General features: G+C 73.1%; 54 protein-coding genes (1 of these 54 running past the window's edge). 30 read left to right on the top strand and 24 right to left on the bottom strand.

Annotation, left to right across the window (positions count from 1 at the left end):
• The 3 genes in view from ACZ7GX_RS23395 to ACZ7GX_RS23385 are tightly spaced (each overlapping or abutting the next) and all read right to left on the bottom strand, a layout consistent with a single transcriptional unit that may run on beyond the window.
• Window positions 1-194, bottom strand: partial view of an ABC transporter ATP-binding protein gene (locus ACZ7GX_RS23395; RefSeq protein ID WP_498779482.1) — the beginning only. Its footprint begins 451 nt before the window's first position; the window shows 194 of its 645 coding nt (coding positions 1-194); the start codon lies at window positions 192-194; the stop codon falls past the left edge of the window.
• Window positions 191-856, bottom strand: coding sequence for an ABC transporter ATP-binding protein (locus ACZ7GX_RS23390; protein ID WP_498779480.1), 666 nt, complete (start codon window positions 854-856; stop codon window positions 191-193). The genes ACZ7GX_RS23395 and ACZ7GX_RS23390 overlap by 4 nt, the downstream gene beginning before the upstream one ends.
• Window positions 849-3,311 carry an ABC transporter permease gene (locus ACZ7GX_RS23385; RefSeq protein WP_498779479.1) on the bottom strand — a complete coding sequence of 821 codons (2,463 nt, stop codon included), beginning with the start codon at window positions 3,309-3,311 and terminating at the stop codon, window positions 849-851. Before ACZ7GX_RS23385 ends, ACZ7GX_RS23390 begins: the two co-directional genes overlap by 8 nt.
• Window positions 3,312-3,478: 167 nt before the next feature.
• Between ACZ7GX_RS23385 and ACZ7GX_RS23380 the strand changes: the two genes are divergently transcribed.
• Window positions 3,479-3,661, top strand: coding sequence for a hypothetical protein (locus ACZ7GX_RS23380; protein WP_498779477.1), 183 nt, complete (start codon window positions 3,479-3,481; stop codon window positions 3,659-3,661).
• Between the two features lie 70 nt (window positions 3,662-3,731).
• Here ACZ7GX_RS23380 and ACZ7GX_RS23375 read toward each other — a convergent pair whose 3' ends face one another.
• Window positions 3,732-3,920: a DUF3072 domain-containing protein gene (locus tag ACZ7GX_RS23375; protein ID WP_498779476.1), complete on the bottom strand. Its 189-nt coding sequence runs from the start codon at window positions 3,918-3,920 to the stop codon at window positions 3,732-3,734.
• 140 nt (window positions 3,921-4,060) lie between these two features.
• On the opposite strand from ACZ7GX_RS23375, the gene ACZ7GX_RS23370 reads away from it, so the two are divergent.
• Window positions 4,061-5,563 carry a chitinase gene (locus ACZ7GX_RS23370; protein WP_498779475.1) on the top strand — a complete coding sequence of 501 codons (1,503 nt, stop codon included), beginning with the start codon at window positions 4,061-4,063 and terminating at the stop codon, window positions 5,561-5,563.
• 45 nt (window positions 5,564-5,608) lie between these two features.
• On the opposite strand, the gene ACZ7GX_RS23365 is transcribed toward ACZ7GX_RS23370, so the two are convergent.
• Window positions 5,609-7,102, bottom strand: a complete 1,494-nt coding sequence (locus ACZ7GX_RS23365) for a methionine--tRNA ligase (protein ID WP_498779474.1) — start codon at window positions 7,100-7,102, stop codon at window positions 5,609-5,611.
• A 309-nt stretch (window positions 7,103-7,411) separates the two neighbouring features.
• On the opposite strand from ACZ7GX_RS23365, the gene ACZ7GX_RS23360 reads away from it, so the two are divergent.
• A complete protein-coding gene (locus tag ACZ7GX_RS23360) occupies window positions 7,412-7,954 on the top strand; it encodes an RICIN domain-containing protein (RefSeq protein WP_498779472.1) in 543 nt (180 codons plus the stop codon).
• A gap of 78 nt (window positions 7,955-8,032) precedes the next feature.
• Here ACZ7GX_RS23360 and ACZ7GX_RS23355 read toward each other — a convergent pair whose 3' ends face one another.
• The 3 genes from ACZ7GX_RS23355 to ACZ7GX_RS23345 all read right to left on the bottom strand — a co-directional run bounded on the left by ACZ7GX_RS23355 (window position 8,033) and on the right by ACZ7GX_RS23345 (window position 10,188).
• Window positions 8,033-8,812: a hypothetical protein gene (locus ACZ7GX_RS23355; protein WP_498779470.1), complete on the bottom strand. Its 780-nt coding sequence runs from the start codon at window positions 8,810-8,812 to the stop codon at window positions 8,033-8,035.
• A 101-nt stretch (window positions 8,813-8,913) separates the two neighbouring features.
• Window positions 8,914-9,534 carry an L-threonylcarbamoyladenylate synthase gene (locus ACZ7GX_RS23350; RefSeq protein WP_498779469.1) on the bottom strand — a complete coding sequence of 207 codons (621 nt, stop codon included), beginning with the start codon at window positions 9,532-9,534 and terminating at the stop codon, window positions 8,914-8,916.
• Window positions 9,535-9,582: 48 nt separating this feature from the next.
• A complete protein-coding gene (locus tag ACZ7GX_RS23345) occupies window positions 9,583-10,188 on the bottom strand; it encodes a LysE family translocator (protein ID WP_498779467.1) in 606 nt (201 codons plus the stop codon).
• Between the two features lie 58 nt (window positions 10,189-10,246).
• Between ACZ7GX_RS23345 and ACZ7GX_RS23340 the strand changes: the two genes are divergently transcribed.
• The 3 genes from ACZ7GX_RS23340 (at window position 10,247) to ACZ7GX_RS23330 (ending at window position 14,551) form a co-directional block, all read left to right on the top strand.
• The gene (locus ACZ7GX_RS23340) at window positions 10,247-12,007 is read left to right on the top strand and encodes an aminotransferase-like domain-containing protein (protein ID WP_498779466.1); all 1,761 of its coding nucleotides are present in this window, start codon (window positions 10,247-10,249) and stop codon (window positions 12,005-12,007) included.
• Between the two features lie 218 nt (window positions 12,008-12,225).
• Window positions 12,226-13,317: a hypothetical protein gene (locus ACZ7GX_RS23335; protein WP_498779464.1), complete on the top strand. Its 1,092-nt coding sequence runs from the start codon at window positions 12,226-12,228 to the stop codon at window positions 13,315-13,317.
• Between the two features lie 415 nt (window positions 13,318-13,732).
• A complete protein-coding gene (locus ACZ7GX_RS23330) occupies window positions 13,733-14,551 on the top strand; it encodes a siderophore-interacting protein (protein ID WP_498779462.1) in 819 nt (272 codons plus the stop codon).
• Between the two features lie 94 nt (window positions 14,552-14,645).
• On the opposite strand, the gene ACZ7GX_RS23325 is transcribed toward ACZ7GX_RS23330, so the two are convergent.
• A complete protein-coding gene (locus ACZ7GX_RS23325) occupies window positions 14,646-15,263 on the bottom strand; it encodes a TetR/AcrR family transcriptional regulator (RefSeq protein ID WP_498779460.1) in 618 nt (205 codons plus the stop codon).
• Window positions 15,264-15,355: 92 nt separating this feature from the next.
• On the opposite strand from ACZ7GX_RS23325, the gene ACZ7GX_RS23320 reads away from it, so the two are divergent.
• Window positions 15,356-16,282, top strand: a complete 927-nt coding sequence (locus ACZ7GX_RS23320; RefSeq protein WP_498779459.1) for an NAD(P)-dependent alcohol dehydrogenase — start codon at window positions 15,356-15,358, stop codon at window positions 16,280-16,282.
• On the opposite strand, the gene ACZ7GX_RS23315 is transcribed toward ACZ7GX_RS23320, so the two are convergent.
• Window positions 16,283-17,428, bottom strand: coding sequence for an acyl-CoA dehydrogenase family protein (locus ACZ7GX_RS23315; RefSeq protein ID WP_498779457.1), 1,146 nt, complete (start codon window positions 17,426-17,428; stop codon window positions 16,283-16,285).
• A 159-nt stretch (window positions 17,429-17,587) separates the two neighbouring features.
• On the opposite strand from ACZ7GX_RS23315, the gene ACZ7GX_RS23310 reads away from it, so the two are divergent.
• Together ACZ7GX_RS23310 and ACZ7GX_RS23305 are read left to right on the top strand one after the other, a co-directional pair.
• Window positions 17,588-18,088, top strand: a complete 501-nt coding sequence (locus tag ACZ7GX_RS23310) for a SigE family RNA polymerase sigma factor (RefSeq protein ID WP_498779455.1) — start codon at window positions 17,588-17,590, stop codon at window positions 18,086-18,088.
• On the top strand, window positions 18,088-18,891 hold the full coding sequence (locus ACZ7GX_RS23305; RefSeq protein ID WP_498779454.1) for a hypothetical protein: 804 nt from the start codon (window positions 18,088-18,090) through the stop codon (window positions 18,889-18,891). Before ACZ7GX_RS23310 ends, ACZ7GX_RS23305 begins: the two co-directional genes overlap by 1 nt.
• A 54-nt stretch (window positions 18,892-18,945) precedes the next feature.
• Here the strand turns inward: ACZ7GX_RS23305 and ACZ7GX_RS23300 are convergent, their stop codons facing one another.
• Window positions 18,946-19,521 (bottom strand): RDD family protein, encoded by a 576-nt coding sequence (locus ACZ7GX_RS23300; RefSeq protein ID WP_498779453.1) that lies wholly within the window; start codon window positions 19,519-19,521, stop codon window positions 18,946-18,948.
• Window positions 19,522-19,624: 103 nt separating this feature from the next.
• Here ACZ7GX_RS23300 and ACZ7GX_RS23295 point away from each other — a divergent pair, with 103 nt between their 5' ends.
• Both ACZ7GX_RS23295 and ACZ7GX_RS23290 read left to right on the top strand, forming a co-directional pair.
• Window positions 19,625-19,972 carry a hypothetical protein gene (locus ACZ7GX_RS23295; RefSeq protein WP_498779452.1) on the top strand — a complete coding sequence of 116 codons (348 nt, stop codon included), beginning with the start codon at window positions 19,625-19,627 and terminating at the stop codon, window positions 19,970-19,972.
• A gap of 53 nt (window positions 19,973-20,025) precedes the next feature.
• Entirely contained in the window at window positions 20,026-20,964 is a 939-nt protein-coding gene (locus tag ACZ7GX_RS23290; RefSeq protein ID WP_498779450.1) for a helix-turn-helix transcriptional regulator, read from the top strand.
• Here ACZ7GX_RS23290 and ACZ7GX_RS23285 read toward each other — a convergent pair.
• A complete protein-coding gene (locus ACZ7GX_RS23285; protein WP_498779449.1) occupies window positions 20,882-22,090 on the bottom strand; it encodes a YbfB/YjiJ family MFS transporter in 1,209 nt (402 codons plus the stop codon). The genes ACZ7GX_RS23290 and ACZ7GX_RS23285 overlap by 83 nt on opposite strands.
• Before the next feature lie 45 nt (window positions 22,091-22,135).
• On the opposite strand from ACZ7GX_RS23285, the gene ACZ7GX_RS23280 reads away from it, so the two are divergent.
• The 5 genes from ACZ7GX_RS23280 to ACZ7GX_RS23260 all read left to right on the top strand — a co-directional run bounded on the left by ACZ7GX_RS23280 (window position 22,136) and on the right by ACZ7GX_RS23260 (window position 27,545).
• On the top strand, window positions 22,136-22,717 hold the full coding sequence (locus ACZ7GX_RS23280) for a TetR/AcrR family transcriptional regulator (RefSeq protein WP_498779447.1): 582 nt from the start codon (window positions 22,136-22,138) through the stop codon (window positions 22,715-22,717).
• A 66-nt stretch (window positions 22,718-22,783) separates the two neighbouring features.
• Window positions 22,784-24,166, top strand: a complete 1,383-nt coding sequence (locus ACZ7GX_RS23275) for an FAD-binding oxidoreductase (protein WP_498779445.1) — start codon at window positions 22,784-22,786, stop codon at window positions 24,164-24,166.
• Window positions 24,167-24,210: 44 nt separating this feature from the next.
• Window positions 24,211-26,046 carry a WD40 repeat domain-containing protein gene (locus ACZ7GX_RS23270; RefSeq protein WP_498779444.1) on the top strand — a complete coding sequence of 612 codons (1,836 nt, stop codon included), beginning with the start codon at window positions 24,211-24,213 and terminating at the stop codon, window positions 26,044-26,046.
• 41 nt (window positions 26,047-26,087) lie between these two features.
• Window positions 26,088-26,693: a hypothetical protein gene (locus tag ACZ7GX_RS23265; RefSeq protein ID WP_498779442.1), complete on the top strand. Its 606-nt coding sequence runs from the start codon at window positions 26,088-26,090 to the stop codon at window positions 26,691-26,693.
• Between the two features lie 102 nt (window positions 26,694-26,795).
• Window positions 26,796-27,545: a GH12 family glycosyl hydrolase domain-containing protein gene (locus ACZ7GX_RS23260; RefSeq protein ID WP_498779440.1), complete on the top strand. Its 750-nt coding sequence runs from the start codon at window positions 26,796-26,798 to the stop codon at window positions 27,543-27,545.
• A 53-nt stretch (window positions 27,546-27,598) separates the two neighbouring features.
• On the opposite strand, the gene ACZ7GX_RS23255 is transcribed toward ACZ7GX_RS23260, so the two are convergent.
• On the bottom strand, window positions 27,599-28,144 hold the full coding sequence (locus tag ACZ7GX_RS23255) for a cysteine hydrolase family protein (RefSeq protein ID WP_498779439.1): 546 nt from the start codon (window positions 28,142-28,144) through the stop codon (window positions 27,599-27,601).
• Window positions 28,145-28,270: 126 nt separating this feature from the next.
• On the opposite strand from ACZ7GX_RS23255, the gene ACZ7GX_RS23250 reads away from it, so the two are divergent.
• From ACZ7GX_RS23250 to ACZ7GX_RS23235, 4 genes are all read left to right on the top strand, one after another.
• Window positions 28,271-28,723: a VOC family protein gene (locus tag ACZ7GX_RS23250; protein WP_498779438.1), complete on the top strand. Its 453-nt coding sequence runs from the start codon at window positions 28,271-28,273 to the stop codon at window positions 28,721-28,723.
• A gap of 74 nt (window positions 28,724-28,797) precedes the next feature.
• On the top strand, window positions 28,798-29,070 hold the full coding sequence (locus ACZ7GX_RS23245; protein WP_498779437.1) for a GlsB/YeaQ/YmgE family stress response membrane protein: 273 nt from the start codon (window positions 28,798-28,800) through the stop codon (window positions 29,068-29,070).
• Between the two features lie 65 nt (window positions 29,071-29,135).
• Window positions 29,136-30,242 carry a sensor histidine kinase gene (locus ACZ7GX_RS23240; RefSeq protein ID WP_498779435.1) on the top strand — a complete coding sequence of 369 codons (1,107 nt, stop codon included), beginning with the start codon at window positions 29,136-29,138 and terminating at the stop codon, window positions 30,240-30,242.
• Entirely contained in the window at window positions 30,239-30,976 is a 738-nt protein-coding gene (locus ACZ7GX_RS23235; protein WP_498779434.1) for a response regulator, read from the top strand. The genes ACZ7GX_RS23240 and ACZ7GX_RS23235 overlap by 4 nt, the downstream gene beginning before the upstream one ends.
• On the opposite strand, the gene ACZ7GX_RS23230 is transcribed toward ACZ7GX_RS23235, so the two are convergent.
• Entirely contained in the window at window positions 30,895-31,203 is a 309-nt protein-coding gene (locus ACZ7GX_RS23230; protein WP_498779433.1) for a DUF6223 family protein, read from the bottom strand. The genes ACZ7GX_RS23235 and ACZ7GX_RS23230 overlap by 82 nt on opposite strands.
• A 260-nt stretch (window positions 31,204-31,463) precedes the next feature.
• On the opposite strand from ACZ7GX_RS23230, the gene ACZ7GX_RS23225 reads away from it, so the two are divergent.
• The gene (locus tag ACZ7GX_RS23225; RefSeq protein ID WP_498779431.1) at window positions 31,464-32,579 is read left to right on the top strand and encodes a serine hydrolase domain-containing protein; all 1,116 of its coding nucleotides are present in this window, start codon (window positions 31,464-31,466) and stop codon (window positions 32,577-32,579) included.
• Here the strand turns inward: ACZ7GX_RS23225 and ACZ7GX_RS23220 are convergent.
• Window positions 32,554-32,700, bottom strand: coding sequence for a hypothetical protein (locus tag ACZ7GX_RS23220; RefSeq protein ID WP_498779429.1), 147 nt, complete (start codon window positions 32,698-32,700; stop codon window positions 32,554-32,556). The two genes, ACZ7GX_RS23225 and ACZ7GX_RS23220, sit on opposite strands and share 26 nt — an antisense overlap.
• Window positions 32,701-32,867: 167 nt before the next feature.
• Between ACZ7GX_RS23220 and ACZ7GX_RS23215 the strand changes: the two genes are divergently transcribed.
• Window positions 32,868-34,274 (top strand): MFS transporter, encoded by a 1,407-nt coding sequence (locus ACZ7GX_RS23215; RefSeq protein WP_498779427.1) that lies wholly within the window; start codon window positions 32,868-32,870, stop codon window positions 34,272-34,274.
• A gap of 98 nt (window positions 34,275-34,372) precedes the next feature.
• Window positions 34,373-34,726 carry a hypothetical protein gene (locus ACZ7GX_RS23210; RefSeq protein ID WP_498779426.1) on the top strand — a complete coding sequence of 118 codons (354 nt, stop codon included), beginning with the start codon at window positions 34,373-34,375 and terminating at the stop codon, window positions 34,724-34,726.
• Between the two features lie 32 nt (window positions 34,727-34,758).
• On the opposite strand, the gene ACZ7GX_RS23205 is transcribed toward ACZ7GX_RS23210, so the two are convergent.
• Both ACZ7GX_RS23205 and ACZ7GX_RS23200 read right to left on the bottom strand, forming a co-directional pair.
• Window positions 34,759-35,367: a DUF305 domain-containing protein gene (locus ACZ7GX_RS23205; protein WP_498779425.1), complete on the bottom strand. Its 609-nt coding sequence runs from the start codon at window positions 35,365-35,367 to the stop codon at window positions 34,759-34,761.
• A gap of 78 nt (window positions 35,368-35,445) precedes the next feature.
• Window positions 35,446-35,823 (bottom strand): hypothetical protein, encoded by a 378-nt coding sequence (locus ACZ7GX_RS23200; protein WP_498779424.1) that lies wholly within the window; start codon window positions 35,821-35,823, stop codon window positions 35,446-35,448.
• 71 nt (window positions 35,824-35,894) lie between these two features.
• Here ACZ7GX_RS23200 and ACZ7GX_RS23195 point away from each other — a divergent pair, with 71 nt between their 5' ends.
• A complete protein-coding gene (locus tag ACZ7GX_RS23195; RefSeq protein ID WP_498779423.1) occupies window positions 35,895-36,533 on the top strand; it encodes a TVP38/TMEM64 family protein in 639 nt (212 codons plus the stop codon).
• Here ACZ7GX_RS23195 and ACZ7GX_RS23190 read toward each other — a convergent pair whose 3' ends face one another.
• The 4 genes from ACZ7GX_RS23190 to ACZ7GX_RS23175 all read right to left on the bottom strand — a co-directional run bounded on the left by ACZ7GX_RS23190 (window position 36,534) and on the right by ACZ7GX_RS23175 (window position 46,004).
• Window positions 36,534-38,540: a serine hydrolase gene (locus tag ACZ7GX_RS23190; protein ID WP_498779421.1), complete on the bottom strand. Its 2,007-nt coding sequence runs from the start codon at window positions 38,538-38,540 to the stop codon at window positions 36,534-36,536.
• A gap of 5 nt (window positions 38,541-38,545) precedes the next feature.
• Entirely contained in the window at window positions 38,546-40,306 is a 1,761-nt protein-coding gene (locus tag ACZ7GX_RS23185; RefSeq protein WP_498779419.1) for a glycoside hydrolase family 3 protein, read from the bottom strand.
• Window positions 40,307-40,415: 109 nt separating this feature from the next.
• Window positions 40,416-45,110 (bottom strand): hypothetical protein, encoded by a 4,695-nt coding sequence (locus tag ACZ7GX_RS23180; protein ID WP_498779417.1) that lies wholly within the window; start codon window positions 45,108-45,110, stop codon window positions 40,416-40,418.
• Window positions 45,111-45,194: 84 nt separating this feature from the next.
• A complete protein-coding gene (locus ACZ7GX_RS23175) occupies window positions 45,195-46,004 on the bottom strand; it encodes an AraC family transcriptional regulator (protein WP_498779415.1) in 810 nt (269 codons plus the stop codon).
• Window positions 46,005-46,053: 49 nt separating this feature from the next.
• On the opposite strand from ACZ7GX_RS23175, the gene ACZ7GX_RS23170 reads away from it, so the two are divergent.
• From ACZ7GX_RS23170 to ACZ7GX_RS23155, 4 genes are all read left to right on the top strand, one after another.
• A complete protein-coding gene (locus ACZ7GX_RS23170) occupies window positions 46,054-46,467 on the top strand; it encodes a DUF2000 family protein (RefSeq protein WP_498779414.1) in 414 nt (137 codons plus the stop codon).
• Window positions 46,468-46,719: 252 nt separating this feature from the next.
• A complete protein-coding gene (locus ACZ7GX_RS23165; protein ID WP_498779412.1) occupies window positions 46,720-49,251 on the top strand; it encodes a tetratricopeptide repeat protein in 2,532 nt (843 codons plus the stop codon).
• Window positions 49,248-49,562 carry a hypothetical protein gene (locus ACZ7GX_RS23160; protein ID WP_498779410.1) on the top strand — a complete coding sequence of 105 codons (315 nt, stop codon included), beginning with the start codon at window positions 49,248-49,250 and terminating at the stop codon, window positions 49,560-49,562. Before ACZ7GX_RS23165 ends, ACZ7GX_RS23160 begins: the two co-directional genes overlap by 4 nt.
• Complete coding sequence (locus ACZ7GX_RS23155) at window positions 49,559-51,289, top strand: HEXXH motif domain-containing protein (protein WP_498779408.1); 1,731 nt, start codon at window positions 49,559-49,561, stop codon at window positions 51,287-51,289. Before ACZ7GX_RS23160 ends, ACZ7GX_RS23155 begins: the two co-directional genes overlap by 4 nt.
• Before the next feature lie 72 nt (window positions 51,290-51,361).
• Here the strand turns inward: ACZ7GX_RS23155 and ACZ7GX_RS23150 are convergent, their stop codons facing one another.
• Window positions 51,362-51,697: an SH3 domain-containing protein gene (locus ACZ7GX_RS23150; protein ID WP_498779406.1), complete on the bottom strand. Its 336-nt coding sequence runs from the start codon at window positions 51,695-51,697 to the stop codon at window positions 51,362-51,364.
• 158 nt (window positions 51,698-51,855) lie between these two features.
• On the bottom strand, window positions 51,856-52,455 hold the full coding sequence (locus tag ACZ7GX_RS23145) for a TetR/AcrR family transcriptional regulator (RefSeq protein WP_498779405.1): 600 nt from the start codon (window positions 52,453-52,455) through the stop codon (window positions 51,856-51,858).
• A gap of 110 nt (window positions 52,456-52,565) precedes the next feature.
• Between ACZ7GX_RS23145 and ACZ7GX_RS23140 the strand changes: the two genes are divergently transcribed.
• Window positions 52,566-53,390: an SDR family NAD(P)-dependent oxidoreductase gene (locus ACZ7GX_RS23140; RefSeq protein ID WP_498779403.1), complete on the top strand. Its 825-nt coding sequence runs from the start codon at window positions 52,566-52,568 to the stop codon at window positions 53,388-53,390.
• Between the two features lie 50 nt (window positions 53,391-53,440).
• Here the strand turns inward: ACZ7GX_RS23140 and ACZ7GX_RS23135 are convergent, their stop codons facing one another.
• Complete coding sequence (locus tag ACZ7GX_RS23135) at window positions 53,441-54,553, bottom strand: lytic polysaccharide monooxygenase auxiliary activity family 9 protein (RefSeq protein WP_498779401.1); 1,113 nt, start codon at window positions 54,551-54,553, stop codon at window positions 53,441-53,443.
• A 301-nt stretch (window positions 54,554-54,854) separates the two neighbouring features.
• Between ACZ7GX_RS23135 and ACZ7GX_RS23130 the strand changes: the two genes are divergently transcribed.
• A partial coding sequence (locus ACZ7GX_RS23130) for a helix-turn-helix domain-containing protein (protein WP_498779400.1) occupies window positions 54,855-56,097 on the top strand: 1,243 nt, incomplete at its 3' end.

The following is a 56,097-nucleotide window of genomic DNA, read 5'->3' as shown; positions in this document are numbered from 1 at the left end:
TCGACCGTGCCCGCGTCCGCCCGGTCGAACCCCGCCAGCACGGTCAGCAACGCGCTCTTGCCCGACCCGGACGGCCCGGACAGCGTCACCAGCTCGCCCGGCGCCACCTCCAGGTCCACCCCGCGCAGCACGTGCACCGGCCCGCTCGCGTGCCGGAACGTCCGCTCGATCCCCTTCACCAGCAACGCCGTCATGCCGCCAACGCTCCGTCCCGCAGGTCGAACCTGGTGTCCGCCAACGCGATCAGCCTCGGGTCGTGCGAGGCCACCACGACCGGCACGCCCCGCCGCGCCAGGTCGGCCAACGTCTCCAGCACCAGGTCCGCCGACGACGCGTCCAGCTGCGACGTCGGCTCGTCGGCCAGCACGACCGACGCCTGCCGCGCCAACGCGCACCCGAACGCCAGCCGCTGCTGCTGCCCGCCCGACATCGCCGACACCTTCCACCCGGCCGTGCCCGGCAGCCCCAACCGCTCCAGCACCTCGTCCACCCGCGCGACCCGGCCCGCCGCCTGCGCCGCCGCCCGCAGGTTGTCGCCCACGTCCAGGTGGCCGAGCAGGTTGTCCGCCGGGTTCTGGAACACCAGCGCGACCTCGGTCCGCCGCAGCTTCCGCCGCGCCGCGGACGACAACCGCGCCGTGCCCATCCCGCGCAACTCCACCCCGCCGCGCGTGGGCCGCTCCACCAGGCTCAGCACCCGCAGCAACGTCGACTTGCCCGACCCGGACGGCCCGGCCAGCACCGTCAACCCGGTCGCGGGCACGTCCAGCGTCACGTCCGACACCGCCGTCACCGCCCCGGCGGGCGTGCGGTAGTCCACCCCCACCTCGCGCAACCGCAACACGTGCTCAACCACGGATCAGCTCCCCGATCTTCGCCGAACGCACCGCGCGCACCGCGATCCACGCCGCCACCAGCACCACCAGCACGCCCCCGGCCACCGTCGTCACCAGCAGCGGCAGGGCGTTCGGCACTTCCGGGGCCGGGGTGAGCCGTGGCGCGGGGTCCAGCCTCGGCACGGTGAAGGCGCTGCTCACCGCGCTCGCGGCGGAGCCGACGACCACCGCGGCGGCGGCGACGGCGCCCAGTTCCAGCAGGTGGCTGCGCAGCATCGCGGCCGGCCCGAGGCCCATCCGGGCGCTGAACGCCCCGGACAGCGCGTTCTGCCGCCGCCGCACCTCCACCGCCAGCAGCAGCGCGATCGACGCCACCACGGCGAGCACCGCGCCCAGCGCCGCGACGAACCCGAACGTCCACTTGATCGTCAGGAACGGCAGGCCCTGCACCGCCTTCTCCTTCTCGCCGACCTCGTGCGACACCTTCACGCCGGCCGCCGACAGCGCCTCGGTCACCTCGCGCAACGGCTTGCTCGACCACACGTACCAGGAGCCGACGTCACGGCGGTCCTCGATCCGGTCGACCGGCAGGACCCAGCCGGCCCGGCCGAGCTTCGGCAACGACGGCACCCACGCCTCCGGCTCGAACGGCGGCAGCCCCGGCAACCGGACCTCGCCGCGCGGCGCGTCGCCCACCCGGAGCGGCTCGGACAGCAGCGCCGGGTCGATCCCGGACGGGAACGCGCCGTCGCGGAACGTCCTCGGGTCCACCACCAGCGCCGCGCGCTCGTACTGCTTGACGTACCCCACGATGGTGGAGTTGCCGCGCAACGCCTCCGGCAGCTCGGTGACGTCCGCCGAGACCTGGGCGTAGCTGTTGGCGCCCGCGTACATGCCGGACTTCACCTCCAGCGCGGTCTCCTGCGACCCCGCGATGGCGCTGCCGGCCGCGATGGTGCCGACCGCCAGCACACCGATCAGCAGCACGCCGGTCACCGGGCCCGCACCGGCCGCGAGCCGCCGGATAGCCAACTGCGCCGCGGGCTTGGACCACAGCTTCGCCCGGTGCGACGCGGCCAGCGCCCACTTCGCCAACCGGGCCGTCAGCAGCGCCACCGTGAGCACGACCAGCAGCGGGAACGCCAGCGCGGCGGCGTCGATGCGCGGCAGCGCGCCGATCTTCGTCGTGGTGGCGAGACCGCTGTGCTGCACGCGGTTCCACGCCCACACCGCCAGTGCGGCGGTGGCCAGCTCCCACGGCAACGCGGTCAGCACCTTGCGCAGCCGGTTGCCGCGACCCGCCACCTGGAACGCCCGGTGCGTGCGCAGCGCGCCGGTGGCGAACGTGACCGCGATGCTCGACGCCACCACCGCGACCACCGCCAGCGCCGCGGTCGTCACGGTGCCCGGCGGCAGCAGGTCCGACGGCGCGTAGACGGGCAGCAGCAACCGGGCCGTGCCCAACCCGAGCACGCCGCCGACCACCAGCGGCAGCCCCAGCTCCAGCACGCCGCGCCCGCCGAGGGCGAGCGGCCCGGAGCCGCGCACCCACAGCAGCCGCAGTTCGGCCTGGCGGCGCTGCGCCCACTGGACGGTCACCGTGGCGACGCCGGCCAGGCCGATGAGCAGGCTGATCAGGGTCAGCGGCAACACGGCGGAACGCACGTTGGCCACGGTCTGCCTGGCGTTCTCCACCGGCAGGACCAGCGGCGACATCGTGCGGTTGAAGTGCTCCTGGATCGGCGCGACGCGCGCGGTGCCCGCGGCCAGCAGTTCCTCGGCCTCGGCGATCGTGCCCGGCGGGGCGGCCGGGAAGCGCACGGTCACGTCGGTCACGCCGTTCAGCTCCGGCGGCAGCGCGGCGAACGACTCGGCGCTCGGCATCCACACCACGGCGGTCGCCAGCTCGTCGCGGTCGAGCACGTTGGGCACGACGAAGTGGCGTTCCGGGCACCACCACTCGGGCAGCGGGTCGAGGATGTCGGCGTAGACCGCGGTGACCGGTGGCAGCCGCCCGCCCATGCCGCGCTCGCCCAGTCGCAGGTCGGTGGTCTCGGCGATGCTCTTCGGCACCCACAGGCCGTCCTTCGAGCCGCCTTCGAGCACCTTCAGGTGGTCCGTGGCGCCCGGGCGGTAGCCGAACTTCGCGTCGGTGGGTCGCCCGCCGAAGTCGACGCGCTCCTCGCGGAGGTAGGTGCCGATCAACGGCTCGTGGCCCGGCATCGACTCCTTGATCGCCTGGACCATCCCGGGCACCTCGTCCTGGCGCACTCCGGTGGCCTCCAGCGACGGGTGCAGCGCCTCCTGGCACAGGCGGTTCCGCTGGTAGTCGATCGCCGCGCTGCCGGACGCCGCCGAGTGCATCACGGCGGCGGCCACCACGAAGGTCGACAACAGCGCGGTGACCACGCTGACCAGCAACGTCAGCGGGCTCGACAGGGCCGCGCGCGGGGCGGCTCGCCACGGGATCTGCACCCGCGAACGGTAACCGCCGGTCTCTTCGCGCAGGAGACTTTTCGTGAACGATGGTCATCCTCCGGACAACGTCCGGACAACGTGTCCTGTTGTCCGGTTGCGCCGCCCGAAACCGGACACGGAGCTTGCTCCGGTTGGCGCGGGCCCGTTCGGGGTACCGGGACCGCATGACACGGAAAGCGCTGAAGAAGTCACTCGCGGTGCTGGTCAGCGGCGCGGCCCTGCTCCTGAGCATGGGCGCCGGGTGCGAGAACGAAGGCGACGGCGAGAACGGCGACCAGCCGGGCGTCGAGCAGCAGGACGAGCAGGACGGCGAGCAGGAGAACGGCGACCAGGACGGCGACAACTGACCGCACCGGCCCGTCCCGCCGCACGAGCGCGGCCATCCGCGTCGATCGGACGCGGATGGCCGCGCCCGCGTCAGCGCCCGCGACCCGTCTTCTCCTGCAACCGGTCGATCAACCGCGAAGCCTCCACCTTGGTCAGCTCCGCCGGCACCTCCTCGCCCGCCTCCTGCGCCAACGTGCGCAGGTAGGACTCCTGCGGACCGGTCATCGGCTCGTCACCGGTCGTCCACTCCTGGGGGTCCTTCTCCGGATTGCGGTCCACGCGCGCCTCCTCACCTCGAACGCTCGTTCGAGGTACCCGCTGCGCCGTTCGGTCAACCACCTCCGGTCCACTCTTGACACCCCGCATGTGGTCTAGTCCAATTCTTCCACCTGGAGGCCGCCACCGCTGGGAGGAGACGCATGTCGCGCAGGGTCCTGTTCGCCAGGGTGGCGGCGGTGACGGCGTTGGTGGTGGGAGCGGCGGCGGTCAGCTTCGCGCCCGCCTACGCCGCGTCGGTCACCGCGACGTTCGCCAGGACGTCGAGCTGGGAGACCGGCTACACCGCGCAGTTCTCGATCAAGAACGAGACCGGCTCGGCCGTCTCCGGGTGGAAGGTCGAGTTCGACCTGCCCGCCGGCACCACCGTCGGCGCCTACTGGGACGCGTTGCAGACCAACTCGGCCGGGCACTACGCGTTCACCCACCGCGAGTACAACGGCGGCATCGCGCCCGGCGCCGCGGTGACGTTCGGCTTCAACGCCTCGGGCACCGCGAGCCCGGCCAACTGCAAGATCAACGGCGTGTCGTGCGCCGGTTCACCGACCACCACGACAACCACCACGACCACCACTACTACGACCACGACGACCGGGCCGACGACGACTACCACCACCACACCGCCGGTCACCGGCCTGCCCAAGCGAGTCCTGGTCGGCTACCTGCACGCGAGCTTCGCCAACGGTTCCGGCTACGTCCGGATGAAGGACGTCCCCGACGACTGGGACATCATCAACCTGTCCTTCGCCGAACCCACCTCCGCCACCTCCGGCGACCTCCGCTTCGCCCAGTGCCCCGTCACCGAGTGCGGAGGCGTCGAGTCCGAGGCCGAGTTCATCGCGGGCATCCGGGACAAGCAGGCCAAGGGCAAGAAGGTGCTGATCTCCATCGGCGGCGCGAACGGCCAGGTGCAGCTGTCCACCACGGCCGCGCGCGACGCGTTCGTCCGCTCCGCCTCGGCGATCATCGACAAGTACGGCCTGGACGGCCTGGACGTCGACTTCGAGGGCCACTCGCTGTCGCTCAACGCGGGCGACACCGACTTCCGCGCGCCCACCACGCCGGTGATCGTCAACCTCATCCAGGCGTTGAAGGCGCTGAAGGCCCGCTACGGCGCGAAGTTCGTGCTCACCATGGCCCCGGAGACCTTCTTCGTCCAGGTCGGCTACCAGCACTACGGCGGCAGCGGCGGCGCGGACCCGCGCGCGGGCGCGTACCTGCCGGTGATCCACGCGCTGCGCGACGACCTCACCCTGCTGCACGTCCAGCACTACAACTCCGGCCCGATCATGGGCCTGGACAACCAGTACCACTTCATGGGCGGCAGCGACTTCCACGTCGCCATGGCGGACATGGTGCTGGCCGGGTTCCCCGTGCGCGGTGACGCGACGAGGGTGTTCCCGGGCCTGCGGCAGGACCAGGTGGCCATCGGCCTGCCCGCGAGCGTCAACGCGGGCAACGGCTTCACCTCCGTCGCCGAGGTGCACAAGTCGTTGGACTGCCTGATGAAGGGCGCGAACTGCGGCGCCTACCGGCCCAAGGCCGGCTACCCGGACCTGCGCGGCCTGATGACGTGGTCGGTCAACTGGGACCGCCACAACGGTTTCGAGTTCTCCCGCGCGCACCGCGCCTACCTGCCCCGTTGACCGGTTCGGGCCCGGCCGGCCGCCGTGGGCAGGCAGCCGGCCGGGTCACAACCGGGGGAACAACGGCTGCGGCTGGGGGAGCCGGTCCGTGAGCGTGACGCACTGCTCGGAGATCCGCGTCGCCAACGTCGGCACGAACGGGGTGAGCTCGCGGGCCAGGACGCGGCACGCGGCCAGCAGCGCCGTGATGGCCGCGTCCAGGCGCCCGCCCGCCTCGGCGTCACCGCCGCGCTCGGCACGGGCCAGGTCCCACGGTCGCACCCGTTCGACGTACCGGTTGGCCTCTTCCACGATCCGCCACACCGCCGCCGTCGCCCGCCTGAAGTCGAAGTCGGACACGGCGGCGTGCACGAGGTCCGGCGCGTCCCGGCACGCCGCCGCCAACGGCTCGGCGGCCGGGTCCGGTGCGGCCGCGGGCGGTCGGCCCTCGCGGTAGCGGTGGACCATGACCGTGACGCGGTTGACCAGGTTGCCGAGACCGTTGGCCAGGTCCTCGTTCGCGCGGGCGACCAGGCGCGCCTCGGTGAAGTCCGCGTCGCCGACGCGGGGCACGTCGCGCAGCAGCCACCACCGCACCGCGTCCGAGCCGTACCGGTCCGCCAACGCCACCGGGTCGACCACCGCGCCCGCCGACTTGCTGATCTTGCGGCCGTCGGTGGTGAGGTAGTCGTGCACCAGGATGTCGGTCGGCAGCGGCTCGCCCGCCGACAGCAGCATGGCCAGCCAGTACACGGCGTGGAAGCGGACCACGCCCTTGCCGATCACGTGCACGCGCCGGTCGCCCTCCACCCACCAGCGGCGGTAGTTCGAGCCGTCCGCGCCGTAACCCAGGCTGGTGATGTAGTTGCCCAGGGCGTCCCACCACACGTAGACGACCTGGTCGGGATCGCCCGGCACGGTGATACCCCACCCGTGCGCGCGGGCGCGTGAGCGGGAGACCGAGAAGTCGCGCAGGCCGGCGGCGATGAACGCCAGCACCTCGTTGCGGCGCACGGCGGGCTCGATCCGGACCGTGCCGTCGACGATCAGGTCGCGGAGCCGGTCGGCGTGGCGGGAGAGCCGGAAGAACCAGTTCTCCTCGGCCACCGGCTGCGGCTCGACCTCGTGCTCCGGGCACTTGCCTGCCACCAGTTCGGCGGAGGTGTAGAACTGCTCGCAGCCCACGCAGTACAGGCCCTCGTAGTGGTGTCGGTAGAGGTCGTGCGCGCACGCCCGCCACAGCCGTTCGACGCCGGCGCGGTGCCTGGCGTCCCGGCTGGTGCGGATGAAGTCGGTGAACGACAACGCCAACGGGTCGCGCAACGCCGCGAACGCCGCCGAGTTCCGGTCGACCAGCTCGCCGGTCGGCACGCCTTCCGCCTGCGCGGCCAGCACGTTCTTCAGCGAGTTGTCGTCGGTGCCGGTCAGGAACCGCACCCGGTCGCCGCGCAGGCGGTGGTGCCGGGCCAGCACGTCGGCCTGCACGATCTCCAGCGCGAAACCCAGGTGCGGACGCGAGTTGACGTACGGGATGGCGGTGGTCACGTAGTAGCGCGACATCGGAACCTCCTGGTGCGGGGGTTCGCGGCCGGCGGAGACCCCCTGGGACGGGGGCCTCGGACTCGTCATCCGTGCAGCGTCGGCCGCCCCGCGTGGCGGGGCGCCATGACCGGGCACGACGAGGACATGGCGGCGACGTTAGCAGCGTGATGACCCGTGCCGCGCCTGGTTTTCGTCCGCCCTTGGCCGTAGCGGCGATGGGTGAACTCACCCATGCGCGCGTGGGTCGGATTGGGCGCTGGTCGAACGGCGACCGCGACGGCCACGATTCATCACGGAGAAATCCCCTCAGGAAAGTGGTGAAGGGAAATGGTGAAATTCCTGCGTCGCTTCGGCATCGTCGTGCTCGCGCTGGCGGTGTCGTGGGGCGTGAGCCCGGCCTCGGCGAACGCCGCGCCCGACCGGTCGGTGATGGCCGCCGACGACCAGTACTTCGAGATCAGATCTCAGCTCAACCAGAGGTGCGTGGACGTGCTGGCCGCGGGCAACGGCGACGGTGTGCCCGTCGAGGTCGCCGACTGCTGGGGCGGCGCCAACCAGAAGTGGCGGCTGTTCTACGTCGGCAACGGCTACTACGAACTCCACCCGCTCAACAGCCAGCGGTGCCTCGACATCGCCGGGTCGGGAATGGACCAGGGCGGTGTCGGGATGCAGTGGGCCTGCTGGGGCGGGGCCAAGCAGCACTGGCGGTTCGTGGACGTCGGCGGTGGCTACGTCGAGATCAGGAACCAGCTGACCCAGCGGTGCCTGGACATCGAGGGCGGCGGCGACCACGTCCACGCGCGGACGATGGTCTGGGACTGCTGGGGCGGCGCGAAGCAGCACTGGCGGCTCGTGCCGGTGCCCGCCTGACCCGCGACCGTCCCCGTCCCGTGACCGACGCGGCCTGCCCGGTGTCCCGGGCAGGCCGCGAACTCGGGCCCGGGTCCGCTAGCAGCCGATGCGGTCGGCGCCCAGCGCGATGTCGTCCAACCAGATGTCGTAGCTGCCCTCGTTGGGCTGGTAGAGCTGCCAGCCCAGCTTGACCGTGTCGAACCTCGGGAACAGGAAGTCGACCTGGTTGCCGCCGTGCTCGCGGGTCGAGACGGTCAGGTCCGGGTTCGGCTTGCCGTCGAACCACAGCGTGATCCGGTTGTCGGAGGCGTCCATCCGCCACTCGACGCACTGCCAGACGCCTGCCTTCGACGGCGCCGACTCGCGCCAGTTCGTCCAGTCGCCGGTCGGGCCGCCGTCCGCGCCGACGCCCCACAACGCCTTGTCCAGCGTGGGCACGTACTGCCCGCCCAGCGGGCGCACGACCTCCGGGCCGTCACCCGTGGCCTCGATCAACGTGTAGTGCGCCCAGTCCGGCGCGTCCGGGAACGCCTCGACGCGGACCCGGACCCGGCCGTAGAAGCTGTTGCCCGGCGCGGCGAAGTCGTCGACCTTGAGGAACGCCCGGCCGTTGCCCTCGGCCCGCACGTGCAGCACCTTCTGGCCGCGCCGGTCGCGTTCGACCTCCAGCGAGCCGTTGCGGGTGTCCACGCCCCACTTGAGGCTGGTGCCCGCGCCCGTCGGCACGTGCTGGAAGTCCTCGCAGAACAGCAGGTCGGCGCGGGCGCAGGACTTCAGCCGGTGGTCGGCCTGACCGGGGCCGGCGGCGTCCGCGACGGGCAGGGCGACGACCGACAGCAGGACGGCGAGGACCGCCGTGGACAACCTTTTCCGCACGGGTAGCTCCTTCTGCGCTGAGGGGGCAGCAGGAAGCTATCCGTTCTGGGAACGCTCCCATACCTCTGACCGGCGCAAAAGTCCTGGTCCGTTCGCGGGTCCTATTCGAAGCGGGAGGGATCGCCCGCGCCGTGCCGGATGATCTCGGGCTCGCCCTGGGAGAAGTCGACGACGGTGGTCGGCACGGTGCCGCAGTCGCCCGCGTCCAGCACGGCGTCGACCACGTGGTCCAGCCGTTCCTTGATGTCCCAGCCGTGGACCAGCGGTTCCTCCTGGTCGGGCAGCAGGAGCGTGCTGGACAGCAGCGGTTCGCCGAGCTGGTCCAGCAGGGCCTGCGCGACCGGGTGGTCGGGGATGCGGGCGCCCACCGTCTTCTTCTTCGCGTGCATCAGCCGGCGCGGCACCTCGGTGGTCGCCGGGAGGATGAACGTGTAGCTGCCCGGCGTCGCCGCCTTGATCGCCCGGAAGACCGCGTTGTCCACGTGCACGAACTGCCCGAGCTGGGAGAAGTCGCGGCACATGAGCGTGAAGTGGTGCCGGTCGTCCAGGTGCCGGATCTGCCGGATCCGGTCCAGGCCCGCCTTGTTGCCGAGCCGGCAGCCGAGCGCGTAGCAGGAGTCGGTCGGGTAGGCGACCAGGCCGTCGGACTTGATCAGCTCCACCGCCTGGTCGATGGACCTCCGCTGCGGGTTCACCGGGTGCACGTCGAAGTACCTGGCCATGCGAGGAGCCTAGTAGTCCGGCAGGAGCCCCGCGTGCAGGCCCGCGGGTCACGTGAACGCGAGCATGGCGCCGAGCGCGACGAAGGCGCCCGCGAAGCCCCGCCGGATCCACGTCTGCACGCGGGGGCGGCGGATGATGTGGTCGCGGACGGCGGCGGCGGACCAGCCGTAGCCGACGAACACCACGAACGTGAGCGCCATGAACGCCGTGCTCAGCTCGACCATGCGCGGGACGGCGGCCGGTTCGTCCGGGCGCACGAACTGCGGCAGGAACGCGAAGAAGAAGATCGTCAGCTTCGGGTTGAGCAGGTTCACCATGACGCCGGACGCGATCACCCGTGCCGCCGAGCGGTGCGGTGCGGCGGGGTCGACGGCAAGCGCGGTCTTGTCGCGGATCGTGCTCCACGCCAGGTAGAAGACGTAGGCGACGCCGAGGTACTTGAGGACCTGGAACGCGGGCGTGCTGGTGTTGAGCAGCGCGGCCAGCCCGGTGAGCGCGGCCAGCACGTGCGGCACGATGCCCAACGTGCAGCCCACCGCGGCCACGGCGGCGGCGCGCACGCCACCGGTGAGGCCGGCCGAGGTCGTGTAGAGCACGCCGGTGCCGGGTGTGGCGACGATGACGAGGGACGTCAGCAGGAAGTCGGCGGTCACCGGGCGCGCCCGGTCGTGGAGCGGATCATGGCGTCCACCCTGGTGACAGACTGGTCCGGTGAACAGGTCCAATCCAGGTCAGGTCGACAGGTCCATAACGACGGGATCGGACTTCCTGCAACTCGACATCGGCGACGCGCCGGTGGGAGGGCGGGCCGACTGGCTGGCCCGGCGGCTCCGGGAGGCGATCGCGGACGGACGGCTGCCGGTCGGGAGTCGGCTGCCCGCGACCCGGGTGCTGGCGGGCGAGTTGCGGGTCTCGCGCGGGGTGGTCACCGAGGCGTACCAACGGCTCGCCGAGGACGGCCACGTCAGCGGACGGGGCCGGGCGGGCACCGTGGTGGTGGCCGCGCCCCACGCGGTCTCGCCTCGGGTGGGTGGTGCGCGGGCTGTGGGTGGTGCGCGGGCTGTGGGTGGTGTGCGGGGCGCTGGGGGAGGGGACGCGCGGCAATCGGGTGCGGGCCGGTCGGACATCGGGGGAGTGCGGGGCGAAGGCGAGGCGGGCGCTGGTGGAGTGCGGGGCGCGGGTGAGTCGGGTGCCGGGGGAGTGCCGGCCAGGTCGCCGGTCGCGGGCGGCGTCCGGCTGGTCGACGGCGGTGGGGTGGCGGGTCGGCCGGTTTACGGCGGCGGTGTGGTGGGTCGGCCGGTTGACAGTGGTGCGGTGGTGGGTCGGCCGGTCGACGGCGGTGTGTTCGCACGGCCGCCCGGCGCGGACGCGTTCGATGCCCTGCGCGGTGTCCCCGCGCGGATCGACCTGTCGCCCGGTGTGCCGGACCTGACCGCGTTCCCGCGTGCCGCCTGGCTGCGCGCCGAACGTGCCGTGCTCCGCACCTTGTCGGCGTCGGACTTCGGCTACGGCGACCCGCGCGGCACGCCGGCGTTGCGGCACGAGGTCGCGCACTGGCTCGCCCGCTACCGGGGCGTCCGCGTGGACCCGGACGAGGTGGTGATCGTCGCCGGCGTCGCCCAAGCGCTCGGGCTGCTCGCCCGGGTGCTGCGCCGCGACGGCGTGACCGAGATCGCCGTGGAGGATCCCGGGTCGCTCGGCGCGCGACAGCACCTGCGCAACTGGGACCTCGACACACCACCCGTGCCGGTGGACGGCGAGGGCATCCGGGTGGACGAGTTGCGCGCCGGGGGAGCGCCGGCCGTCCTGCTGACGCCGGCGCACCAGTTCCCGACCGGAGTGGTGCTCGGCGGCGCGCGTCGACGTGAACTGATGCGGTGGGCCGAGGCCGGCGGTCTTGTCATCGAGGACGATTACGACGCGGAACACCGTTATGACCGGCCGCCCGTGCCCGCGTTGCGAGCAATGCTCCCCGAACGTGTTTGTTACGCCGGAAGTGTGTCCAAAGTGCTTGCTCCCGCATTGCGCGTCGGGTGGTTGCTCGTGCCCGGTGCGAATCAAAACAGTGTGATCGAAGCGAAGCGGTACGCCGATCTCGGCAATGCGGCGCTGCCCCAACTCGTCCTGGCCGCCATGATGGCCTCCGGGGAACTGGAACGGCACCTGCGGTTCGTCCGCCGACGCCACCGCCGCAGGCGCGACGCGATGATCGCGGCGATCGACCGGCACCTGCCCGATGCGGTCGTGCACGGCGCCGCGGCGGGGTTGCACCTGCTGGTGACCTTCGACGACGACGTGTCGGACACCGACCTCGCCGCGGCAGTTCTCGCCCGAGGGGTGAAGACGCAGCCGTTGTCGTGGCACGGGCAACGGCCCGGGCCGCCCGGACTGGTGCTCGGCTACGGCGCGAGCACGCCGACCGACATCGCCGAAGGCGTCGCCGTCATCGCGGACGCGCGCCGGCAATCGTGATCGTCCCTCTTGTTTTGTGCTCACTCAGAATTCCATTGCCGGTGGCAAAGTCACACTATCGCGTGGATGATGTGCACGGTCGGATTTTGTTGATCATCCTAAGTGGACATGCATGGTCGGCGCGGTCACGATGAGCGGAGGCCGGGAAGTCAGGCGCGGAGATCCTGCGGCACTCCCGGGTTATTCACGCTCTGTCGTTCGAAAGCAGAACTCCACTCATGACCGCACAAGCACCTACGAAATCCCACGATCGAGAGCACGACCACCACCCGATCCCCGTCCACCTCGTCGGCTCACTGCCGCGTCCCCTGTGCGACGACCCCGCCACCGCCATGGACTGGTTCCTGCGGCACCGGGGCGGCGCCGAGCTCACCGCCCTGCCGTCCGACCGCGATCCGCGCTGGATCGTCGACTGGCTCACCCACCACATGTCCTCCGTGCCGTCCCTCGAACAGGTGCGCGGCGGTGAGAGCCGCGGCTACGACGACATGCCGTACTACCGCGTCCGGGCCGGTCAGAAGCTGTGCGCGGAGGAGATCGGCCTGTCCCGCGTCGCGCAGGCGGACGCGGCGTTCGCGGCGCTGGACCGCTTGCACGTCACCGGGAACGGTGAAGAGCTGCGCGTGCAGGTGGGCATCCCCAACGCGCTCGACCTGGCGGTGTTCGCGTTCGGCTCGATCGACGCCGCCCACGAGTGGCTGCCGACCATGCAGGTCGCGGTGGTGCACGAGGTGACCGAACTGGTCGCCCGGTGGGGCGACCGGCTGCAGCTCCAGCTGGAGACGCCCGCCGTGCTGGTGGCCTACCACCTCACCCCGCCGGCCGCGTGGCCGGAGCTGACCGCCCAGCTCGCCGGGCAGGTGGCCGGCGTGCTGGGCGCCGCGCCGCGCACCCGGTGGGTGCTGCACCTGTGCTACGGCGACCTGGAGCACGTGCCGGTGTTCACGCCGACCGACCTGCGGCCGGCGGTGCGGTTCCTCAACGCGCTGGCCGACGTGCTGGCCGGGCACGGGGTGCCGATGCCGACCGTGCACCTGCCCGTGGCCAGTGGCGCCAACCCGCCGCCCACCGACCCCGCGTTCTACGACGAGCTGCGGCACCTGCGGCGCGGGGTGGAGGTCATCGCGGGGGTCGTGGCCGAGGACCACCCCGAGGAGACCCGCGAAGCGCTGCGGCTCACCGTGGACGCGCTGGGCATGCCGGTGGCCGGCGTCGCGGCCGCGTGCGGGTACGGGCGACGGACCGAGGACGCCGCCGCGGCGAACCTCGGCCTGGCCGCCAAGCTCGCGCAGGAGTGGAGCGTGCGCTGACCGCTCGGGCGGTGGGACGTCCGGCGTCCCACCGCCCGCTGCGGCAAGCCGACCGCCCGACGTGCCACGGCCCAGCCGGGAGTCCGACCGCCCGGCCTCGTGCCGAACGACCCGCGGGTGGAGCGGGGGCCGGTCCGGCGCCGACCCCCGCTCGCCGGGTCACCCGAACGTGACGTCGCTGCAGAAGTAGTACGACCGGTGCAGGTGGCCTGGCCTGCCACACCGTGCAGATCACGTGGTGGCCGGCACCCCCCGGTAGTTCACGTGGTGGCCGGTGCGGCCCCGGCGCGTTCACGTCGACGGTCGTGGTGGTGCCGGTGGAGACCTGCTTGGCGGCGGCCTCCGTCGGCCGCGGTGGACCGGCACGTACGGTGAAGGCGGGTTGCGCCGTTGGAATCACCGAGGAGTACGCGACATGGCTGAACGGTCCCGTGCCAGGAGCGGGCGCGTGGTGCGCACCGAGTGGATCGCGCCGCGGATGGTCCGCGTGGTCCTCGGCGGTGAAGGGCTCGCGGACTTCGCCGTCGGGCCGTACACCGACAGCTACGTCAAGCTCGCGTTCCCGCTGGAGGACGTGCTCTACCCCGAGCCGTTCGACCTCGCCGCGATCCGCGCGACCATGCCCCGCGACCAGTGGCCACGCACCCGCACGTACACCGTGCGCAAGTGGGACGCGGACGCCGGCGAGTTGTGGATCGACTTCGTCACGCATGGTGACGTCGGCGTCGCCGGTCCGTGGGCGGCGAAGGCACAGCCGGGTGACGTGCTGCACTTCGCCGGTCCCGGCGGCGGGTACGCGCCCGACCCGGACGTCGCCTGGCACCTGATGGCCGGCGACGAGAGCGCGTGGCCCGCCATCGCGGCGGCGCTGGAGGCGTTGCCCGCCGGCGCCCGGGCGGAGGTGTTCGTCGAGGTCGACGGGCCCGACGACGAGCAGCCCGTGCGGTCGGCGGGTCGGGTGGACCTGCGGTGGCTGCACCGCGACGGCGGTCCGCGCGGACGACTCGTCGTGGACGCGGTGAAGGCCTCGACGTTCCCCGAGGGCGTGGTCCAGGTGTTCGTGCACGGCGAGGCGAACATGGTCAAGGACCTGCGCGGCCACCTGAAGGTGGAGCGGGGCGTCCCGCGCGAGCAGATGTCGATCTCCGGCTACTGGAGGCTCGGCGCGGACGAGGACGGCTGGCAGTCGTCCAAGGGCGAGTGGAACCGGCGGGTCGAGCAGGAACAGGGTTAGCGGTCCGCGGCGTCAGCCGTCTCGTCCAGCAGGCCCAGGGCGTCGTCGAGCGCGTGGAACTCGCGCGGCGGGCCCGGCTCGGACGGTCGTTTCGTCACCCGAGCGCGTCGCGCAGGCCGAGGCGCACCGGCGGGGGCAGCGGGTCGCGGGCCTGGAACGACTGGAGGAAGTAGGCGACCAGGCGGCGCGAGGCGGCCACCGTCGCGTCCACCGACTCGGTGACCAGGCCGTTGTTGGCCATCAGCACGAGCGTCAGGTCGTCGAGGGTGAAGTCGGGTCGCAGCCTGCCGGTCGCCTTGGCGCGGGCCACCAGCCCGGCGAACGCCTCCTCGGCCCGCGTGCGCAGCTCGTCGACCGGCACGGTGTCGGGGAACGCGGTCAGGAACGCCGCGCTGAACCCCCGGTCCCTGGCCTGCATCTCGCACAGCTTCTCCACCACGCGGCAGAAGCCGCGCCACGCGTCGGGGTCCTCCGCCGCCCGGCTGACCTCGCTCGTGCACGCCTCCAACTGCTCCGCGAACACCTCCCTGACCAGTTCCTCCTTGGTCGGGAAGCGGCGGTAGAGGGTGGCGACGCCGACCCCGGCCCGGCGGGCGATCTCGGTCATCGACACGTCCAGGCCGTCGGCGGCGAAGGTCTCCCTCGCCGAGGCGACGATGCGTTCGCGGTTCTGCCTGGCGTCCACGCGCAACTGAGTCGTCCTCCCTGGCACGTCTCTCACTTTACCTGAAATGGAAGGTGCCTTCCGTTTGTCGTGGTAGCGTCGAAGTGGAGGGTGTCTTCCACTTCTGTGAGGGGTGAGGAATGCGCGCAGCGCTGTTCGACCGGTACGGGCCGCCGGAGGTCCTGTACGAGGGCGTCGTGCCCGACCCGGAGGTCCCACCGGGGCACGTGCTGGTGCGGGTCCACGCGGCCAGCGTCAACGGTGGCGAGCTGATGGGCCGGTCCGGCAAGCTCAAGGTCCTGCTCGGCCCGAAGTTCCCCAAGCGGGTCGGCATCGACTTCGCGGGCGAGGTCGTGTCCGGGCCCGGCTTCGCGCCGGGCGCGCACGTGTGGGGCGGCCTGCCGCGTGGCCGGTTCGGCAGCGTCGCCGAGTACGTCGCCGTGCGCCCGCGCCAACTCGCGCCCAGCCCCGCCGGCCTCGACCTGGTCCAGGCCGCCGCGTTGCCGGGCGTCGGCACGACCGCCATCACCGCCCTGCGCGACAAGGCGAAGCTGCGCCGGGGCGAACGCCTCCTCGTGCGCGGCGCGAGCGGGGGAGTGGGCAGCGTCGCGGTGCAGGTGGGCAAGGCCTACGGCGCGCACGTCACCGCCCTGGCGGGCAAGGGCGCCTTCGACTTCGTCCGCGAGCTGGGCGCGGACGAGGCGATCGACTACCGCACCGATCCCGCCGACCTCGGCCGCTTCGACGTCGTCCTCGACACGTACGGCGGCACGCCGCGCGCGTACCGCCGCCTGCTCGGGCCCGGTGGCCGCATGGTCGGCATCGCGTTCCGCTCCGCCGCCGACGTCGGCTACCTCCTCGCGTCCGCGGTGTTCGGCCCGCGCCGCGTCCGCTTCTTCAGCGGCAACCCCGGGACCGACCTGTTCGCCGACCTCACGGCGCTCGTCGAGGGCGGCGCGGTCCGACCCGTGGTCGAGGCCGTCCACCCGGTGGCCGGGATCGCCGAGGCCCACCGTGCGCTGGAAGCCGGCGGGGTGCGCGGGAAGCACGTGATCCGGGTCCTCTGATCACACGAACGGGCTGATGGTGGTCTCCGCGCCCACCAGGGTCGCGCCGTAGATCTCCAGGTTCACCTGGGGGAGGAGCATGCCGTGGCGCGCGGCCACGTTCGCGTCACGCCACATCCGCTGCAACGGGCTGGATTCGGCGAAGCCGCGCGAACCGTGCGCGTACAGCAGCGTTTCCAAGGCGCGGGTCACGTGGCGGACGGCCACGGAGGAGTCGGCGCGGCACCGGGCGCGGAGCAGTTCGGAGGGGTACTCGGCCTCGGCGGCGTACCGGTCGAGGAGGTCGGCGGCGCGGTAGGCGTGCAGCTCGGCGCTGTCCACCGCCGAGGCGGCCTCGGCGACGAGGAGCTGGAACGCGGCCGAGTCGCGTTGCCGGTCGAAGCCGGTGTAGGCGATGCCCTTGTCCGCCGCGGCGGCGATGACGTGCGCCAGGGCCGCACGGCCCAGCCCGACCAACGGGCCGCTGATCATCGTCACGAGCGACGGCACGAACGCGGCGCGGTAGGCGACGGGGGTGTCGGGCGTGACGTTGGCGCCCGCCACCATCCGCTCCAGCCGCAGCACGCGGTGGTCGGGCACGAACGCGTCCCGCACCACGAACCGGTTGCTGCCGGTGGACCTCATCCCGGCCACGTGCCACTCGTCCACGACCTCGAAGTCCTCGCGGGGCACCAGCGTCCACGCCAGGTTGCCGTCCAGCACGGCCGCCGCCAGCCCCCACGACGCGTGCCCGATGCCGGAGGCGTAGGTCCACTCGCCGCTGAGCCGGTAGCCGCCCGCCACGCGCTCGACCGGCCCGCTCGGCATCAGCGTCCCGGCGACCAGGGCTTCGGGATCGGCGCCCCACACGTCGTCCTGAGCCTGCTCGGGGAACAGGGAGGTGATCCAGTTGCTGCCGTTCCACAGCGCCGTGCACCAGCCCGCGCCACCGTCGAGCTCGGCCACCGCCGCCGACACGTCCAGGTGCGTGCGGATCGATCCCTCCCCGCCGCCGTACCGCGCGGGCCGCGTGACGCGGAACGTGCCCGCGTCCCGCATGGCCGCCACGGTGTCGCCGGAGACCTGGCGCTCCTCCTCGGCCCGCGCGGCGGCAGCGGTCAACCGCGGCGCGAGGGCGGCGATGGCGGTCAGGACCCCGGAGCTCATCACGAAACCCCCTTCGACGACAGCGGCGGCGGCCAGTCGATCGTCCCACCGCCGGCCGTCGGACCGGCACGACCATTCGCGTGGCCCGGTCCCGCCGAACGGGTCGAGGGCAACCGAACGCCGACGCCGCCTCGTCGTCCTGGGAGAGGGGGTGGACGGGTGAAGGACAAAGACGCCGAGTTCGTCGAGTTCGTGCGCGCGAAGCACCGCCACGTGCGGCGGACGGCGTTCCTGCTGTGCGCCGACTGGCACCTGGCGGAGGACCTGGCGCAGGCCACGTTGCTCAAGCTGTACCGCTCGTGGTCACGCGTGCGGCGGGCCGACTCCGTCGACGCGTACTGGCGCACGGTGCTCGTGCGCACCGTGATCGACCACCGGCGGCCGCTGAAGGGCTCGGAGAAGCCGGTGGCGGAGCCGCCGGACCTGCCCGCCGACGAGGTCGAGCACGAGAGCGGCATCGACGTGCAGCGCGCGCTGGCGGCGTTGCCACCGGGGCAACGCGCGGCCGTCGTGCTGCGGTACTGGGAGGACCAGTCGGTCTCGCAGGTGGCGAAGGTGCTCGCGTGCAGCGAGGGGACGGTCAAGAGCCAGTGCGCCAAAGGCCTCGCGGCGTTGCGCCGCGAGCTGGGCAGCACCTTGGACAAGGGAGGAGTGGCGTGATGAACGACGTGGACGAGGTGCGGCGGATGCTCGCGCCGGTGCTGGCAGGCGACACCGGGCCCCGGCACTCGCCGGAAGAGGTGTTGACGTCGGCGCGCAAGGCGGTGGCGCAACGGCGGGCGGTGGCCGGTGTGCTGTCCGTCGGTGTCGTGCTGGCGATCGGGGCGAGCGTGCTCTTCGCCGTGACCGATCGGTCCACTGTGGAGTCGGCGTCGGGCCCCGTGCTCACGACCACGCCGACCGACGTGCCCCCGGCGCCGACCACGCCCGGGCACGCCGCCGAGCTGACCGCGAGGCTGGCCGCGGCGGACGTCGTCCCCGACGGCTTCGAGATCCTCCCGGTGGTCTCGGAGCGGAACGAGCCGCCGCTGCGCTTCAGCGCCCACGGGCCGGACACCTCGGGCGGCTACCTGGCCTCGGCCGTGTTCTCCGACGCCGAGGGCAGCGTGACGTTGGCGCTCTACGTGCGGTCGGCCACCGCGCCGGAGAACTGCACGGTGGAGAGCGGCTGCGTGCGCTTCACCGCGATGAACGGCCCGTTCTTCGACCAGCCGGCCGTGAAGTCCGTCGACGGTGTCGAGGTGGAGGTCGCGCGCGACCTCCGCACCGGCCTGCCGGGGCGGGTGTCGGCGGAAGCGCGCTTCCCGGACGGCACCGTCGTGGAGGTCACCGTCACCAACCAGACCACGGTGATGGACCACGGCTCGCCGTACACCCGGCCGACCACTCGCGACAGCGTGCCGTTCACCGAGCGGCAGTTGGTCGACCTGGTCACGAAGCCCGGCTTCGGCTACCTGCCGTGATCGCACCGCCGTCGGCGTGCCCCGTCCGAGGCGCGTCGACGGCCGTGCGTGGGCTCAGCGCGGCCGCTGGTCGGCGAGGGAGCGGAAGCCCGCCGCGTGGAGCCGGCGGGTGCTCCGGCCGTCGATGCTGGTCCGGACCGGTGATCCGGGCGGTCCGCCGCCGGCCGCCGCGCCGACGAAGATCGAGACGATGACCAGCGGCAGCAGCACGGTCCGGACCGTCATCGCCCACGGCGCCTTCAGCCCGATCCGGCCGCCGTCGGCCAGTCGCACGAGTCGGGTGCCGGTGAGCACGGCGCCGAGCGCGCGGCCGTTGCCGTAGCACAGGCCGTACAGCGGGGGCACCACGAGCAGCAGCGCGATGGCGGCGAGGGCGAGCTGCCCGTCGTCGATCTTCCCGGACGCGTACGGCACGCTGAGCACGACCAAGCCGACGCCGACCGCGAGCAGGAACACCACGAAGTCGACGAGCCAGGCCAGCAGCCGGCGCAGCTCGCCGGCCCGGACGTAGAGGACCCCGTCGGGGAACGACTCGATCCGCCCGGCGGCCCTCGCCCCGAGGACGTGCGCCGTCTCGGCCCGGACGACCTCCAGCCTCGTCGGCGGCCGGTCGAGGCCCGGAGCGGCCATGGCGTCCTCCAGTCGGTTCGTGACGGCGACATTCTGCCTGACGTCGAATCCGGTTCGGGCGCGAACGTATGATCCGGGCTCCACGACGTCAGGGGGCCGGGACATGAACCCGAATCCGAACGCCCGCGGCCAGGGCGCGCCGGCGGCGGCTGCGCCGAAGGCGTCGATCGTCCCGTACTTCCTGGCGCACCTGGTGACGGGCCTCGTCGTGTTCGTGGTGCTGACGGTCTTCGTCCAGACCGGCGAACCGGTCTCCTTCGGCCCGGTGCTCCTGGACTACGTGACCGTCCACCTGCCGGTGCCGCTGGTGCTCTCGTCGGTGCTGGCGTGGCTGCTGACCCGACGCGTGCGGCCGCCGTTCTGGGCGGTGCTGCTGCTGTCCGTGCCGTTCTACCTCGGCGCCCTGTTCATCTACGAGATGGGCCTGCTCATGGCGTCGACCCAGCAGTGAGGCCGGATCGCGTTCCGGACGGCCCGCGTCCGGTTCACGTCTAAGGTCCAGGTGTGCCGACCGAACTCAGCCCCACCGCGAAGGCCCTGCGCGCCATGGAGATCCTCCAGGCGCGCCCCGGCGTGACGGCGGGCGAGCTCGCCGCGGGGCTGGGCGTCACGGAACGGGCGGTGCGCCGGTACGTCGGGATCCTCCGTGAGGCGGGCATCCCCGTGGAGTCGACCCGGGGCCCCTACGGCGGGTACCGGCTCGGGCGCGGCACGCGGCTGCCACCGGTCGTGTTCACCGAGCCCGAGGCGCTCGTCCTGGTCATGGCGGTGCTCGACAACCCGGCCGACGACCTGGTGGACAGCGCCCTGGGCAAGGTCGTGCGGGCGCTGCCCGAGCACGTCGGCAAGCAGGCGGCGGCGCTGCGCGAGCACGCGTCGGCCGCGCCCGACCGGAACTCGGCCCGCCCGGACCCCGCCACGACCAGCGCGCTCGTCGCGGCCATCGCGGCCCGGCGTCGCGTGGTGGTCACGTACCGCCCGGACACGGGCAGCGAGTGGGACTCCGAGGTGGACCCGTGGGCGGTCGTCGTCCGGCACGGGCGGTGGTACCTGTTGTGCCACTCCCACCGCGCGGACGCGCTCCGCACCTACCGGATCGACCGGGTCCGGGCGGTCCGGGAGACCGAGCACGGGTTCGAGCCGCCGGCCGACCTCGACCCGGTGGCGGTGGTGGAGGAGAACCTGGGCACCGGCTGGGAGTTCCCGACCCGCGTGGTGTTCCACGCGCCGCCGGAGCAGGTGGCGCCGTGGATCAGGCCACCGATGGGCCGCCTCGAACCGCTGGGCGACGGGTGCGTCCTCGTCGGCAGCACGAGCAACCCCGCCATGTACGCGCAGGAGTGGCTGGCGACCGTGCCGGTCAACTTCCGCGTCGAGGGCGGGCCGGAACTGCGGGCCGCGGTCGAGGCGCTCGCCGCGCGGTTCGCCGCCGCCGTGGACTGACCACGATCACGGCCGCCGCCGCGCACAGGACCGCGGTCCACGCCAGGGTCGCGTCGGTCGAGGTGCGGTCGGCGACGACCCCGGCCAGCCAGGGCCCGGCGGTCTGACCGGCCGCGAACAGCGTGGTGAACGCGGCCAGCGTCGCCGTGAGGTCGGCGGTCGGCACGGCGTCGCGGACGATCGCGGTGACGGCGGCGGGCACGCCCATGAACGTCGCGCCGTAGACGAGGGCGGAGCCGAGGATCACCGTCGGCGTCGGCGCCACCAACGCCAGGGCCGCGCCACCGCCCAGCACGCCCAGCAACGCGGCCGGCGCCCGGGCGCCCGGCCAGTTCGCGATCGGCCGGCTCCACAGGGCGGGCGCCGCCACCACCGCCAGACCGAGCGCCACCCACGTCAGCACCACCTGCCAGGTCGGCGCGTCGCGCTCGACGAGGTAGGCCGAGAGGAACGTGATGTAGGTGATGTAGCCGAGCGCGAACAGCGTGTACGCCACCGCGATCCGCCAGAGGGGGCGCAACCGCGGTCGGCCGGACGTCGCGGCCGGGGCCTCACCGCCGGCACGTGCCGCGGTCCAGGCGACCAGCGCCGCCGCGACGGCGGCCACGGCCAGGACCACCCAGGCGACCCGCCAACCGCTGCCCAGCAACGGGATCGTCACGCCGCCGAACGCGATGCCCAGCCCCGTGCCCGCGAAGTACACCGTGATCGGCGTGCCGGACCCGACCCGGGTGGCGATGCGCGAGGCGATCACCCCGCCGGCGATGAACACCACCGCACCCGCCGCACCGGCCGCCGCGCGCACCACCAGCAGCACCGCGAAATCGGCGGAGAGCGCCGTGGCGGCCAACGCGACCGCCGTGCCGACCAGGCCACCGCGGAAGGCGGCCGTGACGCCCCAGCCGCGGACGACCGCCGCGGTCACCAACGCGCCGAGCAGGTAACCGAGCCCGTTGGCGGTGCTCATCGCACCGGCCTCGGTCAACGTCCAGCCCAGGTCGTCGCGCATCGCGGGCACGAGCAGCCCGTAGGCGAACCGGGCGAGCCCGAGCGCGGACGCCGTGCCGAGCGCGAGCCGAGCCGCCTGCCACATCGCGCCCCCGTAGATCGAACCGATCGGTACCATCCGGCACGCTAACAGTGGATCGAACCGATCGGTACCATCTAAGTCATGCCGGTGGCCAAGGGCTCCACGATCGACCCGGGGCGCACCCGTGCCGCGATCCTCGACGCGGCCACCCCCGTGCTCTACGAACGCGGCCTCGACGGCATCGGCGTGGCCGAGCTGTGCACGCGGCTCGGCGTGTCCAAGGAAACGCTCTACCGGCACTTCGGCACCAAGGACGGCCTGGTGCGGGCCGTGCTGGAGGCCCGCAGCGACCGGGTGACGCGGGCGTTGGCCGACGCCGTGGCCGCCGCCGGGCCCGATCCCGCCGACCAGCTCACCGCCGTGTTCGACGCCTTCCAGCGGACCTTCGACGAGCCGGAGTTCCGCGGCTGCGCCCTGCTCAACGCCGCCGCCCAGCACCACGTCGAGCCGGTGCGCGCCCTCACCGCACGCCACCTGGACCGGTACCTCGACACGCTCGTCGGCATCGCCGAACGCGCCGGGGCCGCCGACCCCGCGCTCCTCGGGCGGCAGCTCCTGATGCTGGTCGAAGGCGCGACCGTGGTCGCCACGCACCACGGCCCGACCGGAGCGGGCGACCACGCGCTGCGCGCCGCGCGCACCCTGCTCGCCGCCGCGTCCTGACACCGAACCCGTTCGGCGGAGTGGCGGACGGGGCGACAGGGGGACCATGGGTCGGGGGGAGTGCTCATGGATTTCGGTCGCAGAACCTTCATCCAGGCCACCGGTCTCGTCGCGCTCGGCGCGTGGGAGAACGACTGGGACCGGCTGCGCCGCGCGCTCACCGGCAGGCTGGTCCTGCCCGGTGACGACGTATACGACACCGTGCGCCGGCCGTACAACACGGTGTACGCGCACCGCAGGCCCGCGGCCGTGGCGCTGTGCGCCGACGAGTCCGACGTGGCGCGGTGCCTCGACTTCGCGGCCCGGGAGCGGATCCCGGTCGCCGCCCGCAGCGGCGGGCACAGCTACGCCGGCTACTCGGTGCCCGAGAACGGCCTCGTCGTCGACCTGTCCGCGCTGCGCCGGATCCGCGTGGACCGCCGCGGCCGGGCCGAGGTCGGCGCGGGCACGCGGATGATCGACCTGTACGACGAGTTGGCTCGCAACGGCCGGTTGCTGCCCGCCGGGTCGTGCCCGACCGTCGGCATCGGCGGGCTCACGCTGGGCGGCGGCATCAGCGTCGTCGGGCGCAAGTACGGCCTGACCGTCGACCACCTGCGCGCCGCGCGGATCGTGACGCCGGGCGGGCGGCCGCGCCGCACCGACGACCACGTCGAGCCCGACCTGTTCTGGGCGCTGCGCGGTGGCGGCGGCGGCAACTTCGGCGTCGTCACGTCGTTCACGTTCGACACCGAGCCCGCGCCGGACGTGGCCGCGTTCGTCCTGGAGTTCCCGGCGGGTGCGGCGACCGACGTGCTGGGCGCGTGGCAGGAGTGGATGCTCGACACCCCGGACGGCCTGTGGTCGGCGTGCAACGTCCGGGCCGGCAGCCCGCCGCCCGCCAACGTCATCGGCAGCTGGATCGGGTCCGAGGTCGAGCTGGACCGGCTCCTCGACCGGTTCGCCGCGAAGGTCGCGCCGACCAGCCGCACGGTCCTGCCGATGGACTACGGCACCGCGATGCGGTTCTTCGCCGGCTGCCTGCCCGCGTGCCTGCCCGACGACGGCTCGCCGTTCGTGGCGTCGTCCAGGATGCTGCACCGGCCGGTCGACCCGGCGCGGGTGGAGGCGCTGCTTGAGGGGCGGCGGACGGGCCGGGCCCAGTTCGACACGTTCGGCGGCGCGATCGCGCGCGTGCCGCCGGACGCCACCGCGTTCCCGCACCGCCGCGCCATCGCCAGCGCACAGGCGTACGTCGACGTGGTCGGCGTCGGCGAGGCCGAAGCGCGCCGCATCATGGCCGACCTGCGCGACGGCATCGGCCACGACACCGGCTACGTCAACTACATCGACCCCGACATGCCGGACTGGCCGACCGCCTACTACGGCCGGAACCTCCCACGCCTGCGCCGCGTCGCGCGCCGCTACGACCCGGACCGCGTCCTCGCGTTCCCCCAAGGGCTCGCCTGACCCGGGACCGAAAGGTGATCACCAGATAGTGGATGATCACTCACATGTCCACGTCGTCGATCGGTTCGCCGCACCGCGGGCCGATCACCGCGCTCACCGCCGTCCGACGGGCCGATGGGCGGGCGGTGCTCGTCAGCGGGTCGCACGACGGCGGTGTGCGCCGCTGGGACGCGGTCACCGGACAGGCGCTGGACGACCCGCTCGCCGGTCGGGCCTGGGTGTGGTCGCTGGCCGCCGCGTCCACAGAGGACGGACGCGCGCTGGTCGTCGGCGGGTTCGGGGACGGCCGCGTGGTGCGGTGGGACGCGGCCACCGGCCAGCCCTTGGCGGAAGTGCCCCGGACCGGGTGGGTGCGGGCCTTGGCCGTCGTCGGCACGGTGGTGTTCAGCGGTTCCGACGACGGCGACGTGCGCCGGTGGGACGTGACGACCGGTCTGCCGGTGGGTGACCCGTTGCGCGGCCGCGCGTCCTCGGTCTGGTCACTGGCCGCCGCGGCGCTGCCCGACGGCCGCACGCTGGTCGTGGGCGGTTACGCGGACGGCGCGCTGTGGCGCTGGGACGCGGTGACGGGGCGGCCCGAAGGCGAGCCGGTGATGGGCCACGCCGGTCCGGTGCGGTCGCTGGCCGTGGTCGGCACCACGCTGTTCAGCGCCTCCGACGACGGCAGCGTGCGCCGGTGGGACGTGGCGACCGGGCAGCCGGCGGGCGACCCGCTCACCGGCCACCCCGCCGCGGTGCTGTCGCTGCTCCCGGTCGTGGTGGACGACGGCCGCACGCTGCTCGTGGCCGGCTGCCGTGACGGCTCGGTGCACCGGTGGGACGGCGGAACCCCGGTGGGGGAGCCCCTGACCGGCCATCGCGGTCCCGTGCGGTCGCTGGCCGTCGTCGGCACGACGTTGTTCAGCGGCGGCGACGACGGCGACGTGCGCCGCTGGGACGCGGCCACCGGCGAGGCCGTCGGCGACCGGCTGACCGGCCCGCCCCGGGGCGTGCGGTCGCTGACCACCAGCGGGTCGCTGCTCGTCGGCGCGAGCGGCGCCGAGGTGTGCCGCTGGGACCTGGACACCGGCCGACCCGTCGGCGAACCGCTCGTGGGGCACACCGCCCCGGTGTGGTCGGTGGCCGCCCTCGGCACGCTGCTCGTCAGCGGGGGAGAGGACCTGGCGGTGCGGCGCTGGGACCTCACCACCGGCCGTCAACTGGGCGAGCCCCTCACCGGGCACACCAAGACCGTGACGTCCGTGCTCGCGTTCGAGCACGCCGGGCGCGTCCTGGTCGCGGGCGGCTCCCAGGACCACACCGTGCGCCTCTGGGACGCCGGGACGGGCCGTCCCGTCGGCGAACCGCTCACCGGCCACAGCGGCCACGTGCGGTCGCTGGTCGCCGTGCGCCTCCGCGACGGCCGCACGCTCTTGGTCAGCGCCGCCTACGACAAGACCGTGCTGCGGTGGGACGTCGAGACCGGAGCGCTGGTGGGCGAGCCGATCACGGGTGAGGACGGCGTTCGCGGGCCCGTGGCCGCGGTCGTCCTGGACGACGGGCGCGTGCTGCTCGCCGGCGGGGGCCGCAAGGGTGTCGTGCGCCGGTGGGACGCGGAGACCGGGCAGCCCGTCGGCGAGCCCATGGCGGGGCACACGCCGACCCACTCGGTGACCGCGCTGGTCGCGGCCCGGCCTGGTGGCGGGCGACCGGTGCTCGTCAGCGCCGGGCCCGACGGGCTCGTGCTGCGGTGGGACGCGGAGACCGGCCGCCGCGTGGGTGAGCCGATCCGCTCCGGCGGCCGGGCGGTGAAGCTGACCGCCCTCGGCACGCCGGACGGCGGACTGGTCGTCATCACCGGTTCGGACACGGGCATCACGACGCGGCGGCTGACCGCGTGACGACGGCGCGGGACGACGGACGACCGTGAGGACACGACCACGTGGACGTGCAGAAGCTGTTGTGGCGCTTGGCCGACGAGTACACGAAGCGCTCGGACACGGTCCGGCCCGACTGGTTCGACCACGCGGGCGACCTCGTCGTGGCGGACGGCCGGGTGACCTGGGAGACGCCGTGGCGCACCGAGGCCGGCTTCACCCACGCGCTGCCCGCCGGTCCCCACCCGGTCTACGTGGGCTCGCACACCGTGATCGCGGACCACTGGGAACCCGACCGGTTCCGGTACTTCGCGAGCATGGTCGTGATCCCGCTGGCCGAGCCCGCGCGCATCGCGGCGGCGGAGTGGGACCACGACGGGTACGACGACATCCACCTGATCGAGGACTACGCCGTGCTGTGGGGCGACGAGGCCATGCGCGCCACGCTCCCGTTCGAGGACGACGTGCCCTCCTTCTTCCCCGACGCGCGGGACCGCATCCTGGCCAAGGGGCCGCACCACCGGCCCGACAACTGGGTGGACGTGGTGCTGGACCCGGAGACCGGGCTCAACGGGATCGTCCTCCCCGTGGCGGCCGAGAACCTCACGGGTCACGAGATCGTGGACGACGACGGCACGCTGCTCTGCCTGGTGCTGGCGACGTACGACTAGGAACGGATCCGGTGCGCCGTAGGCGTCCGAGGGTGTTCCGGGCTACCCTGGGAGCGCTCCCAGGAGATTCCCCGCCGTCGTGGACCCTTCGGAAGGAGTTCCATGCGAAGCACTGTCCGCGCCTTCGTGCTGGCCGGGCTGATGGCCGCGTCCGCGGTCGTCGCCGCAGCCGGGCCGGCCCAGGCCGACACCACGATCTGCGAGCAGTACGGATCGACCACCATCCAGGGCCGCTACGTGGTCCAGAACAACCGCTGGGGCTCGTCGGCCACCCAGTGCATCAACGTCACCTCGACCGGTTTCCGGATCACCCAGCAGCAGGGCTCGGCGCCGACCAACGGCGCACCGCTGTCGTACCCGTCGGTGTTCCTCGGCTGCCACTACTCCAACTGCTCGCCGGGCAGCAACCTGCCGATGCAGGTCAGCCGGATCCGCAGCGCCTCGTCCTCGATCAACTACACCTACGTGGGCGGCACCTACAACGCCTCCTACGACATCTGGCTCGACCCGACGCCCAAGACGAACGGGGTCAACCAGATGGAGATCATGATCTGGTTCAACCGCCAGGGCTCGATCCAGCCGATCGGCAGCGCGGTCGGCAACACCACCATCGGTGGCCGCAGCTGGCAGGTCTGGCGCGGCAGCAACGGCGCCAACAACGTGATCTCCTACGTCGCGCCGTCGCCGATCACGTCGTGGTCGTTCAACGTGCTCGACTTCGTCAACGACGTCCGCAACCGCGGCGCGATCACCACGTCCTGGTACCTGACCAGCATCCAAGCCGGTTTCGAGCCGTGGAACGGCGGCACCGGCCTGGCGGTCAACAACTTCTCCGCCTCGGTCAGCGGCTGATCCGAGCACCGGGCCGGTCCGGGCCGACACCCCGGACCGGCCCTTCGGCGCGGTCAGCGCTCGAACACGACCTCCGCCGCCGGCACCAGGCGCACCGCGCCGCCGGGGTGGACGGCCGTGCCGAGGAGCCGGTTGTGCCGCGCGACGACCTGCTCGGCGGTGAGGCCCGCCTCCGGGTCGCCGTCGGCCGCCGGCGAGTGGCCGTCGCTGACCAGCACGACGTCCAGGCCGTGGCTCAACGCCGACCGCGCCGTGGCGTCCACGCAGTAGTCGGTGGCCAGGCCGGTCAGCACCACGGTGTCCACGTCCCGTTCGGCGAGCAGCGCGGCGAGGTCCGTGCGGTAGAAGGCGTCGGTCGCCGTCTTGTCGAGCACCACGTCGGTCGGTTCGAGGCCGAGGCGTGAGCTGATCCGCGTTCCCGGGTTCGCCGGGTCGAACGGCGTGCCGCCGGGCCCGATCTGCCGCAACGCGACCACCGGCACGCCGTTGCGCCGGGCCTCGCGCGCCAACGCGGCGACGCGGTCGACCAGTTCCTCGCCGCGCCAGACGAGCGGGACCAACATCTCCTGCAGGTCGACGATCAGCAGTGCCGCGTTCATGCCGGCGCAGCCTAGCCGGGGGCGGGCTCGACGCGGTCGGTCGCGCCGCGACGGAACGGCTGGTCCGGCCGTTCGCGGTGGGCCTCGGTTTGCGCCGGGACCGCTGTAACCTATATAACCAGTTACATGGCACTGAGCTGGAAGTTGGTCATCGACACCAAGAACGCACCCGCCCTCGCGGACTTCTGGGCCGCGGCCCTGGACTACGAGGTGGAGGACCCGAGCGCGCTCATCGAGCAGCTGCTGGCGGCCGGCCACCTCGGCGCGGAAGCGGTCATCGAGCACAACGGGCGCAAGAACTTCCGCGGTTTCGCCGCCGTCCGCCACCCCGAGGACCCGTTCGACGCGACCAGCGGCGTCGGGCGCGGGCGGCGGCTGCTGTTCCAGGACGTGCCCGAGGCCAAGTCCGGCAAGAACCGCCTGCACATCGACATCCACGGCGAGCCGGGCGGCCTGGACGAGCTGGTGGCCCGCCTGGAGGGTCTCGGCGCGACCCGCGTCACCGAGTTCGACAAGGGTCCGGCCGGGCACTGGTGGGTCATGCGGGACCCGGAAGGCAACGAGTTCTGCGCGTCGTAGGGCGGGAGAACTTCGGAGGAGTGACGGGGGCGCTGATCGGGTACCTGAGGCTCACTTGACTCGAAGGAGTGAACGTGACCGTCTCCGGCATCATCAGCGCCCTCATCGTGGGCCTGATCATCGGCGCCCTCGGCAGACTCGTGCTGCCCGGCAAGCAGAGCATCCCGATCTGGCTGACCATCGTCGTCGGCATCGTGGCGGCCGTGATCGGCACCTTCATCGCGAACGCGCTCGGCGTGGGCGACACCCGCGGCATCGACTGGATCGAAGTGATCATCCAGGTCGCGCTCGCCGCCGGTGGCGTCGCCGTGGCGGCGGGCTTCTACACCCGCAAACGGGTCGCCTGACCCACCGCGCCCGACCCCGTCGAAGCCTGACCTCCCGCTCACCCGGCGGGGGTTAGGCTTCGGCCATGTCGAGAGGGCGTGGCCGGACGGCGGACACCGCCGCGGCGATCGCCGCGGGCCTGGTCGCGCTGCTCGGGCTGCTGGTGCAGTCGCGCGGCGTCGACACCCCGGGCGAGTGGGCGGCACTGCTCGTCGTGCTGGTCTCCGCCGGCGCGCTGGTCGTCCGCCGCCGCCACCCGATCCCGGTCGGCGTGGTGGCGTTGGCCGCCATCAGCGCGTACGGGGCGCTGCTGCACCAACCCGGCCCGATCATGGTCGTGTTCGTGGTCGCGCTCTACACGGTCGTCGACGAGGGCCACCTCGCCGTCGCCATCGGGCTCGGCGTCGCCTCGGTCGTCGCCTTCGCCCTCGCGGACAGCTTCAACCGGACCGACAACGGCGCGACGTTCCTGCACGCCGGCTGGCTCATCGCCGTCATCGTCGGCGTGACCCGCAACCGCCGGGCCTACCTCGCCGAAGCGGAGGCGCGCACCCTCGCCGCCGAGCAGCGGATGGAGGAGGAGGCCCGGCGACGCGCCACCGACGAACGGCTGCGCATCGCCCGCGAGCTGCACGACGCGCTCGGGCACCACCTCTCGCTGATCAACGTGCAGGCCAGCGCCGCGCTGCACCGCCCGGACCCGGCCCGCTCCGAGCAGGCGCTCACCGCGATCAAGCAGACCAGCAAGGAAACCCTGCGCGAGCTGCGCGCGACGCTCAACGCCCTGCGCCAGGACGGCGACGCGCCACCCGGCCTGAACCGCCTCGGCGACCTCGTCACGACGGCGGGGCGGTCCGGGCTGGAGATCCGCGTCGAGCTCGCCGAGACCCGGCCGCTGCCGCCGGAGGTCGACCTGGCCGCGTACCGGATCGTCCAGGAGGCGCTGACCAACGTGACCCGGCACGCGGGCGCGACCGCCGCCGTGGTCCGCGTCCGGCCCGACCACGACACCGTGCTGGTGGAGGTCGAGGACGACGGCACCGGCGCACCGGGCGCGCCCGGCAACGGCATCCTCGGCATGCGGGAACGGGCGCAGGCGCTGGGCGGCGAGCTGACCACGGGCCCGCGCCCGGACGGCGGCTTCCGGGTCCACGCCCGCCTGCCGCTGCGCGAGGACCCGGTGCCGGCGTGATCCGCCTGCTGCTCGCCGACGACCAGACCCTCGTCCGCGCCGGGTTCCGGTCCATCCTGGACGGTGAGGACGGCATCGAGGTGGTCGGCGAGGCCGCCGACGGCGCGGAGGCGGTGCGGCTCACCCGGCACCTGCGGCCCGACGTCGTCCTCATGGACGTCCAGATGCCCGGGCTGGACGGCCTGGCCGCCACGCGGGAGATCACCGCGACCTCCGACGTCCGCGTGATCATCCTGACCACGTTCGACCTGGACGACTACGTCTACGGCGCGCTGCGGGCCGGTGCGAGCGGCTTCCTGGTCAAGGACACCGAGCCGGCCGAGCTGATCCACGGTGTGCGGGTCGTGGCCCGCGGTGACGCGCTCCTCGCGCCGTCGGTCACCCGCCGGCTGATCGCCGAGTTCGCCACCCGCGCCACGCACCCGGACCCGGGACCGCGGCTGAGCGCGCTCACCGACCGCGAACGCGAAGTGATGGCGCTGGTGGCGGCCGGCCTGTCCAACGACGAGATCGCCGCCCGGCTCGTGCTGAGCCCGGCCACCGCGAAGACCCACGTCAGTCGCATCATGACCAAGGCGGGGGTCCGCGACCGGGCCCAGTTGGTGATCCTCGCGTACGAGTCCGGCCTCGCCGTGCCGGGCTGGCTGACCGATCAGGCGGTCTCCCGGCGCGAGCGCGCCAGCGCCGACCCGCCGAGGACCACGGCGACCGACCCGACCACCAAGGCCACGTAGGCCCCGCCACGGCCGTTGCCGGTCCCGATGCCGCTGTCGGAGGTGACCGCGACGAGCCCGCCGAGCGCCAGGCCGACGGCACCCGTCGCCAAGGACACGAGGGCCCCGAGCCGTCCGGTGCGGGTGCCGAAGCGACCGGTGGGCCGGGCCAGGGCCAGCGCGCCCACCACGAGGCCGACCAACCCCAGCACCGCGCCGAGACTGGCGCCGATCCGTCCCGGGCTCATCGCGTAGACACTGGCCGCGGCGAGAACATTGGCGACATGCATGGGGATTCCTCCACTCGTACAACAGGTACGGGCAGCGTAGGAACGGGGGTGGCCGCGAGTCGTCATGCCGGAGTTGCCGATCTTCCTACCACCCCGGTTGTACGCCCTCCGCGCGCCGTACCACCGCAGTGGCGGTCGCGTGCCGCAGCGGGCTCGCCGTCGGTCATACCCATACGGGGTATGGTGGGACGGTAGGTCGTCGGCGGAGGGGGCGGTCGGTGGGTGTCAGCGGGATCGTCGCGGAGGGGTACGAGCAGGTTCGCCGGGTGTTCACGAGGATGGTCGACGAGGGTCGGGAAACCGGCGCCGGGCTGTCGGTGTGGTCCGGTGGGCGTGAGGTCGTCCGGTTGAGCGGTGGTTGGGCCGACGTGGCCCGCAGCCGTCCGTGGCGGGACGACACCCTCGTCACCACGTACTCGACCTCCAAGCCGTTCGCCGCGCTCACCGCGCTGGCGGCGGTGGCCGACGGCGCGTTGTCGTTGGACGAGCCGGTGTCGACCTACTGGACCGACTACGCGACCGGCGGCAAGGAGCGCACGACGTTGCGGCAGGTCCTGACCCATCGGGCGGGTCTGCCCGCGTTCCCGGCCTCGGCCGCCGCGGTGGACCTGCTGGACGACGCGGGGCTCCGGCGTGAGCTGGCGGCGGCCACGGCGGAGTCCGAGCCCGGGTCGGTGTTGGCCGAGCACGCGTTGACCTACGGCCACCTGATCGACGGGGTCCTGCGTGCCGCCACGGGGCGGTCGCTGGGTGAGCTGTACGCCGACGTGGTCCGGCCGGCGTTGGGCGTCGACGCCTGGTTCGGCGTGCCGGAACGGGACCTGGACCGCGTGGCCGAGCTCGAACTGGGCATCGACGGCAGCACGGACGACCTCGTGGCCGAGGTCGCCTCGTCGTACCAGCGCGCGCTCGCCCTCCCCGTCGGCGCGCTGGACCCCGCCCGCCTCAACTCGCCGGACTGGCACCGGGCGGTGTTCGGCGCCAGCGGTCTGCACGCCTCCGCGACCGCGCTGGCGCGGTTCTACGCGGGCCTGACCGCGCCGGACGGGCCGGTCCGCCGACTGCTCGGACCGCGGTTGCACGCGGACTTCCTGGCGTCCCAGGTGTGCGGTCACGACGAGGTCGTCGGCACGACGGTGAACTGGGCGCTCGGCCTGTTCCGCACCGGCTCGTTCATCGGCCTCGGCGGGTTCGGCGGGTCGGCCGCGTGGTGGTCGCTGCGCAACGACCACGCGGTGGGTTACGTGACCCGCCGACTCCACGACCACTCGCGGATCGCCGAGATCGCCGCCGAACTGGGCGACGACCTCAACCTCCGGGTCGACTGCGGCTGACGCCCGGTCGGGACGCGCCGACCGCTAGCAGGACCACGAGCCCGAACGCGCCGAGCGCGGTCAGGGCGCGGGCCACGTCGAACATCTCCCACCGGTCGAAGATCGCCGCGTGGTTGGCCAATGAAGTCACGGTCGGCGCGCCCGCGGTGGTGGCGCGGCCGGCCGCGTGAGTTGGCGCCACGTTGCGGGCGGGCGGAAGTCCGGCTTGACAGGGTCATACCCCTAGGGGGTATGTTCGCGATCGCTCCACGGGATACCCCCGAGGGGTATCGAAAGGAAGGACCCGTCATGAACCCCGATCCCCGGCGCTGGTGGGCACTCGTCGTGCTCGCGGCGGCGCAGTTCATGGTCATCATGGACACCTCGATCATCGCCGTGGCGCTGCCGGACATGCAGCGCGAGTTGGGCTTCACCCCCGGCGGGCTCCAGTGGGTGTTCAACGCCTACGCGGTCGCGCTCGGCGGCCTGCTGCTGCTCGGCGGCAGGCTCTCGGACCTCTGGGGCGCACGCCGCGTGTTCGCCGTCGGCTGGGCCACCCTGATCGTCGGCTCGGTGATCGCCGCCGCCGCGACCGGGGCGGGTACGGAGGTCGTCGGCCGCGCGGTGCAGGGCGTCGGCGCGGCGCTGATCGCACCGGCCGCGATGACGCTGCTCATGGTCCTGTTCGCCGGTCAGCCCCGCGAACTGCCGAAGGCGATGGCGTTCTACGGCGCGGCGGCCCCGGCCGGCGGCACCGCGGGCGTGTTCCTCGGCGGCGTGATCACCGAGTGGCTGAGCTGGCCGTGGGTGTTCGTCGTCTACGTCCCGATCGGCCTGCTGACCCTCGCGCTCACGCCGAGGCTGCTGCCCGTCGTCCCCGGTCGCAGCGGTGGCCTGGACGTCGGGGGAGCGGTCGCGGTGACCGGCGGGCTCGCGCTGGCCGTCTACGCCATCGTGCAGGCGCCCGAACGCGGCTGGGCGTCGACGGCCACGCTGGTGCAGCTCGGCGCCGCGGCGGTCCTGCTGATCGCGTTCCTGCTGGTGCAGTGGACGGTCAAGAACCCGTTGATGCCGCTGAAGGTCTGGCGCACGCCCGACCTGGCTGCGGCGAACGTCGCGATGGCGTTGCTCGGCGCGGCGTGGATCCCGATGTGGTACTTCCTCAACCTCTACGTCCAGCAGGTGCTCGGGTTCGACGCGTTCGCCAGCGGCGCGGCGCTGCTGCCGATGACCGCGCTCATGACCGTGCTGATGACCACGGTCACCGGACGCCTGATCGGCCGCTTCGGCGCCAAGCCCCTGATCGTCGCCGGACTCGCCGTGCTCGCCGCCGGCCTCGGCCTGCTGGCCACCGCCGACCCGGGCGGCAGCTTCGTCGTCGACGTCCTGCCCGGCTCGCTGATCGCCGCGGTCGGCATGGCGCTGGTCTTCATCCCCGCGACCATGGCCGCCATCGGCGGGGTCGCCCCCGACCAGGGCGGGCTGGCCTCGGGCATCGTCAACACCACCTACCAGGTCGGCTCGGCGCTCGGCCTGGCCGCGATGACGGCGGTGGCGACGTCGCGGGGCGCGGACCGGCTCGGGGACGCGGTCGCGCTGACCGACGGCTACTCGGCCGCCTTCACCGGCGCCGCGCTGGTCGCCCTGGCCGCCGCGCTGCTGGCCGCCTTCACCCTGCGCGGCCGGGTCGTCGAGCCGGTGGCGGTCGACGCCTGACCCGCGGTGGATCAGTACCCCGGCTGGGTATGCTACGTTCTCGGGCATACCCAGTCGGGGTATAGCTGTCCACTGGTTCGCCGCAGCAGGGAGATCAGGTGCCCGAAACGAGCAAGGTGACCGTCTGCCGGGGCTGCTGCTGCGGCACCGTCGACAAGCACCCGGACGTCGACCACGCGACGCACCTGCGGAAGTTCCGGGAGGCCGTGGGGCCGGGGGCGGTCACCGTGGCCAACTGCCTGAGCTCCTGCGAGTTCTCCAACGTCGTCGTGGTCAGGCCGGCCCGGGGCACGGGCGCCCGGCCGGTGTGGCTGGGCGGCGTGCTCACCGACGAGGCGGTGGACCACGTCCTCGACTGGGTCGCCGCGGGCGGTCCGGGCAGTGCCGAGATGCCGGCCGGCCTGGCCGACCACCTGATCGACCGGCCGGCCGACGACAGCGCCGCGAGCTGACGCGCGCGGTCGCCGTCGCCGTCCGCCGGGCGTCAGCCGGGCGGCAACAGGCCCTGCATCTCGGTGATCTCGGCCTGCTGCGCGTCGACGATCCGCTGGGCGAGCGCCTTGGCCTCGGCGTTGGCGCCGTGCCGGAGCTCCACGTTTGCCATCTCGATCGCGCCCTGGTGGTGCCTGATCATCATCCCCAGGAACATCCGGTCGAACTCGGTGTCCCGGGCCTGTGCCAGCGCCTCCATTTCGGCGGCGCCCATGCCGGGCTGGTCCGAACCGTGGTCCATGCCCGGCATGCCGGTGGTGTGCACCTGCGCGCCCCAGCCGGTCAGCCAGCCGGTCATGGTCTTGATCTCCGGGTCCTGCGCCTTCTCGATGCGCGACGCGAGGTCGAGCACCTCGGGGGTGGTGGTCCGGCCGTGGACGAGCTTCGCCATCTCGATCGCGCCCTGGTGGTGGGGGATCATGCCCTGCGCGAACGTGACGTCCGCCTCGTTGTGCCCACCGGACGGTGCGCCGGCGGCGGCGCTCGGGTGGCCGGTCGTGCTGCCCGGGTCGTGGCCGGTGGAGTCGCTGCCGCACCCGGCGAGCACGAGCACGGGGGTCAGGAGGGCGAGCGCCGTCCCGACCAGGTTCTTCCTGGTCATGATGTCCTCTGCGGTGTGGATCCGAGTCGGTTGCGCGGCGTCGCGTCGACGTCCACAAGGGACGTCACGCGCCGCCTGTCACAGCCGCAGGACGCAGAGGGTGGCGAGCAGCGCCGGCGCGCCGCCCGGTCTCGGGGGAGGTGAGCGCGGCCGGGCCGACCGCGTGGTGGCCGACGTCAGCCGCACGAGGACGCCTCGGCGGAGGAGCACGAGGACGGCGAGCAGCAGGCCGAGCCCGGCGACGAGGATGGCCAGGCACAGGTGCAGCAGGTCGTGCTGCTGAGCGGGGCCGGGCGCGTGCTCTTCGGACGCGCCGTGCGCGCAGCAGTCGGCCACCGCGGTCACGGTCACCGCGGCCTGCTCGTGCGTGCCGAGGTGGTGCATCCCCACGACGGCGAACGCGACAACCCACACGAGAGCCCACAGCGAGGCTCGGGTGCGGACGCGGTGGAGCACGGGCCCATCCTACAAGGACCTACGATGGCGGACAGCCGACCTCGAGGTCGGCGGGGAGCGCGGGGGAGACGGTGCGGCACGTGCGGGTGGTCGGGCCGGCCGTCGTGGTCGTGGCGCTCGCGTTCGCCGCCACGCTGCTCGACCTGCCGGACCCGGAACAGCTCCGGGCCTGGATCGAGGGCAACGGCGTGCTGGCGCCGCTGGTGTTCTTCGCGGTGTGCGCGGCGGGGACGGCGGCGTTCTTCCCGAAACCGGTGCTGGCCACGGCGTCCGGCCTGCTGTTCGGCGTCCTGCCGGGACTGGTGGTCGCGGTCGCGGGCTTCACGGCGGGTGCGTTGGTCGCGTTCTTCGTCGCACGCCTGCTGGGGCGGCGGTCCGTGGCGCGGTGGCTGGGCTCCGGCCGGCTGAAGGTGCTCGACACGGCCTTCGCGCGCAACGGCCTGTCCGCCACGGTGGTGCTCCGCCTGCTCCCCGTGATCCCGTTCGCGGTGTCCAACTACGGCGCGGGCGTCACGGCCGTCGCGCCGAGGTCCTTCGCCGCCGGGACCGCGCTCGGGCTGCTCCCGACCACCGCCCTGGCCGCGACCCTCGGCGACGCCGCGCTCGACCTCGGCTCACCCCGCTCGCTCGCGGCCGCGGCGGCGTGGCTGGTGCTGGCCGTGGTCGGCGTCGTGTGGGGCCGCCACCTGCTCCGCCGGTCGAAGGTCTAGTCAGCGGTCCAGGACGGCGCGGGCCAGGTCGTCGGCCACGGCGTGCCGGTAGGGGTTGGTGGCCGGACCGGCCGCCGTCGGGTGCACGCGGTTGGTCAGCAGCAGCACGAAGGACCGGCTCGCCGGCTCGACGACCAGCGACGTCCCGGTGTACCCGGTGTGACCCACGGTGTACGGCGTGGCCAGCATGCCCATGAACGCGGGCTTGTCGACGTCCAGGCCCAGCCCGCGGGCGGCACCTGGGATGGCCGCGTTCCAGTTGGTCGTCATCGCCCGGACGCTGTCCGCCCGCAGGATCCGCCGGTCGCCGTACCGGCCGCCGTTGAGCAGCACCTGGGCGAAGACGGCGAGGTCGCGCGCGGTGGAGAAGACGCCGGCGTGCCCCGCCGTGCCGCCGAGGTACCAGGACGTGGAGTCGTGCACCTGGCCCCAGATCAGCCCGCGCGGACCCGTGTGCTGGGTCGGCGCGATGCGCGGCCGCAGGCTCTCCGGCGGGTTGAACATGGTGTCGCGCAGCCCCAGCGGCTCGGTGACCTCCGCGGCCACGAGGTCCGGCAGCGACCGGCCGGTGACCCGTTCCAGCACCTTGCCGACCACGATGAGGCTCAGGTCCGAGTAGACGTACCGCGTGCCCGGCTCCGACCGGAGCGCCACCGCGTAGACGGCGGCCAGCCGTTGCTCGACCGTCGGGTACGAACCGAGCGCCAAGCCGGCGGGCAGCCCGGAGGTGTGGGTCAGCAACTGCTTGAGCGTGACGTCCTGCTTGCCGTTGCCGGCGAACTCGGGCAGGTAGCGCGCGGCGGGCGCGTCGAGGTCGAGCAGGCCGCGCTCGACCAGTCGCAGCGCGACCACGGTGGTGAAGAGCTTCGAGATCGACGCCACGTCGAAGATGGTGTCCTCGCGCATCGGGATCCGCTGGTCGGGCGGCAGTTCCGCGCCGTCGGACCCGTACCGCAGCGCGTCTCCCACGGCGGCGTGGCGGGCGATCACGCCGTTGCGCGCGGCCAGCACCACGCCACCGGGGAACGCCTGGGGCACCGCGCGCACGCCCGCCTCGACGTCGGGCACCAGCCGGTCGACGTGCTCGGCGGCCAGTCCGGCCTGCCGTGCCGTGCCGTAACGCAGTCGGTCGTCGGGGAGCGGTCCGTCCCAAGGGGAACCGTGCCGTCGGGCGATGGCCAACTCGGCCACCACGGGCAGGTGGTCCGACGCCCCGGTCGTGACGACGCGCGTCTCGCGCACGCGGGCCGGGTAGCCGGCGGCGACGTAGTCGATGCGCTTGGTCGGCGCCGCCGCCGGGTAGGTCATGCCGGGGGACGACGGGTCGGTCATCGCCCAGGCGTCGACCAGTTCCGTCCACAGTGGAGCGAGTTCGGGCGCGTCCGGCGTCGCGTTGAGGTCGCCGAGCAGCACCCGCGCGTCACCGCGGTCCTCGGCCATCACGCGCAGCATGTCGGCGACCTGCGCCCGCCGCACCGCCGGGTCGGCGCGGTAGTCCAGGTGGGTGTCGTAGACGTGCACGCGTTCGCCGCGCACGTTCAGCTCCACCTCGGGGAACCCCGGCGCCGGTTCGGGTCTCGGGTCGGGCACCTGGGTGGACAGCCGGGTGATCGGGTGGTTCTCCGCCGCGACGATCGGGTGCCGGCTGAGCACCGCCACGCCGTACTGCCGCCGCGGCTTGCCCGGTTCCGCCGGGTCGAGGTCGTAGATGGGCGCGAAGTAGACGTCCATGCCGACCGCGGCGGCCAGTTCCGTCGCCTGGTCGCGCCACTCGCTGCGGGCCATCCAGTGGACGTCGACCTCCTGCACGCCGACCACGTCGGCGCCGGAGGCCGTGATGTCCGCGGCTGCCCGCGCCAGGTCCAGCCTGCCGTCCACGCCGATGCCGGTGTGGATGTTGTAGGTCATCACGGTCAGCGGCACGGTCCCGGCGCTCGTGGGTTCGGCCACCGCGGACGGTGTCGCGACCAGCAGCGCGCACAGGACGGCGGTCGGCAGGCGACGCATCGGGTTCAGCCCTCCCAGGTCAGGCCGTGGCCGAACGGGTGCAGCGCGGTCGAGGGATCGCCCGCGACCGGGATCGTCACCGGCAGCTTCCCGACCGGGGCGTGCTCCCCGTAGAGCACCCGCACCGCCGACTCCACCGAGACCTCGGTGTAGGAGTAGGTCGCCAGGTAGGTCTGCGCGTCCGGGAAGTACGCGATGTCGTACGGGTCCCGGACCGCGATCACGACGACCGGTTTCCCGGTGGCCAGCAGCGCCTTCACCAGCCCCTGCTGGCCGACGTCGGTCCACGCCTTGTTGGTCGCGACGATCGTCAGGTCGGCCGCGCCCGCGCCGGCGACCGCGCGGTCGATCATCGCCTGGTTCGGGTTCGTGCCGGTGACCAGGGCGTTCGTCGTCGCCGAACGTCGGGCGACGGCGGTGGCGAGCCGGTGCGGCACCGGGTCGGCGGTCGTGCCCCAGCCGGTGGTGAACACGGAGGACGGCGGCGTGCGCAGGGGCAGGAGCGCATTGCGCACGAGCGTCGTGGTCCGGTCCGTGATCCGTTGCGCGGCCTGCTTGTTCGGCGCCGTCCCGACGACCTCCGGCAGCTTCGCCGGGTCGACGAACGGGTCGTCGAACAGGCCGCGCTTGGCCTTCATCCGCAGGATCCGGCGGACCGACTGGTCGATGCGGCGCTCGGTGAGCTCGCCGCCGCGCACCGCCGCCAGCACCGCGTGGTACGCGAGGTCGATGTCGGGCGGCATCAGCAACTGGTCGACGCCCGCCTTCAGGGCCAGCACGGGCACGCGGTCGTCGCCGTACTTCTGCCGGACGCCCGCCATCCCGAGCGAGTCGGTGATCACCACGCCGTCGTAGCCGAGCCGGTCGCGCAGGATGCCGGTGATGATCGGCCGGGAGAGCGTGGCCGGGTCACCGGACGGGTCGAGCGCGGGTACCACGATGTGCGCGGTCATGATCGAGTCGATGCCGGCGGCGATCGCGCGGCGGAACGGCGGCGCGTCCAGCCGTTCCCAGTCCTCGCGGCTGTGCCCGATCACGGGGAGACCGGTGTGGCTGTCCACGGCGGTGTCGCCGTGGCCGGGGAAGTGCTTGGCGGTGGCCGAGACGCCGCCCCGCTCGTAACCCCGGACCTGCGCCTCGACCAACGCCGCCGTCAGCTCCGGGTCCTCGGCGAACGACCGGACGCCGATCACCGGGTTGAGCGCGTTGACGTTGACGTCGGCGACCGGCGCGAAGTCCTGGTTGACGCCCATCGCGCGCAGTTCCCGCCCGGCGATCAGGGCCGCCTCGCCCGCCGCCCGCGGGTCACGGGCCGCGCCGAGCGCCATGTTGCCGGGGAACGGCGTGACCGGCTCCCCGATCCGCGACACCACGCCGTACTCCTGGTCGGTGCTCACCAGGGCGGGGATCGCCGACACCCGCTGGATGCCGTTGGACAGCGCGGCGACCTGCGCCGGGTTGGCCGTGTTGCCGGACCACGCGAAGTAGATGATGCCGCCGAGGTGGTACTTCCGGATCAGCTGCTCGGCGTTGTCCACGCCGTGCTGGCGCCGGTTGGCGGCCACCGAGGCAGGGTCGGACGCGTCGACCGTGGCGCCGTAGGCGTAGGTGACGAACAGCTGGCCGACCTTCTCCTCCAGGCTCATCCGCCGCAACGCGTCCGCCACCACGTCACCCGTGCCGGCCGTGGCCACCGCCGGGGCGGAGCCGACCAGCAGGGCCGCCAGCCCGACGACCACCCGTCGTCGGTTGAAGATTTTCCTCATGTGCACTCCTACAGTGAGGAAATCACCGATCCGGTCGAATGTACGCAGCCGGCGCCGGCGCCGGCATCGCCCGTTCGGGGGGCGTTGGCGCGAAGGACCGGGTGGGGACCTACTCGAAGAGGGCGTACTGACCGGAGGGGGCATCGGGCGGCTCGGCGTCCGCGGGCGAGCCCGTGCCCATCCGGGTGAGCGCGGTGACCTCGTCGATCATCGCCAGGACCGTCGGCAGGGAGACGTGGCGGAGATCGGTGGTGGCCGTGCTCCAGTGGGCGGTCCGCAGGGCGAGGGCGGCCAAGCGGCCCGCGTCCCTCGGAGCGGTGTCCCGGGCCAGGCGCGCCAGCCGCATCGTGGTCCGGGACCGCTGGTTCGGGTCGACCATGGCGTCGATCACCTCCAGTGCCGGGCCGTGGCGCCCGCAGGTGGCCAGCGTCTCGGCCACCGCCGCCAAGGCCGCGGCGCGCTGGTCGGGGTCGGTGATCGACTCGACGGTCTTGCCGGTCCGGTCGTCGTGCCCCGCGGCGGCGAGGGCGGTGGCCATCGCGGCCAGCACCGAGTTCCGGTCGTACCGGTCGTGGACGCCGCGCATCGCCACCCCGGACCGGTCCAGCAGGTCCGCGGCCCGGTCGTGGCGGCCGATCACGGCCATCGCCTTCGACGCCGCGGCCAGCAGCAGCGCCTGGTGGTCGGGTCCGGTGGTCTCGTCGGCGGCCTTGACGAGTTCCTCGACCAGGCCTTCGACGCGGTCTTCGCGGTCGGTCGCGACGAGGCGTTCGGCCAGGCCGGCGATCGCGAGCCCCCGCTGGTGCGGCCAGGGGATCGAACGGGCGAGCGCGATCGCCTGGTCGTGCCGCCCCGCCTCGACCAGTGCCTCGACCACCGACAGCAGCGACCAGCTCCGCCGCTGGGGATCGACGATCAGGGACGCGGTCTCGACCGCCCGGTCGTGCCGGCCGGCCTTGGCGAGTTCCCTGGCCACCGCGGCGAGGGCCGAAGCACGCTGGTGGCGGCGGGTGATCCGGGCGACGGCCTCGGCCGCGAGGTCGTGCAGACCACCTTCGGCCAGCGCTTCGACCGCCGCCACCAGTTCCGACCCGCGCAGGTCGGGGTCGATGGCCGACCGCGTGGGCCGGAGGACCTCGTCGACGAGGCGCTCCGCTTCGTCGTGCCGGCCGAGAGCACGCAGCACCCCGGCGGCCGACGCCAGCGCCGAGCTCCGCCGGTAGGGGTCCAGGATCGAGCGCGCCGCCAGGACGACCTCGTCGGCGAGCTCTTCGGCGCGGTCGAGCAGGCGTGCTTCGACCGCCCCCTTCGCCACGGACACCAGAGCCCAGGCGCGGCGGTCGGGATCGGTGATCAAGCCGACCACGGCGACGGCCCGAACGGGGTGCCCGGCCCTGGCGAGCACCTCGGCGAGCGTCATCAACGCCCGGCCGTCCTGGAACGGGTCCGTGGCCGTGTGCGCGACCTGGACGGCTTCGTCGACGAGGTCTTCGGCCCGGTCGCGGAAGCCGCTCTCGTGCAGCGCCTCGGCCAGCGCCACCAGTTCCGCGGCCCGCCGTTCGGGGTCGGCGATCGACCGCGTGACCTCGATCGCCGGAGCGTGCAGGCCGACGTCGACGAGCGTGCCGGCCGCCGATTCCAGGGCCAGGCACCGCAGGTCGAGGTCGCCGATCGCGTCGGCGGCGTCGACGATCTCGTGCACGAGCACCTCGCCCCGGCGGCTCCGCCCGTTCACGGCCAGCACCCCGACCACCACCCGCAACGCCCAGCTCCGCCGGTAGGCGTCGGTGATCGAGCGTGCCGCGCCGACCGCCTGGTCCGCGACCTCGTCCACCCGATCACGGGCGCCGTCCTCGGCGAACGCCTTGACGATCGGGACCAGCGCCAACACCTTGCGGTAGGCGTCGGTGATCGACCGCGCGGCGGTGTCCAGGGCCAGGTGGGGCAGTCCCGCCTCGACCAGGGACTCGGCCACCGCCGTCAGGAGCAGGTCCCGCTGGTCGTCGTCGGTGATCAGCCGGGCGACCTCGACGGCCAACGCGCACCGGTCGGCTTCGACCAGGCTCCGGCCGACCGACGCCAGCACCGAGCTGTCGCCCGCGTCGACCGCGACCTCCACGGCCTGGTCGAACATGCCCGCCTCGACCAGCGACGCCACGACCGGGGCGGTCTCGGGCCGCCCGACGATCGAGCGGCCGGTCGCCAAGGCCCGCTCGGGCAGGCCGGCGTCCGCCAGCGCCTTCGCCGCGGACGCCAACGCCGCGTTGCGCCGGTAGCGGTCGGTGGCGGACACGACGGCGTACTCCGCCTCGTCGTGCTGCTCCGCCTCGACCAGGGCGTCCGCGACGGACACCAGGGCGGCTCGCCGCGCGGCCGGATCGGTGATCGAGCGCGCGGTCTCCGCCGCCCGGTCGTGGTGACCGGCGCGGGTCAGCGTGGTGACCACCGACGCCAGGGACGATCCCGACCAGGCGTGGTCGGTGGGCGCGAGGGCGGCGCGCTCGGGCCGGTCCTCCCGGTCGTCGTGGTGGGCGGTGGCGAGCGCCCTGGCCATCGACACGAACGCGGTGTTCCGCTGGTACGGGTTGGGCATGGCGCGGACGGCCCCGGTCACCTCCTCCAGGAGGTCTTGGACCCGCCCGTGCGAGCCTTCCGCCGCCAGCGACTCGATCACCGACACCAGCGCGGCGCCCTTCCAGCCGGGGTCGGCGACGGCACGCGCGGCCTCGACGGCCCGGTCGTGGAGGCGGGCCCTGATCAACGACCTGACCACGGAGGTCAGCACCTCACCCTGGCGGAAGGGGTTGGTGATCGTGGCGGCCGTCCGGATCGCCCGGTCGTGCAGTCCACTGTGGAACAGCGCGCCGACCGCGTCGGCCAGGAGCGGGTTCTGGCGTCGGGGGTCGTCGAGGGCGAGGGCGGTCGTGACGACCTGGTCGAGCAGGTCCGCGGCCTGGTCGCGTCGTCCGGTGGCGGTGAGCGCGCCGGCGACGTGGACCAGGGCGGTGCCGCGCCGGGCCGGCGTGGGAATGAGGGCGGCGGTCTCCGCGGCCCGGTCGGGCCGACCGGTGTCGACCAGCGCGTCGACCACGGCGACCAGGACCAGGCTCCGGTGGTCGGGGTCGTCGGTGGACAGGGCGGTGGTGACGGCTTGGTCGAGGAGGTCCGCGGCTTGGCCGTGCCGTCCGGTGGCGGTGAGGGTCCGGGCGAGGGAGACCAGGGTGGTGCCGCGGCGGGACGCGGTGGGGATGAGGGCGGCGGTCTCCGCGGCTTGGTCGTGCAGGCCCTCGTCGACCAGCGCGTCCACGACCGACACGAGCATGGAGCTCTGCCGGTGGTCGTCCGTGACCGCCAGGGCGAACGAGACCGCCCGGTTGGCCCGGCCCATGCGGACCCACAGCCTGGGCACGTCCGGCGGCACGCGCGTGGTGCGATCGGTCAGGTGGTCGCGGTGCACCGCCAGGCGGGCGACCGCGAGGAGGTCCGGCGCGTCGCCGGTGACGTGGCGGTCGAGGGTCGCCGCGAGCTGGGCGAGGGCGGCGCGGTCGTCACCGGTGTGCGCGAACAGCCGTTCGTGGCGGACGGGATCGGTGCACAGGGCGGTGGCCTGCCCGACGTCAGCCGTGGTGAGCAGCATGAAGAGGTAGCCGCGCAGCAGGTACTCCGGCGTTTCCGCGGGCCAACCCCGGTCCCGGTACCCCGCGGCCCACCGGTGGACTTGCTCCCGGTAGGCGGACACCGCTTCCGCGCCCAGCATCTCCGCGGCGGTGACCCGCAGGTCGCCGTGCGCCAGCAGGTACACCTCGGGCGCCGTGCCGGGGGCGAGGTCGTTGTCGCGCCGGGTGAAGCTCCGCCCTGTCGCCGTGCCGAGGTGTTCGCGCACCTCCCAGGCGAGGGTGCCGGTCAACGTCGCGAGGTCGTCCGCGGTCAGCCCGCCTCCGGAGGCGACGACCAGGCCGAGCAGGTCGCGTTCGGGGCGGCCGGCGAGCAGGCGCTTCAGGTCGCGCTTCATCTCCGCGCGCACCGCGCGTGCCTCCGGCGAGACCTCCAGCTCCCGCACGATCCCGCCGTCGCGCAGCGGGTGGCCCTCCGGCACGTCGTCGGGCACGGGCGGGTCGGGCCGTCCGGCCACCACGACCCGCAACCCCTTCAGCGGGCGGGCCGGGAGCAGCGCGGCGATGCTGTGCGAGTCCGGCCCCGTGCCGACGCCCCGGTCCTCGTCCAGCCCGTCCACGACGAGCACCAGGCGTTCACCGCGTTCGGCGCAGAGTGAGGCCGCGTCCTCCAAGAGCCCCAACAGGTGCGCCTCACGCGTGGCCGGCGTCAGGAACGGTGGCATCTGCTCGCCCAGCAGGGTGAGCAACTGCTCCAGCACGTTCTCCACGAACGCCACGCGGTCGGCCTGGTCGGCGAGCTGCGCCGTCACGAAGAACGACACCACCCGCACGCCGGGCGGCGGGTTCACCGCGAACCAGGACAGCAACGCCGACTTGCCCGCCCACGCCGCCGCCTTCAACCACCGGAACCAGCCGTCGGCCGACTCCTCGGAGCAGAACGCCGCCAGGTCGGCCAACTCCGACCCGCGACCGATCAGCTCGCGTGGCGCGATCCTCAGCACCTGGTGCCGGTACCGGGTCCGGACCGGCTCACCGGTCCGCAGGTTCACGTCCCGTCCCGCTTGCACGACCACACCACCCGACGTGGCCGCCGCGACGTTCGCCACGGCGTTCGCCACGGCCCCGGAGCCGCCGGTCCCGTTCCCGGCCGCCGCCGCGGGCCCGTCGGACTCGTCACCAACTCGCACCCCCGCATCATCCAGACCGGACTTCCGCGCGGTCCCGCAATACTGCGGCGACGGACGGGTGGTCCTGTCGTGGTCGTGAGCGGGTCAGGTGCGGTAGCGGACTGCGCGTGAGGTGCCCGATCGCGCGTAAGCGCCCGGTGCGGTGCCGAGCATCCGGCGGAAGTGCCGGGTCAGGTGGGACTGGTCGTAGAAGCCGACGGCCGGTGCCACCTCGGCCGGTGGCAGGCCGTCGAGCAGCAGGCGGCGGGCCAGGTCGACGCGGCGGCCGGTGAGGTAGCGGTGCGGTGGCAGGCCGAACTCGCGGGTGAACGCGCGGACCAGGCGTTCCGGGGCGGCGGCCAGCCGGGTCGCGGCGTCGGTCAGGGTGAGGCCGTCGGTCACGTGGGCGTCCAGCAGGTCCCGCAACGTGCGGGCGAGGCCGGGCTCCGCGGCAGGTGTCCTCGGCGGGCGCCGGGTCAGGTGGGTGCGCAGCCGGTCCCGGACCAGCGCCAACCTCGACTCGGCCTCCCACTCGTCGCCGCCGTGCAGCACGCCGTGCAACTGGTGCACGCGCAGGCGCAGCGCCGGGTCGGCGAACGCGGGGTGGTCGACCGCCGCGCCGACCAGGTTCGTGCCGAGGACGGACGTGTCGAGGTAGAGGACTCGCTTGCGGAAGCCCTCGGAGGTGGCGTTGCGGCCGTCGTGCGGCACGTGCGGTGGGAGCAGGGTGACCGACGCGGGCGGTGCGCCGTGCTCGCGGTGGTCCAGGCCGTAGGTCACCGTGCCGGTGTCGACCAGCAGCAACGTCCACGCGTCGTGCGTGTGCGCTGGGTAGGCGTGGTCGGTGAAGCGCGCGTGCAGCACCTCGGCGATGCCCGGCACGGCGGGCCGCCACGCGGCGATGTCGGGGCCCACGTCAAGAACGTACAAGACGGGCGCCGCCCGGTTCGGCGACGGTGTGCGGGTGGAACGATTCGAGACGAAGTTCGCCGTCCTGCTCCGCGACGACCTGGCGCCGTGGCAGGCGTTGAACGTGACCGCCTTCCTGGCCGGCGCCCTCACCTCGGCCGTGCCGGAGGCCGTCGGGGAGCCGTACGAGGACGCGGACGGCACGCGGTACCTGCCGATGCTCGGCCAACCGGTGCTCGTGCTGACCGGTGGCAAGGAGGTGCTGACCACCGCGCACGCCAAGGTGGTCGCGCGGGGGCTGACGTCGGCGGTGTTCACCTCCGACCTGTTCGCCACCGGCAACGACGCGGACAACCGCGCCGCCGTGCGAGCCGTGCCGCGTGCCGAGCTGGACCTGGTGGGCATCGGCGTGCACGGCCCGCGCAACGCCGTCGACAAGGCCCTCAAGGGTGCCCGGATGCACCCCTGACGATCGCCCGACCGCCGCGGCGACGTCGACCTGCGGCTCGTTCGGCCGACCCGGCATCAGCTGACCGCGGCGACTCGACGACCATCCCAACGACTGTCACCGGTAAGCCTGACCTGCACGGAGTCGTTCTCCGCAAGCACAGCGTCGCTTCACCGACCACCCCTCCCCCTTCCGCAGTATTGCGGGCGAGGATGCTCCGAGGCCCGGGATCATCGTGGTGAGGCTCCGGATGTCGCAGGGAATGAGGTTCGGTTGACCGGTAACCCGGAGCAACGTTCCGAGACCACGAACGACTTCAGCGGCTCCGCCGGGACGGTGATCCAAGGGGGCACCATCACCGGTGACGTCCATGTGCACGCCGCCGCTGATGTCGCGCACTTCGCCGTCACGCCGCAGAACCCGCTTCCGCCCTCCACGCCCTTGGCGGTGCCGCACCGCCGGGTCGCCTCGAACCGACTGCACGGGCGTGAAGCATTCGTGGCGACGCTGACCGAAGGCGTGCGGCGCAGGACGGACCCGATCGACGCACCGAGGGTGTGGGCGCTGTGCGGGCTCGGGGGCACGGGGAAGACCACGATCGCCCTCGAAGTCGCCCATCGACTCGACCACGATCACCGGCACACGTGGTGGGTGTCGGCCTCGGACGCGACCGGTCTGTCGGCGGCGCTGCGGGCGGTGGCAACGGACGCCGGCGCGGCTCCCGTCGACTTCGACCACCTGCACCCGGCAGACGTCCTGTGGCGGAAGCTGGACGTGCTACCCGATCCGTGGCTGCTGGTGCTCGACAACCTCGACGACCTCGACGCCGCCTCCGCCGCCGGGCGCGCGTTGGCGGACGGCACCGGCTGGCTGCGCGCACCGCGCACGCCTCTCGGGACGGTCCTCGTCACCAGTCGGGAGACCCGCCGCGAGCGCTGGGGGTCGTGGGTGACGTTCCACGAAGTGGATCCGCTTCCCCTGCCCGACGCCGCGCGCGTGCTCCTCGACCTGGCCCCCGACGCGGGTGACGTGCGGGAAGCCGAACTGCTGGCCGCGGACCTGGGCGGCTTGCCGCTGGCCCTGGACCTCGCCGGCTCCTACCTGGCGACGACGGCCAGGGCGGTCTGGCCTGACGACGACGAACCCGTCACGTTCGCCGCGTACCGCACCGCGTTCGCCCACCGGCTAGCCGACGTGGCCGTGAACACCGTTGGTCGGTCGAGTGGATCCGAGCAAGCCCGCCGGGACATCTTCGCCACCTGGGAACTGTCCTTGGAACTGCTCGTGACCCAAGGCCACGACATCGCCCGGCCGCTGTTGAGGCTGCTCTCCTGCTTCGCCGAGACCTCCTTGCCGTACCAGATGGTGCTCGACTCCGAGGTGCTGCGCGCGGATCGACGCTTCGCGAGCCTGACCCACCGCGGCCTCCGGGACGCGTTGCAGGGGCTCGCGGGCCTGCGCCTGATCTCGATCACCTCCGGCGAGGCGGGACGCACCCTCGACATACACCCGGTCGTGCGAGCCGGTATCCGCTCCGGCCATGGCGTCGACTACTTGTCCCTGGTCACCGCGCTGCTGGAACGCGCCACCGCGCGCCTGTCCCCGGACGATCCCGGCACGTGGTCGCACTGGAGCTTGTTGGCGTCGCACTGCACCGCGGTGGTGCGGCTCCTCGTCGACACCCCGGGCGCGAGCGACCACCAGGTCCTGACCACCACCGCACTGGGTGTCCTGGCCGCCCGTCACCACTACACGGCCGGGTACTTCGAGGAGAGCGTGGGAGTGCTCCGGTCGGTGGTGAGCCTGCGCGAGCAGCGCTTCGGCCCGTCGCACCCCGAGACCCTGCACGGCAGGCGCCACCACGCACGCGCGCTCCTGGAGAACGGTGAGTTCCGAGCCGCGCTCGGCGAGTACGAACGCGTCCTGGAGCTGAGCCTGCCGCTGTTCGACCGGAACGACCCACATCTGCTGTCCGCGCGTCGCGGACTGGGCCGCGCGCTGATGGCCGTCGGCCGCTTCACCGACGCGGAAGCGGTGCTCGACGAGCTCTTCCGCACCCTGGTCGAGGCGGGCCACGCCGAGGACGACCCGGAGACCCTCGCGAGCCGGTACCTTCGCGCCCTCGCGCTGGTCAACCTGGGCAAGCACGCGGAGGCGGAGCGGGAGTTGCGATACCTGTTCGTGCTGCCCCAAGGAGTACCCAGTCGGTACGTGCTCGACGTCCGGCACCACATCGCCAGGTCGCTGCGGGGTCAGGGACGGATCGAGGAAGCCGAGGCGGAACTGCGGGACGCCATAGAGACCGCGTCGGCCACCTTCGCCCCGGAGCACCTGGCGCTCCTCGCGGCGCGGTACGAGTGGGCGCGGGACCTCCGGGACGTGGGACACCTCGACCAGGCCGAGCGCGCGCTTGACGCCATCCTCCACGTCACCGGTGAGCGGCTGCGGGAGGACCACCCGATCACCTTGGCCACACGACACGAACGCGCTACCGTGCTCCATCGGCGGGGTCACTACTCGGAAGCCCTGGCGGAGTTCACCGACGTCTGGCGGGTCAACTCGGACACCCTGGGCGAGGCGCATCCCGACACGTTGACGGTGCGCTACAACATGGCGTGCGTGCTGCTGGACCTGGAGGCGTTGAACGAGGCCTTCGTGCTGTTCGACGCCGTGGCCAACTCTCGATCAGCGGTGCTGGGCGAGGACCACCCGCAGACGGAGGAGAGCCGGTGGTACCGCGCACGCGTGCTCGACCTCCTGTCCACGTCGTCCTCGTCAACCGGGGAGAACGGGTCTGATTCGTGAACGGTCCGGACCCGCGGGAGCTCGACGGTCTGTCCATCATGGACATCCGGTCACTCGATCCGGAGAGCACCGACCGGATCACCCGGCGGTTGATCAGGCGTGCTCAGGCCACCACGTCCAGCATGGGCGGTCACGACGGCGGCGGCGGGTTCGACTACTCCAGCACGGAGGCCCAGTCCAACCCGATGCCCGATTCCAGGCCGGCGACGGAACTGCGGTCCCCGTCCGAGCGCGTGGAGCGGGAACCGAAGGCCCAGGACGGTGAAGCCGTTTCCGACGGTGCGCCGCCGAAGGAAGGATCGCCGGGGTGAACGGGCTGCCGTCGGCGGACTTGCGGGCATTCGGATCGGGTGACGACCGGGTGCTCACCCTGCTCGGCGCCAGCCGGTGGGGACCTCGGGTGCTGCTGATCGACGAGGTCGTCCGCCTGCTGCGCGACCGGCAGGACGCCGCCGGGCCCCTGCCTCCGGTGGAGCTGGCGTGGGACGAACTCACCCAACTGCACGACGACGAGCCCGAAGCGGTCCGTTCGGTCCTGCTCTACCCACAGGTGGGTCGGTGGTTGGGTTGGCTGGTACGCCGACTGCACGGGACCGGGGACGGGTCGCTGCCGTTGTGGCAGGACGCGGGGTACCTGTGGAGCCTGCTCGCCGCGGCGAAGGTCGTCGCGGGCGTGGACGTCGAAGTGCCCGTGCCGGTTCACGACGGCACTGCGGTCATACCGGGCATCGGGTTCGCCGCGTTCCCGGCACCCGAATCCGGTCATGCCCTGTTCCGGCCGGGTTCCGACATGTCGTTCCGCGGCGCGGCGGTGCGGCTGCCGCGCGACCTCACCACGACGACACCCGGCTGGCACCCGATCCCGGTGCTCACCGCCCCCCGAGCGGTGGCCCGGTTGGACTCCCACGATCCGTTCCGCGGGCTCGAGCGAACGCGGCCCCACCGCTCGCCGACGCAGCCCGGGCCCGAGGAGGTCGGGCTGTGGAACGAGATGTGGCGAGAGGCTTGGGGTGTGCTGTTCCGCAACGACGCCGCGCAGGCGAGGGCGATGGCAACCACGATGACAGTGGTGGTGCCGTGGTCGACGCGCGAGGAGACCGGCTTCACGAGCGCCACCGCCGAGGAGGCTTTCGGCGCGGTCATGCTCACCCGCCCTGCTCGACCCGTGCGGTTGGCGGAGACGCTCGTGCACGAGTTCCACCACACCAAGCTGTCCGGGCTGCTGGATCTGGTCGACCTGCTCGACGGGGACCGCGGCGCGCTGCTCTACACGGCTTGGCGTGACGATCCCCGTCCGCTGCAGGGCGTTCTGCACGGGGTGTACGCGTTCTCCGCGGTGACCGGGTTCTGGCAGCGACGATGTCGGATCGACGCTTCTCCCGAGGCGTGGTTCGAGTACGCGTACTGGCGACGCCAGGCCTACGACGTCGCGGTGGCGGTCGTCGACCGACCTGAGCTCACACCGGCCGGTCGTGCTTTCGTGCGCGGCATCGTCGATCGCCTGGCGGCTTGCACGGACGAGCCGCCTGCCGACGTGCTGTCGGCCGCCCTCGAGGCCGTCATCGACCACCGGGCGGAGTGGAGGCTGGCGCACGTCGTGCCGAACGGCGGCCGCGTGAGCGCTCTGGCGGAGATGTGGCTCGCCGGGACAAGGCCTTCGAGTGCCGCGTGGGTGGACGGGATCGGGACGCAGGTGCTCGACACCAAGCTGGGTTTCCTCCGCTCGGCGTCGCTCGACGACGACACCGCACTGTCCCCGGCCCGGCGCGCCTACCTGACCGGTGACCTCGTCCAGGCGCGCCAACTGTGCCTGGACGCGCTCGAACAGCGGCAATCCTGGGTCGTGCTGGGTCTCGTGGCGCGCCGGCGGGGCGATCACCACGTGGCAAGAGGCCTGTTGCGGTGTCCGGAACTGGTGCGGGCCGTCAGCACGCAGGTGCGCGACCGGACCGGCCGGACCGTCGAGGTGGAGACGGTGGCGGCATGGCTCGCGCCACCCGCCGGATCCGACGTCCCGCCGGTCCACGTCCACGGTTGACCACGTGGTCGGTTCCAGCGCCTGAGCCGCTGAGAAACCGGTCGCCCCGCGCGCTACGTCGATGTCCGGCCCTCAGCACTTCGACGGGGCCTCATGGTGCCAATCGAAGCTGACGTATTTCGCCGAGGAGAACCCCCGGACGTTGGTGGTCCGGTCGGTCAGCTTCAGCCAGTCTTTGATCCCGTCGACGTCATCCCCCACGGTGTAGCAGTGCAAGGTGACTTTGTGATCCCGATAGCCTCGTCCGTGAATGCGGGCGGAGAGGCGGGGTTCCGCGCGGATGGCGACGTCATCGTCGGTGAACCAGCCTTCCAGGTCGGCACTCGGCGCGGCCGCGGCAGGGGCCGGCCACAGGACGGACGCGAGGCAGAGGCCTACCAGGCCTGCGGATACCGGTCGCCGCGGCATGTGAGTTCCTTCCTCCGGCTGGTGTGCACCCTTGAGCCAAGAGCAGCAGTCCGGCCTGAGGCTGCGCAAGGTCCGTGCCGCGGCGTCACCCGGCAAATGGGCGAAACAAGCCGATCGAACGACTCGCCTGGCCACGGCAGCTCCGCCGGTATCGGGCTTCAGGGGCGGAAGGCGCGGAGGGTGGCGGCGACCAGGGCGTCGGCGAAGGCGTCGTCCAGTGGGCCGGAGCGCAGCAGCCAGCGCTGGGCCAGTGGCGCGTACAGCAGGTCGATGACGAGGTCCAGGTCGGCGTCGGGGGACAGTTGGCCGGCCTCCTGGGCGCTGCGCAGCCGTCGTCGCTTCGCCTCGCGCATCGGCCGTTCCATCTTCTCCCGGTAGGCGGCGGCGAGCTCGGGGTCGTTGATGATCTCCGTGTTCAGCGCCCGGATCGGTGCCTCGAACCCGGGATCGGCGAACTCGGCCGCCGTCGCGCGCAGGACTGCTTTGAGGTCGGCCTCGACGTCGCCGGTGTCCGGCAGTTCGATGCCGCCGCCGTCGGGGCGTTCGCTCAGCGCCAGCAGGGAGTCGAAGACGACCGCGCCCTTCGACGGCCACCAGCGGTAGATCGTCTGCTTGCCCACGCCCGCGCGGGCGGCGATGGCCTCGATCGTCAGCTTGGCGTACCCGAGGTCGCCGATGAGCTCGCGCGTCGCGGTGAGGATCGCCACCCGGGACCGCTCGCTGCGACGGGTGCTGTTCGGCGTGGTGCTGGTGGCCATGGCGGCACTGTACTCGGAACGAGACGGTCCGTCTTGACTTGTGCCGTGGCGTCTGCCAGAGTTCCGGGCATCGAGACGGAACGTATCGTCTCACAAATTGGGGAGACGTCATGACGCGCGACCACTCTCGTACCTGGTTCATCACGGGCGCCTCGCGTGGTCTGGGGCGCGCGTTCACCGAGGCCGCGCTCGCGGCGGGCGATCGGGTCGTCGGCGTGGCCCGCGACGTCACGCCGTTGGCCGACCTCGTCGCCGAGTCCGGCGGCAGGCTGGTCGCCTTCCCGCTGGACGTGTCCGACCGGCAGGCCGTCGTGGTCGGCGTGGAGCGGGCGTTCGCGGCGTTCGGCCGGCTCGACGTCGTCGTCAACAACGCCGGTGGCGCGCTGCTCGGCATGGTCGAGGAGGTCACGGAGGAGCAGGCTCGCGCCCACCTCGACGTCAACTTCTTCGGCGCGCTCTGGGTGAACCAGGCGGTCGTCCCGCTCCTTCGGACACAGGGCTCGGGTCACATCGTGCAGGTCTCGTCGATGGGCTCGGCCGGGGGCTTCGCGGCGACCGGCCTGTACAGCGCGGGCAAGGCCGCGCTCGACGCCATGAGCGAGGCCCTGGCGATGGAGGTCGAGCGCTTCGGGATCAAGGTGACGATCCTGCAGCCCGGCGGCTACCGGACCGACCTGTTCACCCTCGGGCTGACGACGACCGGGGAGAACCCGGCCTACGCGCCGCTGCGCGCCTGGCTGAACGGGCTGTGGGCCGAGTCCGAGGACTTCGACCCGCGACTGGCCGCCGCGGTCCTGACGCAGGTGGTGGACCTGCCCGAACCGCCGAAGCGGCTGATCCTGGGCGCCGCGGCCTACGACATGGTCCAGGAGTTGGACGGCGCCCGCAGGGCCGAACTCGCCAAGTGGGAGCACCTCAGCCGGCAGGCGGGCTGACGTGCGCGGGTCCGCCCGCCGCCGTCGAGGCAGCGGGCGGACCCGCGGGATCAGGACGCGGTGCAGGTGAGGGTCGGCGTCCCGGCGGTGCCGGAGGCGACGAACCCGAACGTGGTGCTCGCGCCCGCGCCCACCGAGCCGTTGTAGGCGGCGTTGCGGGCGGTGACGGTGGACCCGCTGGTGGTCAGGGTGGCGCTCCACGAGGAGTTGATCCGCTCACCGTTGGTGAACGTCCAGCTCACCGCCCAGCCGGAGATCGCCGTCGCGCCGGCGGTCACGCGCGCCTCGACCTGGAAGCCGCCGTTCCACTGCGAGGTCACCCGGAAGGTGGCCGAGCAGCCCGCCGAGGGGTTCCCGGTCGTCGTCGTGGTGGTCGTCGTGGTCGTGGTCGTCGTGCTGGTCGGGGTGGTGGTGGTCGTGGTGCCACCGTCGGTGAAGTTCACGTCGCTGCACGCGTAGTAGCTCTGGTCGAGGTGGCTGGCCTGCCACACCGTGAACAGGACGTGGTGGCCGGAGCGGCCGGGCGCGCTGACCTCGACGGGCGTGCGCGTGCCGGTGGGGATCCTGCCGGTCTGGCCGACCAGTTCCAGGTCGCTCCACTTCACGGCCTGGGTCTTGGGGTCAAAGCCCTGCCTGGTGGCGTAGACGCGGATGTAGTCGGCGCCGTGCGAGGACGTGTCGTTCAGGTTGAGGGTGAACCGGCTGGGCTTGCTCGGGGCGACCCACGCGCCGACCTTGTCCATCGCGGCGTAACGGCCGTTGAAGGTCAGGCCGCCGCTGCACAGCTGCCCGTCGGGGATGGCGCCCTGGTGGTTGCCGGCGACGCCCTCGCGGAACAGGCCGTTCCAGTTGTACATCGCGGCCGGCTCGGCCTGCCACGCCTGGTAGCACATGGGGTCTTCGGTGGCCATCTGCTGCGACGGGCCGTTGGGCCAGCGGTTGTAGCAGCCGTAGTGGCGCGAGGGTGGGTCGCTGACCGCGCCGTGCGCGGAGGCGTTGCCCGCGCCGAAGGTGACCAGCACGGTCGTCAGCAGGGTCAGGCAGGCGCCGAGGATCGCGGACGCCCGCCAGACGGCGGCCTTGCCGCGGGCCGGCACGACCTTCGTCGGGGTTCCCGGTGCCCGGCGGCGCCGGTCGGGGACGTCTTCGGAGAAGCGAAGCATGTGTGTGACCGCCAAATCTTCGTTGATCGACGACGTGGACGCGCGGGTGCCTCCGCCCGCTTCTGGGAGCGCTCCCAGAACGGTGTTAGTGTCAGGCTGTGCCACCTGGTCGGCATCCGCCATTCGGGTTACGGGCTCGCAAAGCGGCCGTGCGGACCCGGGTGCGGGGGACGGATCGGACGCCGTGCTTGCGCCCTTCCGGGCCTTGCGCAACGTTGCGCAACGTGCGATGGGCCGCCCCGCGACGGTGTCCGCCGGTGGTCCTCGCCGGGAGAATTCGAGGCGTCGAAGGGGGATCGGGGTGCCGCGCACGGAACGTCCGCTGGTCGAAGAGGACACGCCGGTGCTGAAGTTCGCGGGCGACCTGCGGCGGCTGCGCCGCGTCGCCGGGCTGCCGTCCTACCGCGAGCTGGGCCGCCTGGCGAACTACTCGCCCGCCGCGCTGTCCGAGGCGGTGGCCGGACGGAGGTTGCCCAGCCTCGCGGTGACCAGGGCGTTCGTCCGCGCGTGCGGGGGAGACGTCGAGGAGTGGACGGCCCGCTGGCGCGAGCTGGCCGCCGAGGGCCCGGACGACGGCGACGCGCCCTACGTGGGGCTGGCCGCCTACCAGGTCGGCGACGCCGACCGGTTCTTCGGCCGCGAGGCCGAGGTGGGCCGACTGCTGGCGCTGGTGCGCGAACGGCCCTTCGTCGGGGTGTTCGGCGCGTCCGGCGCGGGCAAGTCGTCGTTGCTGCGCGCGGGACTGGCCGCCCAGTGGGGCGCGCACCTGGTCGTCACGCCCGGCTCGGACCCGATCACGGAGTTGGCCGCGGCGCTCGCCGACGACCGGTCCGCGGTCGAGGTGCGCGCCGAGCTCGCCGCCGACCCCGAGCACCTGCGCGTCCTGCTGCGCCGGGCCGCCGACGACCTGCTGCTCGTGGTCGACCAGTTCGAAGAGGTCTTCACCCACTGCCGGGAAGCCGACCGCCGCTGGTTGGTGCACGCGCTCACGCACGCCGCGGGCGCCGCCCACGTCGTCATCGGCGTGCGCGCCGACTTCTACGGCCACTGCGCCCGCCACCCCGAGCTGCTCGACGCGCTGCACCGCTCGCAGTCGCTCGTCGGCCCGATGAACGCCGAGCAGTTCCGCCGCGCGGTCGTCGAACCCGCCGCCCGCCGGGGAGCCTCGCTGGAGAACGCCTTGGTGGCACGGCTGATCGCGGACGTCACCGCCCAGTCGGGCGCGCTGCCGCTGGCCTCGCACGTGCTCGTCGAGACGTGGCGACGGCGCCGTGGCGCCGTGCTCACGTTGGCGGGGTACGAGGACGCGGGCGGCGTCGAGCACGCCCTGGCGCGCACCGCCGAACAGGTCTACGACGCGTTACCCGAGCCGGACCGGGAGGCGGCGCGGCAGGTGTTCCAACGCCTGGTCGCACCCGGTGACGGCACCGAGGACACCCGCCGCCGGGGGGGGGGGGGGGGGGGGGGGGGGGGGGGGGGGGGGGGGGGGGGGGGGGGGGGGGGGGGGGGGGGGGGGGAGGGACGCGGCACGCGAGGGAGAGGAG

This window comes from Actinosynnema sp. NPDC037264 (genome assembly GCF_055603705.1).
Note: the sequence above shows the minus strand (reverse complement) of the source record. Positions and strands in the feature narration are given on the sequence as shown.

Coding starts and splice junctions, on each gene's coding strand:
- ACZ7GX_RS23335 (WP_498779464.1), top strand. CDS start 12,226: ATGACCGCACAAGCACCTACGAAATCCCACGATCGAGAGCACGACCAC.
- ACZ7GX_RS23230 (WP_498779433.1), bottom strand. CDS start 31,203: ATGAGCCCGGGACGGATCGGCGCCAGTCTCGGCGCGGTGCTGGGGTTG.
- ACZ7GX_RS23280 (WP_498779447.1), top strand. CDS start 22,136: ATGCCGGTGGCCAAGGGCTCCACGATCGACCCGGGGCGCACCCGTGCC.
- ACZ7GX_RS23315 (WP_498779457.1), bottom strand. CDS start 17,428: ATGAGCTCCGGGGTCCTGACCGCCATCGCCGCCCTCGCGCCGCGGTTG.
- ACZ7GX_RS23305 (WP_498779454.1), top strand. CDS start 18,088: ATGAACGACGTGGACGAGGTGCGGCGGATGCTCGCGCCGGTGCTGGCA.
- ACZ7GX_RS23350 (WP_498779469.1), bottom strand. CDS start 9,534: ATGGCCAGGTACTTCGACGTGCACCCGGTGAACCCGCAGCGGAGGTCC.
- ACZ7GX_RS23275 (WP_498779445.1), top strand. CDS start 22,784: ATGGATTTCGGTCGCAGAACCTTCATCCAGGCCACCGGTCTCGTCGCG.
- ACZ7GX_RS23285 (WP_498779449.1), bottom strand. CDS start 22,090: ATGGTACCGATCGGTTCGATCTACGGGGGCGCGATGTGGCAGGCGGCT.
- ACZ7GX_RS23255 (WP_498779439.1), bottom strand. CDS start 28,144: ATGAACGCGGCACTGCTGATCGTCGACCTGCAGGAGATGTTGGTCCCG.
- ACZ7GX_RS23135 (WP_498779401.1), bottom strand. CDS start 54,553: ATGCTTCGCTTCTCCGAAGACGTCCCCGACCGGCGCCGCCGGGCACCG.
- ACZ7GX_RS23320 (WP_498779459.1), top strand. CDS start 15,356: ATGCGCGCAGCGCTGTTCGACCGGTACGGGCCGCCGGAGGTCCTGTAC.
- ACZ7GX_RS23300 (WP_498779453.1), bottom strand. CDS start 19,521: ATGGCCGCTCCGGGCCTCGACCGGCCGCCGACGAGGCTGGAGGTCGTC.
- ACZ7GX_RS23145 (WP_498779405.1), bottom strand. CDS start 52,455: ATGGCCACCAGCACCACGCCGAACAGCACCCGTCGCAGCGAGCGGTCC.
- ACZ7GX_RS23140 (WP_498779403.1), top strand. CDS start 52,566: ATGACGCGCGACCACTCTCGTACCTGGTTCATCACGGGCGCCTCGCGT.
- ACZ7GX_RS23380 (WP_498779477.1), top strand. CDS start 3,479: ATGACACGGAAAGCGCTGAAGAAGTCACTCGCGGTGCTGGTCAGCGGC.
- ACZ7GX_RS23260 (WP_498779440.1), top strand. CDS start 26,796: ATGCGAAGCACTGTCCGCGCCTTCGTGCTGGCCGGGCTGATGGCCGCG.
- ACZ7GX_RS23250 (WP_498779438.1), top strand. CDS start 28,271: ATGGCACTGAGCTGGAAGTTGGTCATCGACACCAAGAACGCACCCGCC.
- ACZ7GX_RS23330 (WP_498779462.1), top strand. CDS start 13,733: ATGGCTGAACGGTCCCGTGCCAGGAGCGGGCGCGTGGTGCGCACCGAG.
- ACZ7GX_RS23190 (WP_498779421.1), bottom strand. CDS start 38,540: ATGCGTCGCCTGCCGACCGCCGTCCTGTGCGCGCTGCTGGTCGCGACA.
- ACZ7GX_RS23185 (WP_498779419.1), bottom strand. CDS start 40,306: ATGAGGAAAATCTTCAACCGACGACGGGTGGTCGTCGGGCTGGCGGCC.
- ACZ7GX_RS23240 (WP_498779435.1), top strand. CDS start 29,136: ATGTCGAGAGGGCGTGGCCGGACGGCGGACACCGCCGCGGCGATCGCC.
- ACZ7GX_RS23370 (WP_498779475.1), top strand. CDS start 4,061: ATGTCGCGCAGGGTCCTGTTCGCCAGGGTGGCGGCGGTGACGGCGTTG.
- ACZ7GX_RS23365 (WP_498779474.1), bottom strand. CDS start 7,102: ATGTCGCGCTACTACGTGACCACCGCCATCCCGTACGTCAACTCGCGT.
- ACZ7GX_RS23150 (WP_498779406.1), bottom strand. CDS start 51,697: ATGCCGCGGCGACCGGTATCCGCAGGCCTGGTAGGCCTCTGCCTCGCG.
- ACZ7GX_RS23295 (WP_498779452.1), top strand. CDS start 19,625: ATGAACCCGAATCCGAACGCCCGCGGCCAGGGCGCGCCGGCGGCGGCT.
- ACZ7GX_RS23215 (WP_498779427.1), top strand. CDS start 32,868: ATGAACCCCGATCCCCGGCGCTGGTGGGCACTCGTCGTGCTCGCGGCG.
- ACZ7GX_RS23205 (WP_498779425.1), bottom strand. CDS start 35,367: ATGACCAGGAAGAACCTGGTCGGGACGGCGCTCGCCCTCCTGACCCCC.
- ACZ7GX_RS23360 (WP_498779472.1), top strand. CDS start 7,412: ATGGTGAAATTCCTGCGTCGCTTCGGCATCGTCGTGCTCGCGCTGGCG.
- ACZ7GX_RS23270 (WP_498779444.1), top strand. CDS start 24,211: ATGTCCACGTCGTCGATCGGTTCGCCGCACCGCGGGCCGATCACCGCG.